Below are 57,671 nucleotides of genomic sequence, written 5' to 3' on the forward strand. Positions count from 1 at the left end.
TAGAAAGCAGTTTGTCTGCAATGCCTTCACCCGTGCTGTCGACAACATCATAGCTACGCACCATAACCCGATGTAAGTTATTAGCATCACCATCAGCAAGCACAACTGGTGCATTGCCATCATGCTCCCAAGTACCTGTGTAGGTGCCAGGGTTGGCTTCATCTTCCACTAAGGTACAAGCTTCAACTTCTGCACCGCCGCGGGCTTCTGCCATACCAGTTGGCGTACAATACATGCTTGAGCCAAATTCATTGGTTAGGGTATGGCTTTCCCACAATAGTGGCGCGCCGGTATCAGTGGTATTAGCCGCTTGATTCATCACATAAAGCGCTACTTTGTCTAAGCCACTAAAGGGCAGAGCATCACCTTTAGCCGTTTTGCCTGTTACCGTAAATTTGATAGCAAAATCATCACTTCCTACTACCACGATATCTGCAGGGTCTAAGCTCAGTACAAAATCAGCAGCAGCTGCTACTGTATCAACAACATTTCCCGCTGGTGCACCTGGCTCACCTGGCGCGCCGGGTTCTCCTGGAGCGCCATCTTTACCATCATCGCCATCACTACAACCCGCTAGTCCAATAGCAGCGATTAACGCTGCTGCTAGAATCGACCTTTTATATGTTCTCATTATCGGATCCCCTATATAGGTATTTAAATCTGCTTTAGCAGTAACTTTAATATAAAAGATACCCCTTTAGATGTATTAAAAAGGTTTCATATATGTGATTGAAATTTAAAGATTTAGATCTCGCAATTTTACAAATCGAAGTTGGCAATTTCGATATATGAAATTTGTATAGGTTATTGAGTTTTATACTGATAATGATTGTTATTAACCAAACAGATTTGCGCTAAAAAAATGTTGGAAACAAGCATAAAAAAATGCACAGTTCAAGGTGAATGACTCGACAGCCATAGCGCTTCTCTACCCCATTAAAATGATATTCAGCGGCGGATCCCCCAGCACAGGGAAATGGCTAAATAGCACATAAGCGATTTAGGCAGCGATTAACTTAAGCACTGAATTAATAATAATCTTTCTGCTGTCATCACAATAGCGGCGGTATGAGGAGGTTCTTTCAATAAGGTGGTATTGCGGCGCGGCGCCATGGCCAAGCAATTTTTCTCTTTCGGTTTCCGGTAAGCTTTCAACACGTAGTGCATCAAAGTGATTTAACACTGCAGCTTCTGATGTGGCCATAAAGCTGAAACTTCGCATGGTCAACAAGTGACAAAACCACTCTTCAATGGAACTGACTCGACTGATATTAAGCGGCTCAATCCCTGATTGACGGCAGTAAATTTGGAAGAAATCTAATTTATCATTAAACCCCTTGGTATCGAGCAGCAAAAAAGGATAGTTAGCCATGTCATCTAAACTTATAGCATCATAGTCCCAAATAGGATGATTCGTTCTAGCTACAATCGAAGTGGAATCACTATGACCTAGGCTTTCAGATAATAAATCGCTGGCGCTGGCTGGGCCAAGGTTAATCCCTAAATCAATGTCACCTTGGTGGATCAACTCTTCAGAATGTTCATTCCAAATATGCATTCTGACTTTACCTAACTTATCCATTATCTCGTCGCTGCCAAGCGCCATTGAAAGTGAAGTCATAATGATGGGAGTTACCGCAATATTGAGCACGGTTGATGAATTAGTACAGTTACCTTCATGTACGATGCGTTCAATATTTGAGGCTGACTCGCAAAAACTACATATGGGCTGATAAAGGTGCTCTGCTAGCGCGGTAGGTCTTAACCCTTGTTGACGTCGATAAAATAACTCGTCATCAAAGGTTAACCGTAACGCCGTTAAACAACGGCTGATTTTAGGGGCTGAAACGTTTAATTCTTTCGCTGCAAGGTTAGCAAAGCCTGTTTCATAAATAGTTTTAAAGACCAATAAACAGAACACGTCTAATTCACTGATTTTCTTAAGCGCTTTGAAATCCATGCAAATACCTAGTAATAACCTTGTTAATATTAAGCTTAAGTTAACATAACTATAACAAGCAAAACTTGATCAAGCCCAAGCTTATAGGATTAGTTTAAGGTTTTTCGAGGTTTACTTAAGAGCAATTTCAGTTTGAGTGAGCGGGCGAAACTCCCCTGCTAACAATTGCTTATCCAAGTTAATATTGCTCACCGACTCACGATGTAAACCAATCACAGGATTCCTGAAACGGCCAAACATACGCTTAATTTGATGGTACTTACCCTCTTGTAACGTCACCCGTGCTTGATACTCTGAGATGATTTCTAGTTGCGCCGGTAAAGTGGTGATATCTTCAAAGCCAAAATACATCCCTTGATTAAAAGCGCTAACGTAACTGTCATCTATGGGGTTGGCTAGGGTGACTAAATACTGTTTATCGACTTTTGTTTCAGGTGACATCAAGGTTTGTGACCATTGGCTGTCATTGGTGATTAACAGTAAGCCTGTAGAATTTAAATCAAGCCTGCCGGCAATATGCATCATCTCAATATTGACGCCAGCTAATAACGACAAGGCAGTGGGATGAATATCATCTTTTGTCGCGCTCACCACTCCCACAGGCTTGTGTAACATGTAGTATTGTTTTTGCTGGTTCTGAATAAAATCACCATCAAGCATAATCGCGGTAAACTCATTAATTTGACGATCCATCTCTTTACAAGTTTCACCATCAACATTGACCCGCCCAGCCAGTAAAATTAGCCTTACCGCCTTTTTAGGTAACTGTAGTTTTTTAGCTAAAAACTGATCTAAGCGACTTCGTTTACTTTGCATTTATAAGCTCAATTTAAGTGATTTATTCTTATTTAACTATTTAAAAGAATTAACTTATTACTAATCAATTTAGTGGATAGTTTGAGTTGGCAAACTAAATCGCATACCCTATTTGGGAGCGAATCTAAAAGGGAGTGATATGTTTTTGCAGCCAGTCTATCCGATTTTACAGCCAAATATGAGTATTGTAGAGCTAAAACAAGCCATTACTGATTTTGATATTTGGCTAGAGCAACAGATTAGTTGTAGCCCAATTACCGAGATCCTGACATTTCGCGCTCAATTTTTCGATAAACTTCTCAGCCATATTTGGCAAAAGTTTACTTTTGATACAAAAGAAATCTCTCTCAATGCTGTCGGTGGCTACGGCAGGCAAACCCTACACCCTTTTTCTGATATCGATATTTGTATTATTCATGACCACAATTTATCCACCGATGATGCCAATAAACTCAGTGATTTTCTGACTCAATTATGGGACTTGGGTTTAGATTTAGGCCATGCAGTAAGGCGCCTAGATGATACTTTTGTCGCCTGTAAAGAAGATGTCACCATCGCCACCACCTTACTTGAAATTCGCAATATTTGTGGCCATGAAAACCACCAACACCAAGTTATCAGCAAACTCTATGGCGAAAGTATTTGGAGTAGCGCAGCCTTTTTTGAAGCCAAGTTTAATGAGCAACAAGTCAGGCATCATAAAGCCCAAGGCACCGCCTTTAATATTGAGCCCAATTTAAAAAATAGCCCTGGCGGCATGCGTGATATTCAAACGATTACTTGGATAGCTCGTAAGCATTTCTCCATTGACGATCTTAAAGATCTTCGTCGTCTTAATTTTTTAACCGCCGATGAATACGCAGAACTAATGGAGTGCCAAAACTTTATTTGGCGAGTGCGGTTCTCATTGCATCAAGCATCAAATCGCTCTGAAAATAGATTGTTATTGCAACATCAAGCTGAAGTCGCTCGCCTACTGGGCTTTGGCGACAGCGGTAATATCACCATTGAAAAAATGATGCGCCAATTGTTTAGAGCAATGAAACGTATTCGTGAATTAAACCTGATGTTGATGGCTTATTTTCAACGCGAGATATCGCCACTGGAACACAATAATTGTATCGATATCAATGACAATTTTGAGATTTTAAATGGCCAAATAAATGCTAAAAATCAAGATGTGTTTATTGATAGACCACAGATCATGTGGATGTTTTATTATATTGCCGAATACCATCAACAAGTCAAAGGCATTACGCCTGAGACCTTAAGATTGATCAGGCAAGTACGTCGTCGTTTAATGGGCGATTTACAAGACTTTCATGTTTGCCGTGAACTGTTTGTCAAACTATTCAAGCATCCACAAGGCATGGGGCTGGCGATTACCTTAATGCATCAACATGGCATCCTTACCTCATATTTACCCCAATGGCGTGAAGTGGTTGGCCAGATGCAGTTTGATTTATTTCATGCTTATACAGTGGATGAACACACCCACAAACTGTTGAAAAATTTATACGCGTTAACCCATGATGACATCAGCCATGATCACAAGCTGGCCGCTGATATCTACGCTCGGTTCCAAGCCAAAGAAACCATTTTATTTGCTGCACTATTTCATGATCTTGCTAAAGGCCGCGGTGGTGATCACAGCGAACTCGGCGCGGTAGATGCCAAATTATTTGCTAAATTTCATGGTTTAAAAAACTCCCAGCAGCAATTAATTAGCTGGTTAGTAGAACAACATCTATTAATGTCTATCACCTCCCAGCGCATGGATATTCAAGATCCTGATGTGATTACTGCGTTTGCAAAATCCGTGGGCAGCCTCACTAAACTTGATGCTTTGTATTGTTTAACGGTGGCCGATATTCAAGCTACCAATGATGATCTATGGAATGATTGGAAAGCCAGTTTATTAACCGACCTCTACTTTGCCACCCGTAAAGCCCTCAGAAACGGTCTTGAAAATGTATTGCAGCTGCGCACCGTGGTTAGGGAGCACAAACAAGAAGCCCTTAATATCATCAATGCCGACTCACAACTAACAGATGAGCACCAAATACAGACTCAATCCGCTGCTATTCAAAAACTATGGAAAAACCTGCCGTTATCCTTTTTCGGTAATGCAGAATCCAGTGAAATAGCAAAATACACCCTCGGGATACTGGCGCATCAGCAACAAGCTCAAGCGGATTCTGAATCGTTAATTATTGTTGATGATAGTAATGTCAAAGGCTGTAGTGATGTTTTTGTGTATACCAAAGACAGAGCAGGCTTGTTTATTTCTCTGTTTAATACCCTATCAACCTTGAAAATATCAGTGAAGCAAGCACAGATTTCACAAACTAAAGACGGTTACGTGGTTGAAGCTTTTAAAGTACTCGACTTTGACGGTAAACCGATATTCAGTGCCCAGCGCCGTAAACAAGTCACCAGCAAGCTACGTCAGGTGATAGACAATAATGTAATGCCGCCGAAAAAACGCCCTTTAAGACACACCCAAAGCTTTGATAACAAACCCACCATTGAATTTATTCACTCTAAAAAAGCTAACCGCACCTTAGTGCATATTTTAGCGCTAGAAACCCATGAATTTATGGGGCAAATAGCCAGTGCATTCAGAGCACTAGAGCTTACAATTCATTCTGCTGCCATCAGCACAGTCGGTGAGCGAGCTGATAACGTGTTTACCCTTTCCAACCAATACGGTGCACAACTTTCAGAAGAAGAACAAAGCGATTTACAGGAAAAATTAGTGAAATCGATCACTTCAACCTTATAATTATCTCAATTAATGTTGTCAATGAGCGATACATGTCTACCAGCGAAACAAAAACAACAGCTTATAGCTATAGTGTTGAATATATTTTAGATCGATCTCATTTTGAAGAAACCTTCGATGAGTCAGTTGTCATTAATACCAGTCCAAAGCGTTACTTAAAATCAGTGGCATTTTTAGTCGCTGGATTTTTAATGACCATCACCGAGTTAAGCCCCTATGTTGCTTACTTCTTTATTGGTTTAGGGGCCGTTGAAGCACTGCAAGTTAGGTTTAATCGCGCTTGGTGGTTAATGAGGCAACTAATAAGTAAGTCTGCGAATAACCCAGTGACTTTAACCATTGACGATAACGGCATTCATTCAAAGTCGACTTATATTGATCATCATTTAGCTTGGGATGAGGTTTATCGCATTGCAGAAACAAGCCAAGGTTTTTTACTTACCACCCAATTAACCAAGCATTATGTTTCTAAGCGCTGCTTAGATGACACTTGCAGTGATTTTATTCGCCAAAAAATGAACTAAGCATCTGTTTACAGCACGTTTTAACACTTAGGGGAACAATTATGACTAAACCATCATTAAGTTTAAGCATTGTCGTAAGCCTTGTTATCGGCAGTTTTTTCAGCGCAGATACCAATGCTAATGGAATAGCAGCCCCTGAGAATACCGTAAAATCATTAACGGCGGCCTGTGAAAATATGGCCGCTGAAGAGCAAATTGAAGCCATCGAAAAACAGCAATTTATTACCGACTGCATCAATGCCCAGTTAATTGAAATGGGCTATCAAAGGCAAGCACCGCTAGAGAGTGAACAATCAAATACTGAACCAGTTGAACAAGAATTAAATTAACGCCGTGACGCCTTTGGTTAAAAACGGCTTAATGTAAATTAATCACACCAGTATCAGTTTGTATCATTAAGGTGAAATCGATGTAGCCAAATAATGAACAATGTTAACATTATGTTTATTGAAGTTTTATTGATTAGGTAGCAGCCTTAGATGTATCGATTATTGCTCATACTTGCCATTGTTATTGCTGGTATCAAGCCAGCGCAAGCTGAAGAACCCTGCCAAATTGATGGCGACTGCATTGTGGTTGGTCAATGGGATGTCAGTTTAGCGTTGGGCTGGGGCAATAAAACCAATCCTGTAAGCACCTATAAAGATATACCTATCTATGTCATACCCTCCGTCGCTTATTATGGTGAAAGCTGGTTTTTTGACAACTTAAATTTTGGCTACACGCTGGTAGAGCAAGAAAGTTTTACCATTAATATTGCATCTAGCTACAGTGACGAGCGGGCTTTTTTTTATCGCTGGGATCCATCAAATATTTTTTTACCCCAAGCCAGTAGCTTTGATGAGACGGTAGAACTGCCTGCAGCTGATCTGACAGAATCTAGAGGTATATCACAACCTGAGATTTTAAATGAGCTTGAAACCAGACACTTCACTGTATATGGTGGTGTGGAATTTTTTTGGTACGGTAAACTAGGTATATTAAGACTCACCGCAGCCCATGATTTACTTAATGTTCATAACGGACAAGAAGCCAGTGCCAGTTGGTCGTATTCTTTGGCTCTTGATAAATTCCGCTTTGATTTATCATTAGAAGCTGATTGGAAAAGTTCGCAAGTTATTGCTTATTACTATGGTATTAGAGCAACTGAAAATGCATACTGGAGCGCGCAATATCAGCCAGGCTCTGGCTGGAATAAAGCGATTGAGCTAACGACACGTTATAGTCTTTCACAACGCTGGGATTTACTTTTAGCGGCACGTTACACCCGGTTAGCTGATGAAATTATTAACAGTCCAATTATTAATGAAAATTACTCTCGCTCCTACTTCATTGGAGCTGCATATAGGTTCTAATCTTGTTCAGTAAACAAGAATATAACCTCTATCACTTTTTCGGTATATTAATACTGATATTTAGTGCTTTCTGCGTCAAAGCTGATACGCTTGAAACGCAAGCACAGCTTTCGGCTACGCCACATTTATGCCTCAAAGACGCTCAAAACAAACATTGCGAGATGGATATTGAGCTAAATTGGCAACTGAAAACTGACCAACTCATTTGTATTGAATCTAACTATCAAGCAATGAGTCGGTGGTGTAGTGATTCTACTGATGATCATTCATTGCAATTTTCAGTAAAAACAAATAAAGACATTCACTTTGTTTTGGTGAGTAAAAATAATAATAATGAATTGGCGGACGTAATCCTAAAAGTCACCACAATGTCCGAACCCAAAGTTCGCAGACGTTACCGAAACCCTTGGAGTTTATTTTAATGGCAACCCCCCCATCAACTCATAGAGTTCTGTTGGTAGAAGATGATATTCGTCTAGCCAACTTAATTGTGGACTACCTAAAGTCACACGATATGCACGTTGAAGTTGAACGACGTGGCGATACCGTTTTAACACGATTGATTAGTTACAAGCCTGATATCATCCTCCTTGATATTATGCTTCCTGGACTTGATGGATTAAGCCTGTGTGAAAAATTACCTGACTACTTCTCAGGTCCTATATTGTTAATGAGTGCCCTTGGCTCTCCAGAAGACCAAATCAAAGGCCTAGAATTAGGTGCTGATGATTATGTGGTCAAACCTGTCGATCCGAGTTTATTAGTCGCGCGTATTAACAACCTATTACGCCGTCAGGCACAACCGCCAAAACCAGAATCTCATTGCTTAAGCTTTGGTAAGTTAAGTATCGATCCCCATACTCAAGCGATTCGTTTAGGCAATACCGAAGTAGATTTAACCAGCCATGAGTTTGAACTATTATGGTTACTGGCGTCACAAGCGGGGCAAGTATTAAGTAGACAATACATCTACCAATACTTACTCAATATCGATTTTGATGGTAAAGACAGAAAAATCGATGTGCGTATATCTCGCTTACGTAAAAAGCTTGGAGACAGTATTGAAACACCATTCAGAATAAAAACTGTTTGGGGACAAGGTTATTTATTCGCGCCTGAAGCGTGGAATAATTAATTAGGTCATAGAAGACTTTGAAAAGACTCTTCATCAGCCTATACCTATTACTGAGCTTAAGCTTTTTAGGTATAGGCTGGACATTAGATAGCCTCTGGCAACAGCAAGTCGATGAATACGAGAACATGGACTCGCCGTTAATCGCCTTTGCATTACTATTGTCTTTGCAACCTAAAGAGCAGCGCTTAGCGCAGCTTAAAATCATTCAAAAGCAACACCCCTACCCGTTAGCCTTATTTGAAAAAGATGAAATTGCTTTAAGTGGCAATGTTGAATTCTTGGCCAATGAAATTGTCACTACCACCACTGATAGCAGCCACGAATTGCAATTTATTGCCGTTGGCGATCAAGTGTTAATGGCCGGCCCAGTGGATATCGATCCCCGCGGGATGCTGCGTAATATTTTTACGATATTCTTTTATTTGATGCTGGCCTTTGTCGCCTTAATTTGGGTATGGCCGTTATCCAAAGATCTCAAGACCCTTAAAAAAGCCACGCAAAATTTTGGCGAAGCTAAATGGGATACCCGTATTGAGCTCAATCCCGGCTCGCAGGTAGCACCGCTAGCCAATACCTTTAATGACATGGCGCGGCATATCAGTGATTTAATAGACAACCAAAAACACCTCTCTAATGCCGTATCACACGAAATCAGAACCCCGCTGGCACGGTTAAAGTTTGCCTTGGCGTTATTGCCGCAATATTGCCGCCCCAATAGCGATGAGCAAAGACGTCAGCAATTTCTTGATGAAATGCAACTTGATATCAAAGAAATGGAAACCTTACTGCAAGAGCTATTGACCTATGCCAGCCTAGAGGTGCAGCAAGAGCCCACATTAGAGTCTTGTAGCTTAGTGTCGATTACTGAAGAGCTGATCACGCGATTAAAACCCTTAAGCGATAAGCCGATTCATTTTAAGCATATGTATAGTGAGTTATATGTACAGGCCGAACCACAGCTGATAGAGCGTGCGATTCAAAACCTGATCACTAACTCTCAACGCTACACCCATAATCACATCATTGTGTCTTTGTCTGAAGATGACCAGCATCTGCTCCTAACAGTATCTAATGATGGTCCCGCGATCCCTGAAGAAGATCATGAAAGATTATTTGAGCCTTTTTATCGCAGTAAGTCACAGCACCAAGGCAATAAAGGCCATGGTTTAGGCTTAGCCATTATCAAACGCATCATGTTGCGCCACAAAGGCGATGTGACATTAACCAGTGATGATGACAACACCAGCTTCACTTTAATGTGGCCAAAAAGTAAACGTGAACTAGCTGCAGAAAGCGCACATTAATCTCAATAGTTAGCTTAACGCAGCAATCACTAATCTAAGCTAAAATCAGCCAAATCAATATTGTCATCATCCGCTTGTTCATCAAAATCAAATTGAGGATTAGCCTCGGCTTGCTGCTGTTTTATCGCTATTTGATGCGCTTTAAATTTGGCATATTGTCGGCGGCGTTTTCGCTGCAGGCATAAGCGAATAATATTATGCTTTTGTGCATCAGAAAAATGCAGCCAGTTAAAACGCTCATCCCGATTTCTTAAACAGCCATTACAATAACCGCGCGCATCAGTTTGACACACACCTATGCAAGGGCTTGGGACGGAAAAAAAACTTAACTGTTCCATATTTAACTGAGGTTTCTCTCCGACAAAATTGAAGATTTATGCTTCTAACTTAGCATTTATTAACCAAAAAGCCATGTTCAGTGCTGGTTATTTGGCCGACAAATTCTGTGTAAGATTGGTTTACTGCAGGATTTTGATTTAAGCTGATTATTAATTCGCTCAAGAAAACATCCTATAACAAACAGATTTATTGATTAACCGGAGCCACTTATGCTATCTCGTGTGTTATTTACAATGTTACTTCTACTAGGATTAAGCGCCTGCCAAAGCACTACTGGTAAGTCAGACTTTGATACCAAATATGATTTTAGCCAGTTAAAACGATTTCATTTTATTGAAGTGTCAAATCAAGGGGATCAACTCAGCGCAGAGCGGATAAGAGCCAGTATACGTGCCAATTTATTAGCTAAAAACTTTATCGAGCAAGTAGAAACTGACTTAGCCGTTACTCGTGAAACAGCTAGTGGTGAGGTAACTAGTGATGACATAACTGGTGACTTTGGCGTCAGCTACGCCTTTTTAACCAAGGACAAACCAAAAAGCTCAGGGCTCTCTATTGGTCTCGGCACTGGTACTAGTGGCAGTAATGGCGGCATTGGACTCGGTACGAGCATGGGAATACCCATCGGCAGTGACAGCGCTAAAATCCAAGTGATTCAAATTGATATTATAGATTTAAAAGATAACCGACTCATCTGGCGTGGCACTGATGAATATGACTTTGAATCTGGTGGTGATGAAAAAGTCGCAGAAACAACCAAAACCATAAATACCATTCTGGCTCAATTCCCGCCTCAGGCTACTGTAAAGTAAAGAATTAATCTTATTTATATGTCGCTAAAATAAAAAGTCCGCAATCGCGGACTTTTTTGATACAACAATAATCACCTTATCACTAATGCGCTTCAGCAAAGAGGTAATTGAGCCAACCTTGCATTCGCAGTAACACTTTACGAATAATTGATACATGGGTGAAATGTTCGGTATAAATTGCCGCTTGCCCTGCTACACCTGCAGGCAAGCTGGTGCGGAGTTCATCGTCATCTAGCTCGATTAATACTAACGCGCGGCCACGCTTAAATAACTCATTTGAAGAGCGCAGCGCGCCGCCAAATTGTAGCTCACCTTCTGACATCGCAGGTAATACCTTAACGACTTTACCTTTATGTACCACGCCAGGCATGGCATCAAGGATAATTTCCGCTTCATCACCTTCTTTTAAGCGCAGTAATGAATTTTGCCAAAATGCACCAGCAAAGTAGCGGTCTTCATCAGGTATAAATGTCATCGTGGGTCGCAGCGGAATAGGCACAGCCATCACCCCCGGGCGCAGCGCCATTTGAGTGACTACGCCATCAACCGGCGCTTTCACTTCAGTTTGCTCTAAATTAAAGATGGCAGCATCAAGTTCGGCTTTAACCACAGCAACATCAGTATTTACCCCATCGATGTTTGACTCAAATGCCAGTCTAAAACGAATTTCTTCTGCTAGCGCTGATTTAAAAGCAGCTTCTGCGGCTAAATACGATTGGCGTTTATTATCTAACTCAATTTCAGAAAATGGCGAGTTTCTGCCACCTTTACGGCGACCTTCATCATAACGCTCAAAGGCAGATTTGGTTCTGTCACGATTAGCCTCTGCTTGCGCCGCGCGGGCAATCGAACTCTCCCATGAGGCTTTTAATTGCGGTACCGCTTGCAGCGCATCTTCAAGCGCCGCTTCTTTTTGTTTAACTATGGCAATAAAAGGGGTTGGGTCGATTCTGAATAACACGTCACCTTTTTTCACCGGCACATTAGGCCTGACGTTGACTTCGACCACTAAGCCTTTAACTGCGGGATTAATGGGGATTGAAACGAAATATTCACGGGCAAATTTAGTATAAGGATGGTTATAGTTCATCAATACCAATAAAGTACCGATTAGTGCAATACCGCCTAATACCGCCGTTGGCACAGTCCATTTGTTAAGTGGAATTTTAAAAATTTTGAATATCGCCACACAAAAAGCGGTATAAGTTAATATCAGTAGCAGATCCATAGCTACGCTCCTTGTTTTGGCTGGGGTTGAGGTTTAACTGGCTCAGTAGCACTTGCTTGTGCCGATGGCGACTCAATTGAGATTAAGCGCTCATTTAAGTCATTAACCTTTTCCAGTAACTCTTTGACTTCACCTTCTAATATCAACTCACGTTTCTTACCATCACTAAAGCCCCAACCTCTATCTTCGCGGTATAGGGTTGCCCAAATCCAAAGAAATGGCCAGATAGCGTGTAGGGTAAATAAACTTACCCAACCAGCAATATGCAAAGCGTCCTGCTGTGGGTGATTGCGCTTTTTAGCTATTTCATAGGGGATATCATGTATCGCGATAACCCCGTAAAAAATAACCAATGCCACAAAGAACAATAGTCCTAGTGCAAAATAATCCAAAAACATATGACACTCCTATCATATTCAAAACAAGAGAAATACAACCCCTAAAAACAACATACTTGCAACATAAAGATAGCACAAGCCTGATGTTTAAATAATCAATTTAAGTGGTTTATTCGCTATAACAATAAGAGTTTTCACGTGATCTTTTACACACTTATCGGTTTAGCTAATCAATCAAATACCAATAAAAGGTAAACTGCCTCGGCTAATTTTCCCCCTACAAGGTTAAATAATGAATAATAATGTCCCTTTCACCTTTGGTACCGCTAAAACTGATGGCGCAGTAAAAGCCATGCTTTTAGGCTGTGGTGAGCTCGGTAAAGAAGTCGCTATTGAATTACAACGCTTTGGCATCGAAGTCATTGGTGTCGATCGCTACCCTAATGCCCCAGCCATGCAGATAGCCCATCGTTTCCATGTGGTAAACATGCTTGATGAAAAAGCATTACGAGACGTTATTGAATTAGAACAACCGCATCTAGTGATCCCAGAAATTGAAGCAATTGCAACTCAAACGCTGGTCGAATTAGAAAAAGGCGGCATTAATATTATTCCAACCGCTAAAGCGACTCAGTTAACCATGGATAGAGAAGGCATTCGCCGCCTAGCCGCGGAAACCTTAAGCATTCCAACATCGCCTTATTTCTTTTGCGATACATTCGCTGAGTTCAACGCCGCAATTGAGCAAATTGGCCTACCTTGTGTGGTTAAGCCAGTCATGAGCTCATCAGGTAAAGGTCAAAGCGTGATAAAAACCAATGCGCAAATTGAACAAGCTTGGCAATACGCTCAAGAAGGTGGCCGCGCCGGTGGTGGACGAGTGATAATTGAAGGCTTTATTGATTTTGATTATGAAATCACCTTGCTGACCATTAGCGCTGTCAATGGCATTCATTATTGCGATGCCATTGGCCACAGACAAGAAGATGGGGATTATCGTGAGTCTTGGCAGCCACAAGCGATGTCAGCGGTAGCACTTGCAAAAGCGCAGCAAATTGGTGAGCAAGTAGTAACCGCGTTAGGCGGCTATGGCTTATTTGGTGTTGAGCTGTTTATCAAAGGTGATGAAGTGTACTTTTCAGAAGTATCACCAAGACCCCATGATACCGGTTTAGTCACCCTTATTAGCCAAGACTTATCTGAGTTTGCTTTACATGTTCGGGCTATTTTAGGCCTGCCGATTACCGAGATTAAGCAACATGGCGCAAGTGCCTCTGCGGTTATTCTGGCAGAAGGTAAATCTGACAATATTCGCTATCAAGGCGTTGCTGAAGCATTAGCGCAAACGGACACCCAAATTAAACTATTTGGTAAACCTGATATTGATGGCAGACGCCGCTTGGGTGTTGCCTTAGCCCGTGATAACAGTATTGATAATGCCATAACTAAAGCCATCGCATCGGCAGCCAAAGTTAAGGTCATTTTTTAGCTTTACTCAATGACAACTCGCCTATTACCGCTTAGCATTGCGCTTTGCGGCATGGGGGAATGATTGTTCACTGAAAAATAAAAGCCTAACCTCAAGCACCTAAAGTACTCAGGTTAGGCTTTTTAATACAAAAATGGCAGATGGCCTTAAAATGAGTTTAAAAGCGCTAGCTGTTTTTTCTTTTAGGCAGCACTTTGCCTTGCAAGTGAAATAACACTAAAATCAACATCCTTAATAAGGATTTTAGTTTGCCATCTTGCCGGAAACGCCCCGCTTGCATTAATTTTTGCAAAACAAATATTTTGTCGTAAACATTGATAACCAGTTCATCAGAGCTTTTACCGATATATTTATCAAACTCAGGGTAATCAATAATGGTGTTAGCCACTAAGCTATTAGCAGTTAAACGATTAAAGTCATAACCTTGTGTCATTGATTGCTTAAACACATCCACATCAATTCCAGCGACTATTTTATCAACACTAAGACCCTGTTCTAGTCCTGCGGCAATAAAGTTAATATTGGCTTCAATTTCAAAGACAAGCGCGCGTTGCTGGCCTTTATGCTTTTCAACCCGCGCATGTTCTTTTTCAAATACATCGTAAAGCGCTTTCCATAAACTCATATTGCACAAACATCCTTATTTGTTTTTCTAACTAATTAACCTGATTAGATGGGGTGTTGTTCAAAAATTGCGCCACGTTATCCACGGCAATATTTAACAGATTTTGCCTTGCCTCTATTGTTGCCCAAGCGATGTGAGGGGTAATAATGGTATTTTTAGCCGCTAATAACGGGTTATCAGCCGTTGGCGGCTCACTTGAAAGCACGTCAAGTGCAGCGCTAAGGCGATTATCATTTAACGCATCAGCCAATGCTGCTTCATCCACTAAGCCGCCTCTGGCGGTATTAACCAACAAAGCGTTAGGCTTAAACAACTCAAGACTTTGAGCATTGATCATGCTATCGGTCACTTGATTTAGCGGGCAATGTAGCGACACGATATCAGACTGGCTTAATAGCTGTTCGAGCGGCTGCCATTTGACGCCCTCAGGTAAAGCGGTTTTAGCTGTCGATGTGGTGATTAACACCTGCATATTGAAAGCCAGTGCTAACCTTGCCACTTGCTGGCCAATGTCACCATAACCAACAATGCCCATGGTTTTACCTTTTAGCGAGACTAACGATGAAAGCGTAAAACAAAAGTCCCTCGATTGACTCCACTGGCCTTGTTTAACGGCCTTGTCATGTAAATCCACCTGCTGAGTGTGTTGCAGTATTAAGGCAAAGACCATTTGCGCCACAGCATCTGGACCATAAGCAGGTACATTAGTGACAACTATCTGCTGCGCGTTAGCCGCTGCGATATCAACCACATTGGTGCCTGTTGCCGTCACGCCTATGTATTTAAGCTGTGGACATTGGCTTATCACCTCAGCATCTATTACCGCTTTATTGGTTAAGATTATATCGGCATCTTTGCTACGGTTAATAATATCTGCTGCCATAGTGTGTTCATAAACGCTAAGCTCACCCAGCGCAGCTAACGATGACCAATCTAAATCACCCGGATTTAATGTATGGCCATCAAGTACAACAATTTTCATGTTCGGTCACCTAATTAAAATTTAACCTCTAAACCAATATTTCCCTGCCCTTGCCACATGATATCGGCTGATATGTTCCACACACATTCATTGGGGCCGCAGAAAAAGCTATTGTTTGAGTTAACGAATGTAGCGTAGCCTCTTACATCGGCAAATAAGGCCACTTGAGGGGTAATTTCATAGGCTACGCCGCCGCCAAATCCCATTGAAAAACGGGTTTCAGTTGAAAAGTCATTGCTCGGTCGCATATGCGTGACACCGGCAGTGACGGTAACGTAAGGTTTAACGCGGCCATTGGGGAAAAATAAACTTCCACCGACATGGAAATAATCAACATCAAGATCAGTTAAGACATCCGCACTAAAAGCATTACTTCTCAAATCAGTTTTTTGGGTGCTATAAAGAAAGTAAATATTACCTGGGTCTTTGGTCGTCACCCCTGCCATAAAGCCATAATGCTCTGACTCGGTTATTTTTAGCTTATCTGTTTGCTGACTATTCACATCGCCAATATCAAACTCTGTACTGCCAAAACTATAACCGCCAAAAGGAGCAACAAACACCTCAGCTTGAGCCGTGGTTGTTAACAACGCCAAGCTCACCAGGCTTACAGCCGCTTTATAATGCATAAATAACTCCCTTTCACATCACGTCTTAATGTTGATTATTGGTTATCGCCCTTACTATTCATTCTGCGATTATTTCATTCCACGAGATGTTTTTACTGTTTCATAAGCAGACTGAATGTCTTGAGCTTTGCTTTTTGCCAGTTCCATCATTTCTTCTGGCAAGCCTTTAGCGACCAGTTTGTCTGGATGATGCTCATTCATGAGTTTTCGATAAGCACGTTTAATTTCTTGATCGCTTGAAGACTCCTGCTTACCCAAAAGTGAATAGGCATCTTCAAGCTGCATGTGGCTGCCATTGGCCGTTTGATGATGATGAAATTCTGCCTGCCAACGATTTAGCAGTGCATCTAAATGAGCTTGGCCTAAGCCTAACTCTTTGGCTATGGTTGATAAAATCTGCTTTTCTTTACTATGCAGTTCGCCATCGGAAAGCGCCGTTTGGATTTGAATTTCAAGAAACATTTGTAATATTTCACGGCGACCTTGGGTCATCACTCGAAATTCGCGTAGGGTTTTGACTAAATCGAAATTGGCATCGCGTCCATTTCTAAATGCTGTTTGCGCATCACGTCTGGCATCACCAGTTAGCTTCATTTGATCCATCAGCATAGTGGCAATACGAATATCCACATCCGTCACATGGCCAGAAGCTTTGGCAACATGGCCCATAACCGTAAAGGTGGTATTAAAAAACTCAGCTTGACGCTGATGCCCCTTACGCAGCATCTCGGCAAAACCACTGCGTTTATCGTACATATGACCAAGCCAAAGCCCTAATAGGGCGCCGAAACCTTTACCAAACATGTAACCGATAATAAAACCGAAAACCTTACCCCAAATACGCATTCATCTTCCTGTTGTTAATTTGTCTTACTGCTGAGCTCAACGCCGTCTTATGTCGACTGGTTATTGATGGCACATGTTGTCATGTGCCTACTGCGGCCTACTTACAATTTACGTTTCTGCTGCTATGGTGCCTGTTGCCAAGTAGTTTGTTAACAAGTCTAACCGCTCAATGGTACCTACATCACACCAGTAAGTACTGGTACGACTACCGATAATCTTTTTATCCGCCATTTTGTGACGTAATAATGGCCCTAAGGCTTGCTTACCTGCCCCAATGTCAGCAAACATTTTTGGATGATAAATCCCCATGCCTGAATAGGTCAGCTTGTTAGCACCCGCTTGCGCTAATTGCGCCCCTATCATGGCAAAGTCACCTATCGGATTGTGCTGAGGGTTATCAACTAACCATAAAAATGCCTCTAATACGGGATCTGCATTTAATTGCGCCATTGCCTGAGTGATATCAGGTAATTCATCGATATATATATCGCCATTGATAACCAAAAACGCTTCGTCAGCTAATAGGCTTAAGGCTTGTTTAATGCCGCCAGCGGTTTCTAAGGCGTTTTCTTCAGCACTATAGTTAATAGTGAGCCCCCACTGACTGCCATTGCCTAGCGCTTGTACTAGTTTATGCCCTAACCAAGCATGGTTGATAACAACTTCTTTGATGCCTGCTGCGGCTAATTTTTCTAAGTGGTAAACAATCAGCGGCTTACCAGCAGCAGCGACCAAGGGCTTGGGAAGTGAATCTGTAAGCGGTCGCAATCGCTCACCACGACCCGCAGCCAAAATCATGGCTTTCATATATTAATGTCCATAGGGTTAAGCTTATCTGTGTATATTAACGGTAACCGCGCGAATATCATTGATCTGTCGCATCGGCACTAAAATGCGTTAACACCTTTTGTTGTAGCCATTGGCCAAAGGCTTGTAGCTCTGGGTATAAAGCGGCAATATCAACGATGTAACCAAGGGTGAGTGGAATATCCTTCAAATAACCGGCTTTGCCATCACGCAAATTAAGCCGTACAAATATGCCAGCGGCTTTTATGTGGCGCTGCATTCCCATTAAATCAAACCAGCGCTGATATTGACTAAAGCTTACACTGTCATCCATTAACCCATGCTGAATACACAAATTAAAATGATCCATTTGAAGTTGATTAACCACGGCATCTGGCCATCTCACGTAACAGTCTCGCAATAATGACACCGCATCGTAGGTAACAGGGCCTATCACCGCATCTTGAAAATCAATTAAGGCTAATTGTTGCTGATTTATGAGAATATTGCGGCAATGAAAATCACGGTGCATTCCCACTGTTGGCTGCTCAATAGCATTAGCTGTTAAAATAGCAAAAGCATTCTCGATAATGCCATGGTCATCTTCACTCAAGGTTAATTGCAACTGCTTCGTTAACAGCCACTCGGTAAATATGGCTAACTCTCGCTGGACAAAAGCGACATCGTATTGCGGTAAGTCGCCCTTAATTGTGGACTTAACCTGCGCCACTTGCGGCAATAACCCTAACGCTTGCTGATAAAAATCAATCACAGATTGGTTATTTAAGCGTGTGATGAGTTGCTCATCGCCTAAATCTGACTGCAATACAAAGCCGTTAATATCATCTTGTGCTATAACTTCAGGTACCTTTAATCCTGCTTGCGCGTATGCCGCCGCTAGATCAATAAAGGGCGCAATGGGTACCAGTTCAATAGGCGAGTCAGAGACGATATACGTGCTTGCTAAATGCTGAACGCGAAAATAACGACGAAAACTGGCATCACCACAAATGAGTGTTGGGGTGATATCTGTGTTGAAATGTTGACTTAACCACTTACTCAGTAAAATAAATCTTGTATCAGATAAACTCATCTCAATGGCTCTTATGTAAAAATTGCTTTATTATAGCCAACATAACATTTGGAAACAGCTAAAGATAAAATGTTAGCTGTGGCTCTTTTTTCAATTCATTTTGTCTAGACTAAGAATTCATAATCAATTATTAACATGCAGATCCGTTATTTCCTGGCATTAAGCCTGTTACCAAACCTAGTCTTGGCGCAAGAGTCTCCTGAAATAGAAGAGGCTCAACTTCAGTGTGCAGTGCAGGCCCCCGTTTCACCGTCGATAAACGACCGTGATAGCATTAGCAATATTTCAGCTGAAGATATTGTCATTATTTCCGATCGCTCTGAAGCAGCCATGGGCGATAAAGCCCAATTTTCAGGTAATGTCAGTTTCAGCCAAGGTAGTCGTCATATCAGTGCGGACGAAGCCATCTTAGATCAAAAAAATGAGCAATTAGATGCTAATGGCAATCTGATTTTCAGTGATGAGCAATTTACCGTAACCGCAGATTCATTAAATGCGCAAATGCTGACCAACAGCGCCACCCTTACAGGGGCTAAGTATTGGCTTAATGGCCAACAAATTAATGGCGATGCTCAGCAATTAAAAATTACCGAACAAAACAATTTAGAGCTCAGTAACACCAATTTCACCACCTGCCCCCCTGGCGATAACTCTTGGCGCCTTGAAGCGAAAGAAATTCGCATCGACAGCAGTGAAGAATGGGGCGAGATCTGGGATGCTAAATTACGCATAGCCGATGTACCTATTATGTACATACCCTATATGACCATTCCGGTTTCAGATAAAAGAAAGTCAGGCTTCTTATTCCCCGGTTTTAGCACCAGTACCACCAATGGCGTTGAAGTCAGTGTGCCTTATTATTGGAATATTGCCCCAGAATACGACTTAACCTTTACTCCAACCTATATGTCAGCCCGAGGGTTTTACAGTAAAACAGAATTTCGATACTTAGCCGGTGAACAACAAGATGGTCAATTCAACTTTGAATTCCTTGCTAATGACGACAAATTAGATAATAGCCCTGATCGCTACCTTTATCATTGGCGCCATCAAGGTGCAATAAATGAAAACTGGCGTGTACAAGCCAATTTTACAGATGTCTCAGACAATAACTATTTCAATGATCTCAGTTCTGATGTTAATCGCTCAACCGACAATCAGCTTTCACGTATCGGTGAAATTAGCTACTTTGAACGAGATTGGAACCTCGGCATGCGGGTACAAGATATTAAAGTTCTCGGCGAAGAAGAGAGCCCTTATCAGGTCATGCCTCAGCTGAACTTTAACTATCAGACTAATGATTTTTGGAATGGGTTAGATTTTAAATTCAATTCTGAGCTAACCAATTTTCAACATAAAGAAAATGACTATGCCACGGCAACACGTTTTCATATGGAGCCAAGTATAAGCTGGCCGATACAAGGGCCTGCAGGCTCTGTGACCAGTGAAGTTAAATTACTGCAAACCCAATACTGGCAAGACAACAATAACAGTAACGATGAGCTGGATGACACGGTCAACCGAACCATTCCTCAGGTGCGAATTCACGGTCAAATTAATTTCGAACGTCAGTTAGCCATGCTTGGCAGTAATTACAAACAAACCTTAGAGCCACAATTTCAATATTTATATGTCGGTTATGAAGACCAATCTAATATTGGTGTTTATGATACTGCCCAGCTACAAGAAGATTACTTTGGTTTATTTAGAGACCGCCGTTTTTCAGGCTTAGACCGAATAGCCGATACCAATCAAATGACCTTAGGCTTAACCACCCGCCTCTTTGATGAGGCCAATGTTGAAAAATTTAAATTCAGCATCGGTCAAATTGTGTTTATTGAAGATAGTAAAATAAATAGTTACAACGACATAGAAGCGGATGCATCAACGTCGGTGCTGGCCGCTGAAATCGATGCCAATATGTATCAAGATTGGTTTATTAGTGGTGCAGTGCAATTTGATACCGAAAAAGGTGAGAATAAGAAAAGTGAAGTCACCTTAGATTTTAGACCAAGTAATGACAAATTATTACAGTTTAGCTATCGCTATGTGCCTGACTTGCTTAACACCAACACGAATGACAGAGTGAACATATCTCAAATAGGTATGCGTACCTCATGGCCAATAAGTGATGATTTATATTTTGTCGGTAACTTTTATTACGACTTAAATGAATCAAGAAATATTGAAACCTATACTGGTGTCCAATACGAGTCTTGCTGCTGGGCAGTGCGCTTAAGTTACCATTACCGCATTAAAACTAATTACGATGATGATTTAAACCCAAGTTTAGATAGCCGAGAAGAGTTTGAAAGTGGTGTATACCTCAACTTTATCATTAAAGGCTTAGGTGGTTCTGGCCCTCTAGGTGTGGAAGACATGCTTGATGACGGATTATTTAACTATCGTAAACCACTTTACTTGAGGAATTAGCCATCATTTGTGATAGATTGCTGAACCTACTGGAAAACAAACAGTCCTAATAAAAGATAACAACACTGTATGTGGTATATATGCCACTGCAATTAAAACTAAAAGTGCCAAGGATTTCGTGGATGAAACACTGTAAGAAAATGATTTTTGCTTTATTTACTTTGGCAATGAGCCAAGTAACCATCGCGGCGCCAGTTCCCCTCGACCGCGTATCAGTACAAATTAATGAGGGTATTATTCTTGAAAGTGAAATCACTCACATGGTGGCGTCGGTAAAAGCCAATGCGCTAAAAGCAGGCCAAGGCTTACCGTCAGATAATGCACTTCGCACTCAAGTTATTGAACGTTTAATTTTAACTCACTTGCAATTGCAAATGGCAGAGCGTATTGGTCTCTCTATTGGCGACTTACAACTTGATCAAACCATTGAGAATATTGCTAAAGAGCAAAAGCTCACGGTTTCTCAAATGCAACAACAAATTGAAAGCGAAGGTATGAGCTATGCACAATACCGTGAGCAATTACGCGAAGAAATCACCCTAGGTGAAATCCAACGTATTCAAGTTCAGCGTCGTATTCAAGTCTCGCCGCAAGAGATCAGTAACTTAGTTAAAATGATCCAAGAGCAAGGCTTAAAAGATGTTGAGTTCCAAGTTGGACATATCTTAATTGAAGTGCCAAACAACCCAAGCAGTGAACAACTTGAAGCATCGAGCAAACGGGCGAATATCGTATTAGACCGCTTAAATGAAGGTGAAGATTTTCGCCGTACAGCTATCGCATCCTCATCAGGCCCTAAAGCGCTTGAAGGTGGTATCTGGGATTACATGAGCGTGAACGAAATGCCAACCTTGTTTGCAGAGGTGGTAACTGACGCTAAAACGGGTGATGTCATTGGCCCAATTAAAAGTGCTTCAGGTTTTCATATTATTAAAATTATGGACGCTCGCGGCCTGCAAACCAAAGAAATTAATGAAGTCAGATCACGTCATATTTTGCTAAAACCGTCACCGATTCTTTCAGAAGATCGTGCTAAAGCAATGCTAGAAAGCTTCTTAACTCAAGTTCGTTCAGGCGAAGCTGATTTTGCAGCACTTGCGCGCCAATACTCTGAAGATCCAGGTTCAGGGGCAAAAGGTGGTGAATTAGGCTGGGCAGAACCGACAGTATATGTACCTGAGTTTGCTCAAACATTATCAAGCTTAGAAATTAATGAGTATAGTGAACCCTTTAGAACAACCCATGGATGGCACATCGTTCAACTTGAAGAAAGACGTAAAACTGATGCTACAGCTCAGTTTAATAGCAATCGTGCTCACCAGTTGATTTATCGTCGTAAGTTCAATGAAGAACTGCAAAACTGGTTAGATGAAATGCGTTCAGAAGCCTATATTGAAGTTTTTGAACCTGAGAGTACTCGAGGTTAAGCTAACTTAATGACAATACGTATTGCGATTACGCCGGGTGAACCGGCGAGTATCGGCCCCGACCTTGTGATTCAACTTGCTCAGCAGCCATGGCCTGCTGAGCTAGTTGTTTGTGCCGACCCAGAATTATTAACTAGCCGAGCAAAAATGCTTGGCTTGCCGCTGACATTAAGACCTTACCAGCCAACATTACCAGCAAAGCCCCAAGAGGCTGGCACTTTAACTATTGCGCCATTTACTCTTGCCGCTGAAGTTGAATGCGGTAAATTAAATGAGCTTAACAGTGAATATGTGGTCGACACCTTGCGCTATGCGGGTGAGAAAAACATGACCAATGAATTTGAAGCTGTGGTAACGGGCCCTGTTCATAAAGGTATTATTAATCAAGCGGGTATACCTTTTAGCGGCCATACTGAGTTTTTTGCATTACAAGCAAATTGCCAAGATGTGGTAATGATGCTGGCAGCGCCAGGTCTGCAGGTGGCATTAATGACCACCCACATTCCACTGGCTTATGTTGCAAAAGCCATTACACGCGAGCGTTTACATCATATAATACAAATCTTGCACAGTGAGTTAGTGCAAAAGTTTGGCATTACTTCACCTAAAATATACGTCTGCGGCCTTAATCCGCATGCTGGTGAAGATGGACACTTAGGCCGAGAAGAGATCGATATCATGATCCCTGCTCTTAATGAACTTAGAGAGCAAGGTATTGATATTGTAGGTCCATTACCTGCAGATACTTTATTCCAGCCTAAATACTTACAAGAAGCAGATGTGGTTCTTGCTATGTATCACGACCAAGGACTTCCAGTACTTAAATCTTTAGGTTTTGGAAAATCGGTTAACATTACCTTAGGTCTTCCGTATATCAGAACCTCTGTCGATCATGGCACAGCTTTAGAGCTAGCCGGAACCGGTGAAGCTGATAGTGGTAGTTTTACCTGTGCATTAAATAAAGCCATTGAATTGGCCTCAAAAGTAAGTAGTTAAATTTTAATGAGCAATAAAGTACATTTAGGCCACACGGCCAGAAAGCGTTTTGGACAAAACTTTTTAACTGATGAAAGTGTGATCAGTCGGATCGTGGGCGCCATCTCGCCAGATAATGACCATGTTATGGTTGAAATTGGCCCAGGCCTTGGCGCATTAACTGAACCTGTTGCTGAATCAGTTGATTGCTTAACTGTGGTCGAATTAGATAGAGACTTAGTCGAGCGTTTAGAAAACCACCCAGTATTAAAGCATAAGCTTAATATCAATCAGGGTGATGCACTGAACTTCGACTTTAGCCAGTTGCAACAAGACGGCAAAAAGATGAAAGTATTTGGTAATTTACCGTACAACATCTCAACGCCGTTAATGTTTCACTTATTTGAGTTCGCTGAAATAATTGAAACCATGCACTTTATGCTACAAAAAGAAGTGGTTTTGCGCCTTTCTGCAAGTCCTGGCACTAAAGCTTATGGCCGCCTAACAGTGATGGCACAGTACTACTGTAAAGTCGTACCTGTACTTGAAGTGCCGCCACAAAGCTTTACTCCGGCGCCAAAAGTCGACTCTGCTGTGGTACGTTTATTGCCATACGATGTAAAGCCATTCCCATGTAAAGATGTCACTGTTTTACGTCATCTATGTACCACAGCCTTTAATATGCGCCGTAAAACACTGCGGAACAACTTAAAGCACATGATAACAGATGACGAGTTCAGCGCGCTGAACATTGATTCGACTCTTCGACCGGAGCAAATAACAGTCGAGCAGTATGTGGCACTTGCAAATTTAGTTTGCGATAAAAATCTATAATTCTAAGGGCACTTTTCATTGAAAGTGCCCTTTCGTTTTTAGGAAGTTTAATGTCCTCTGTAGCCCCCAAAATTAAAATAAAAGTTGAGACTAATTATTTAGAAGAGCAGTCATCAGCAGCAGAATCAAAATATTTATTCAGTTATACCATTACCATCATTAACCTGAGCGACATTGCAGTGACACTTAAAGATCGGCACTGGATTATTACTGACTCAAACGGTGAAAAAAGTGAAGTGCAAGGCCCTGGTGTGGTCGGAGAAACTCCGACTATCGAGCCCAACACAGCTTACCAATACTCAAGTGGCACAGTATTAGAAACACCCGTTGGTTTTATGGAAGGCACATACGGCATGATCAGCGCCCAAGGTGAAGCTTTTAAAGCTGTAATCCCAACCTTTAGATTAGCTATTCCTGGGATTTTACAATAATCCTATGGCACATTATTTTGTTGGCGATATACAAGGCTGTTTTGAAGAGTTACAACTGATCCTCGCTAAAGTGGACTTTAACCCTTCAAAGGATGAACTATGGGCTGTAGGTGATTTAGTCGCCAGAGGTAATGGCTCCTTACAAACTTTACGCTATTTAAAATCATTAGAGGCCAGTGCCAAAATAACTTTGGGTAATCACGACCTGCATCTATTAGCCCTTAACGGCAACATTAAAAGACCCAACCCCAAAGATAAGCTTGCTGAATTGCTAAGCGCTGATGATTTACCCGACTTGATTGCTTGGATAAGAAAACAACCGTTGGTGCAAACACTGCCCTCCCACAATATCATCATGAGCCATGCAGGCATTCCACCGCAATGGGACTTAGCGACCTTACTCACAGAAGCGAATGCAGTGAGCCAAGCATTACAGCAAGATGATTATATCGATTCACTTATTGCAAAAATGTACACTGACCAAGCAGATCTTTGGGACAGTGCAGCCACAGGCTTACCAAGACTGCGATATTGCATCAATGCTCTAACGCGAATGCGCTATTTGTTTGCTGATGGCAGTTTAGACTTTAAATGTAAATCCCCTATTCAAGACAAACCACCACAACTCACGCCTTGGTTCGAATTCAACTCCCCCTTAAAACAAAGCCACACTTTGGTATTTGGTCATTGGGCGGCGTTAATGGGCGTGGTTAACCAGCCAAATATGCAAGCACTGGATACAGGATGTTGCTGGGGAGAGCATTTAACCCTATGGCATTTAGAAACCAACGAAAAAATACAACAGCACAAAATAAAATCATAAATAAATTATTAAACTTTCCAGTAACAAAGCCGATACAGTTATTGGATCTCTAATGATCATACTGCCCTGAGTGATCAAAGAGATAAATTCGGGATAAAATAATAACAGCCGGAGTATGCTATGAAAATTAATGTTGCCACCAGAGTAATTGGCGGTTTTACCGTTGTTACTCTTCTTCTGATTGTTTTAGGTGGCGTATCTTTACTCACCAACAAAACCATTAAAGATAGTACAAGTACCCTACAACAAGTCAGTTTACCTGCACTTACTGCTACAGGTGAGTTAACTCAAAACTTAAGTGCTCAGCAAATTCAAATTTTATTCGGCTACTACACTGACCAATCAGCTAAAATTCCTGCTGTTGAAAAAAATATCAACAACGAATCTGTCGCATTTACTAAAAAATTAAACACATTATCAGGGTTAATTTCTGACAGACCAGAACTTGCCAATTACCTTTCTCAGTTAAAAAATAGCTACCAGAGTTTTGAAAAAAATAGCGCCTTAATGCTCGAAGAGCATAAAAACTCCCTTATAAAACATGAGAAATTATTACAGTTGCGAGATGACCTAGAAAACAGTGCTGATGATGCATCTTCAATTTTATTAGACCTTATTGATCTAGAATTAAGCGACAATCCAACCAAACAAAGCATCGCTGCTTCTGCGGGCGCGGTAGATAATAACTTTATCAATATTATTACCACTATCTATGATTTAGTTGCCGCTAAAGAAAACAGCAAATATGACGTTATTGTAAAAGAGCTTGAGTACATGCTCAGCGATACCCGCGGCAAGATTGATCATATCAACCTTCAAGGCCGCGGTATTATTAGCGATAGCACCCTTGAAGACTTAAACGCTGAAAGTGATGCAGTATTTGCTTTAGTTACAGGTAATGACTCTATTATTGCTTTAAAGGGTCAGGCGTTAAAACATGCTCAAGCCGCAACGACAATGTTAGCAGCGACCGATAAAGACCGTTTAAATGTCAATGCACGCATGAATGACTTAGCCAATACTATCGAAAACTTCACGGCGCAGATCAGTGACAGTGCGATAGACAATATTGATGCTGCAAATATTCAAACAATGCTGGTGGTCATTCTAGCCATTATCGTCGCCATTATTGTCAGTTTTGCGGTGGTAAAACCGTTAACCCGCTCATTAGAAAAAGTTAATCAAGCGCTCAATATTCTCGCCTCTGGAGATTTAACTCATAAATTAGATGATTCGGGCCATGACGAGTTCGCGCTATTAGCTAAAAACTGTAACAGCTTAGTGGATAGCTTAAGTGATTTGATCGTCGGTATTTTAGACCGCTCAAATCAATTGGCCGCCGCAGCGGAGCAAACCTCGGCAATTACCACCCAAACGACATCGGGTATTCAAGAGCAAAAAAATCAAGTGGATCAAGTGGCCACTGCGACAACAGAGCTAAGCTCTAGCGCTCAACAAGTTTCAATGAGCGCCGATCAAGCCCTTGAACAAATTAAGCAAGCCGATCAAGAAACTCAGCATATGCGTACACTTGCTGAAGAGAATAAAGTCACTATTCTTGCCTTAGCAGAAGAAGTCGCTAAAGCCGGCGTGGTGATCAATAAGGTCCATACCGATAGCGCATCAATCGGCTCTATTCTTGATGTAATTCGTGGTATTGCAGAGCAAACTAACTTACTGGCATTAAACGCCGCGATTGAAGCTGCCCGCGCGGGTGAGCAAGGCCGTGGTTTTGCTGTTGTCGCCGATGAAGTGCGCAGTCTTGCTTCTAGAACCCAAGAATCCACTAGCGAAATTCAGCAAATGATTGAAGTGTTACAACAAGGTGCACAACAAGCAGTGACGGTCATGGAATTAGGCCGCACACAAGCAACCAGTTGCGTCGATAAAACAGAACAAGCTAACTTGGCCTTAGAAACCATTAGCCAATCAGTACATAAAGCTTATGACTCAGGTAATCACATTGCCCAAGCCGCTCAAGAGCAAAACTTGGTCAGTCAGCAAGTCTCTGAAATGCTAGAGCACATTGCTGCTATTTCAGAAGAAACCGCCATAGGCGCAGATCAAACAGCGCAATCAAGTCAGCAAGTGGCAATACTGTCTGAAGAGCTACAAAGCTCTGTGAAGGAATTTAAAGTTTAACCACCACACAAAAATCTAAATGTAAAAAAGGCTCTTTAGAGCCTTTTTTATTGCCTTTAAACCCTAATAGCTCCATGACTTAGCAATGATTTGCTGCATTAAAAAGTCATAAGCAACAAAAAACCGCCCTAAGGCGGTTTTGGCAGTCAAAGCTATCAACTTTATTTATGCATAAGATTTCATTTGATAATTCACAATTGCTATCACCAAATTAATCAATACGCATTACTCACCGCTATTGATGCGATCTTGCACTGCAGCAGTAATAGCACTACCACTATGGCCATTGGTATTAGCCCAATCAAGAATGCTCTTCCCGTCGGCTTCTGGTGAACTTAAATCCCCAGCAGGAAGACGTTTAGCGATATACTCACCCACTTCAAATGAGTTTGCATTATAAGCGGTTCTTAATAAGCTTGCGCCATCACAAGAAACACCAGTATAGATATTACGTAATTTAACACGACTTTCTTTGAGTTTTTTACGTAGTCGATTTTTATCATTCGATTTAACGTAATCACAAATACTTGCCACAAGTTGATCGGTATCAGCGACTGCTGGGGTTGAAACTGAAGATGCTGCAATTAGGACGGCGACGGCCACAGGCATTAAACGCATCTGATACTCCTTTGTAGGTATTATTATTTTCAGCTTACCATCGAGGGTAAACCTCTATTCAGGGTAAAACAGCTTGTAATTTAACATTTTTTCACGAAAGTGTTAAAGCTATATTGCAATTGTGCTGCATTAACCTGGTTAACCTTATCTTGTAACGTCCAGCTGCCATCATCCCACTCAGGGAAAAAAGTATCGCCATCAACAGTTAGCTCGATGAAGGTTAGATATAATATATCGGCCAGCGGTAAAATTTCTTTATAGAGTTGCCCACCACCAATGACAACTAATTCATCACATCCTGTAACAAGTTGTTTGGCTTGCTCAAATGAACTCACACATGAAACGCCTTCAATGTGATAATCTGCTTGGCGGCTGATGACAATATTATGCCTACCAGGAAGCGGTCTACCAATGGATTCAAAGGTTTTACGTCCCATCACCACAGGCTTACCTAAAGTCATCGCCTTAAAATGCTTTAAATCTTCAGGTAAGTGCCAAGGCATTTTATTATCTTTACCAATCACACGGTTATTGGCCATGGCGGCTATCATTGCGATGCGCATGTAAAAATCCTTATTTGATGCTGTAACTAGGGTTAAATAATAGGTCTGGTTCGATAATACACTAATGAGGGCATTGCTAAGCCGACTGATAATGCCCCAAGAATGAATACGGTTTTCAGGCCATTAAGAATGACTATCGAAGTTAAATCACTACTGACTTGCTCTTGAACACTCAGCTGTACCAAAGCAATTAAGGTATTGTATCCATAGGTGCCCGGTACCATGGGTATGATTGCTGCAACGGCATACATTAGCGGCGGCGCGAGATGACGCTTGGCAAAGCGAATCGTTATAACACCGACGATAGCAGCGGCTGCAAATGTCGCCCACTCTATGGGCATATCAAAATGCATAAGCAGGCTTCTTGAGCTATGCCCAATGGCGCCAGCTACAGCACAAAAAGGTAAGTATCGCTTCGGGACATTAAACAACATCGCAAAGCCTAGCGCTGGTATTGCTGAAAAAAATCCATCATGCAGCAATTCTAAAATAAGATTCATATAAACAAAATCCCACCCAATGCCATTGAAAGTGTAATCCCAATGACAGTAGCCAGTGTTAACAGTGTCGCGTGCCCCCAGCGAGATATCCCCACATTCATGTGGCCTTTAACCATATCTGATATCGCGTTAATTAACGGAAAACCGGGCACTAACATCAGCACACTGGCAGCCATTGGGGTTTTAGGGGTTGAGGTTAAATCAGCGATGAAGCCGATTTGGGCAATAAGTGTGGTGATAAAAGCGGTAATAGCAAAAATAATAAGCGCATTAAAATGCTGTTTGACTAATGACAATCGCACAGACATGCCAATGGCTGAAGCGCAGAATGTAATAATACACGCGGCAATATCACCACCAAATAAGTGACAAAAACTAGCACAAGATAACCCAATCATCGGGATCAAATATTTTGCCGGATAACTCTTAGGCTCAATGATCTCTAAGCGGCGTTTAACTTGTTTGGCATTACACACTCCACGCTCTGCCAATAGGCAAATGCGTTGTACTTCACACACCACCTTCATATTGATGCCATGCTCTCGAATACGTCGGGTTGTGGTTATACAGCGGCCATGGACTAAACTGGTCAGTACAAGGGAATTGGAGGAAATTGAAAGTTCAACGCTGGCAAGACCCAGCGCTTTACCTAAGCGCTGACTGATCTCTTCAACAAGATCAGACTCAGCGCCATAGGCTAGAAGTAATTGTGCACTTCGTACAACAAGACGAGTGATATCATTTTGAGTTTCTGCGTACACTTGTCTCTCGACTATTAACGTTGGTAAATGATTTCCACATCGTAGTCATCGTCATCGAAGTCATCATCAAAGTCGTCGTCGTAATTTTCATTTACCGATTCAACGCTAGCTTCATGGTAGTTATCCCATTTAAACTCAACTTCGTCATCTGGGCTAGTGCCTTCATCTTCAGGAGGAAGTGAATTGATGAAATCTAATAGTTTTAAGCTAATGTCTTTAGTGTTCGTTCGGTTGAATGCTGACATAGTGTAAATGTCACCCTTCCAATCCATTTCCTTAACAATGCGATCCATTCTTTCTGCAAGTTCATCTTCATGCAATAAATCGATTTTGTTAAAGACTAACCAACGTGGCTTAGCTGCAAGCTTTGGTGAATACTTTTCCAGTTCAGCCACAATTGAACGCGCAGATTCAACCGGATCACTGCCATCAATAGGGTCGATATCGATGATGTGTAATAACACACGACAACGTTCCAAATGCTTCAAGAAACGAATACCAAGACCAGCACCATCTGAGGCGCCTTCAATCAAACCTGGAATATCGGCAATAACAAAGTTTTGCCCAGGTCGTGGACTTACCACACCAAGGTTTGGTACTAGTGTCGTAAACGGATAATCAGCAACTTTTGGTGTTGCACGAGATACCGCACGAATAAAGGTTGATTTACCGGCATTTGGTAAGCCCAATAGGCCGACATCAGCAAGTAACAATAATTCCAGTTTTAAGAAACGTACTTCACCAGGCGTACCTAATGTTTTCTGTCTTGGTGCACGGTTGGTACTGCTTTTAAAGCGTGTATTACCTAAACCGTGGAAACCACCTTTAGCCACAAGTAACTTTTGGCCATGGGTAGTCAAATCACCTAATAATTCTTCAGTATCGAAATCAACAGCACGGGTACCCACAGGTACTTTAAGCATTAAATCTTCACCGCCATGACCGGTACAATCACGGCCACGTCCATTTTTACCACGCTCAGCAATATGCGAGCTGACAAAACGGAAATCAATAAGCGTGTTCATGTTTTCATCTGCGACTAAAAATACACTACCACCATCACCGCCGTCACCACCATCTGGGCCGCCGTCTGGCACATATTTTTCACGTCTGAAGCTAACGCAGCCACTGCCACCGTCACCCGCTTCAACTCTGATTTTAGCCTCATCAATAAACTTCATACATACTCCTGACACCACTTAATGTGTCAATTATAACCTCAAAAGATTGAGATGTGCAGGGAAGCGTAGAAGATACAATCACCATAAATCGCTTACTGCAAAATAAATAATCAACGATGTAAAACATCGCAAATACCGCACGTAAATTTAATCCACTAATTTTTAATAAACTAAAGTCTAGCTAACTAAATCAACAATGAAGTAAAAAAACACAAAAGCCCCGCCAGAAGGCGGGGCTTTCAAAGACTGATTAGAGTCTAGATTAAGCTTCGATGCTAATAAACTTACGGTTATTAGGACCTTTTACTTGAAACTTAACTTTACCGTCTGTTAATGCAAACAAAGTATGGTCACGACCAATACCTACGTTTACACCAGCGTGGAATTTAGTACCACGTTGACGAACGATGATGTTACCAGCTACAACTGATTCACCACCAAAACGCTTAACACCAAGACGTTTACTTTCCGAATCGCGGCCGTTACGAGTAGAACCGCCAGCTTTTTTATGTGCCATGAGTTAGACTCCTAAATTATGCGCTGATCGCTGTGATTTTAACTTCAGTGAACCATTGACGATGGCCCATTTTCTTTTCGTGATGCTTACGGCGATTGAACTTTTGAATAGTTACTTTCTCACCGCGACCGTGGCTAACCACTTCAGCAACAACTTTACCAGTTGCAACTAGAGGTGCACCAACGTGAACGTTCTCACCATCAGCAACCAATAATACTTGATCAAACTCTACAGTTTCACCAGTAGCAACTTCAATTTTTTCTAAACGAACTGTATGACCTTCAGCAACACGATGTTGCTTTCCGCCACTTTGAAAAACAGCGTACATAGCTATTTCACTCCAAATGGACTAACACTCCGGTTCATTGTTATGTTGATACCGGGTGCTAAAAACTTTTAATGACAATGGGCGCGGATTCTACGGCAAGATTTGCATTCTGGCAAGCGTTAAATTTGAATCAATAAAAAAAGCTCGGCTTAACTCCCACTATCTAAGAACAAAAGCTGCCTAAAGCATGAAAATTAGTTAAAATTTGTTAATATACAATTTGAACCTTATATAGTGGGCAATATAATTTTGTCCGGTAGCCTAATAACTAGAGACCATTATGGATTTAAACGCCATTCGTCAACTAGCTGATAACGACATGCAAGCCGTAAATCAGTTAATTTACAAACAACTTGAGTCTGATGTTGCATTAATAAACCAACTCGGTTTTTACATTATCAATGGCGGTGGTAAACGACTACGCCCATTGCTTTCAGTTTTAGCCGCTCGTGCTATCGACTATAAAGGTGAAGAACACCTTAAGTTAGCTGCCATTATAGAGTTTATTCATACGGCATCACTACTACATGATGATGTTGTTGATGAATCAACCTTACGACGTGGCCGTCAAACCGCTAATGCCCTTTTTGGTAATAGCGCTAGCGTGCTTGTAGGTGACTTTCTCTACACTCGCTCATTCCAGATGATGACAGAGTTAGACAGCATGAAAGTCCTGCGCGTGCTGGCTGACACCACTAACATTCTTGCAGAAGGCGAGGTGTTACAATTAATGAATTGTAATGACCCTGAGACCACTGAAGAAAATTATATGCGAGTCATTTACTGTAAAACAGCTAAATTATTTGAAGCCGCGACCTTACTCACAGGTGTTATTGCAGATGTGAGCAAAGAGCAGCAAACGGCATTAGGTGAATACGGTAAGTTTTTAGGCACTGCGTTCCAGTTAACCGATGACTTGCTTGATTACACCGCAGATGCTGATGAGTTAGGTAAAAACATTGGTGATGATTTAGCAGAAGGTAAACCTACCTTACCGTTAATTTATGCCATGGCACACGGTAATGATAAAGCTAAAGCCTTGATCAAAGATGCGATTGAAAATGGAGATGGCACCAAAGCCATCGACGAAATTGTCGCGGCGTTAAAAGACTCAGGAGCATTAGAGTACACAAAACAAAAAGCCGATGAAGAAGCCGATAAAGCCATTGCGGCATTAGCGCCAATTGCTGATAGCGAATACAAAACCGCGCTTATCTCATTAGCCAAGATTTCAGTTCAGCGTAATAACTAAAACCACAAACATAAGCGGTAACTTGAAATTAAAATGCACTTGATTACAACAAGTGCATTTTTTATTGCTAAAACCTACACTTGCCAATCAATTGGCGCGTTATTTTGTGCCACTAATAATTGATTAATCATTGAAAAATGTTTGCAACCAAAGAACCCACGATAAGCCGATAACGGCGACGGATGCGGCCCAGAAAGAATATGATGCTGAGGTGAGGTTATCCAGCGGCCTTTTTTTATCGCGTGAGCGCCCCACAGCACAAATATAATCGGTTTATCTTGTTGATTAAGGCATTGCATTACTTGGTCTGTAAAATGCTCCCAGCCCGCTTTTGAGTGCGAATGAGCCTTACTTTCTTCAACGGTTAAAACCGTATTAAGCAATAACACCCCTTGTTTAGCCCAAGCGCTGAGGTTGCCATGTGCTGGAATTTCAAAGCCGGCAATATCTTGCTTAAGCTCTTTATAGATATTCACTAAAGAGGGCGGCGTTTTCACGCCCGCTGCTACCGAAAAACATAAACCGTGAGCTTGCCCTGCCCCATGGTAAGGATCTTGCCCTAATACAACCACTTTTACCTGTTTCAATGGCGTTAACTCAAAAGCTGCAAAGGTCTCTTTTTGTGGAGGGTATATTACTTTACCTTGCTGGCGCTCCGCCGCTAAAAAATTCATTAATTCAAGATAATAATCTTGCTGTTGTTGCTCATTAAATAGTTGCTGCCAACTCGCATATTTCATCTCATACCTACCTATAACCCCAAAATTAACTTACAATTATTTAACAACACATAACTAAAGATGCCTAAATGCAAATTGAAAAGCTCAAAATAACTCAAACTGGGTTTACGCTTATAGAACTGGTTGTCGTCATTATTATTCTGGCTATTTTAGCCGTCATCGCTTTGCCTAAGTTTATCAACCTTCAACAAGATGCGCATGTAGCAAATGTAAAAGCCACAGGCGGCAGCTTCGCAACCGGTATCAGCCTCGCCCATATAAAATGGGCTACGTTAGGCTATTCAGGTCCTGCTGATAACCTAGCGATATTTGAAAATGCTGGAGTAGATGGGCAATTAGATATGAATTTATGGGGTTATCCTGCACAAAATTGGACCCCGTTTGAGCCTTCACCAAGACTAAACAACGTCGCTGATTGCATATCGGTATGGGAAACCGTACTACAAGATGCGCCCAGTGTGTCAACTACTGCCGATGCAAACGTATCTGATTATCAAGCCACCTATATAAACCCTGATCAATGTCGCTATTTTTATAACTCATTGACGAATTTATCCATTTACTATGACTCTCGAAATGGCCAAGTGATCACTGACTCTGACCCAGACAGTTAAAATGAGGTTATTGTTTAATAATTGGATCTAATCCGCAAACTCAATGGTTTTTTACCTGAATTTAAGTTTCAAAATGGGTAAACTAATTGCAATTAAACCAGTACTAAAAAGTGGAAAATATGTCAGAACAAAAAACTGAAACAACAATGTACCAAATTGCTGATCAATTTATCGCGCTAGCAAACCAACTCAGCCAGCAAGAAAACGATATTGGCAAAGTCGGTACTGCCCTTCGCTTTGCAGCAGCACGATACAATGCATTTGAAGCTGCAATTAAGTCTTCAAATTTAGAAGCTGAAAAAGATAATGCCCTAGAGTGGTTTTCAGAAGAGTTCAAAGGAATGTTAAGTGAAAACTTAAATGACCATATAAAGAACCCACCAGGAAGCCAACAGGCATCAGAAGAAGCCGTTGTTGAGAAAGACGATTCAGTACAAGTATTTAAAAACTAACAACTGCTGTAACCCAAAAAAGCCATCACAAGATGGCTTTTTTGGTTTTATCTATCGCTATTAATTTAATAATCAAAATAGGTTTATTAGTACCCGTACCGCGAGCAAGATAAGCACCACACCTGATAACTTATCAATTAACGCCGCTTTGTTTCGTAACCGATTTAAAATTGGTCCATGGGATAACACCACAGCAATAAGGGTGTACCAAAGGCCATCAACAACCAAGGGGGTTAGCACGATAACGGTTTGACCTGTCATGGTTTCCGCTGCAAGCACAAACTGACTAAATAAGGCTAAAAAGAATAATAAAATCTTAGGATTAAACAAAGATATAGCTAAACCATCTCTTGCAGCATCTAATAAACTTGCCGGTGCGCCAGCCTGTAATTTTTGCTCCATCCCCCCTTTAGAGTTTAGTGCTTGAAACCCCATCCAAGCCAAATATAACGCCCCCAGAATCGCAATACCATTAAAAATGATGGGCGACTTTTCTAGCACTACCGCCAGCCCTAATAAGGTCACCAAAGCGTAAACGCCAATACCTATTGAATGTGCCCAGGCACAAACAACACCATGTAATCGCCCACCAGATAAAGTATGTTTTAACACCATAGCTAAACTAGGGCCTGGAGACATGGCACCTAAACAACAGATAGCTAATAAACCTAACCACGTACTGAGCGTCATTTCATTTCCTAAATCATTATTAAGTGAGTATCGATACCATCAAATACAGATGACTATATTCGTTGAGTTATCTGCAGTTTAGTAAAGGCGTAACGTTAACATGAATGCTCACTGACAACATTGCTTTAACCTCAAATTAAGTAAAACTTGATATAGTCGCCTATATCTTCTGCATACTTAACTGAGAACACATCCTATGGCCTTATTGCTGCCAATATTACTTGGATTACTGCTAAGCGGTATCGGTTTACTGATTATTCTAAAAATAAAAGGGAATAATATTCCTACTGCGATCATCGTGTTACTCAGTTTTATGACCTTTTGTTTTGCAGGGGTGTATTCTTTTTTGCAAAAAGATGAAGATTACAATGCCTATAAACGCTTGCAATGGCAGACGCTTAATCCAAGCCAAATCGCGCCTTTAGTAGAGCAAGGCTACACGGTATTTGTCGATGTATACGCTGACTGGTGTTTGCCTTGTCGAACCAACCAAGCCAATGTCACCCATAGAGAAAAAGTCGTTAAGGTACTTGCTGCTGATAATATCATTTTAATGCAAGGCAATTGGACTGAACCTAATGCACTTATCGAAACCTATGTAACCAATGAAGGCGGTATGGGCACACCCTTTAATAAAGTTTACGGACCTAAGTACCCGCAAGGGATTAGGCTGCCGGCAGTGCTCACCATTGAATCACTGTTTGATACTTTAGCTGCTGTTAACTGATTCGATTATTATTTAGCAAGTTAAACTCACTCAATAAATTTATCGTAAAAAAAAGACTGCAGATGCAGTCTTTTTGGTTCAAGTTAAACGCTTAAAAGCTATAAGTTAACTTACCGTAGTAGAAGCCACCGTTATAATCGAATGGGCCACTTTCATAGTAAACTGCACCTAGAGCACCTAAAGTACCGTCTTTAAGCTTTTGAGCTTCTTGGTCGAAGATATTATTCGCACCCACTGAGATAGTTAATGCGTCAACTACCGTATAGCTCACTTCAAGGTCAACAGTGAAAGCAGAATCTGCAGTTTCAGAACCCCAATCAGACGTATCATCGGCATGGGTTGCATAGTATTCACCAAAGTAATTACCACGTAACGACACGTTTAAATCATCCCAGGTTTGATTCCAAGTTAAGGTTGCACGATGAGCAGGAATACCATCTTCTAAGCGACGCACTTTACCTTCATCAGTCGTATCTGGGTCAAACTTATCAACGTTTGTATCCGTCCAGCCATAGGCAAGACTGAACATTGAGTCACCAGACATCAGCTCTGTTTCATAGGAACCCACAATATCAATACCTTGAGTGGTAGTATCAAAGTCATTGGTATAATAAGTAACCGCTGAAATTAACTCAGGGAATTCAACTCCCGCCGCTCTTAGCTCATCATAATCGTCAGCTTGTACTTCAATTTGACTTGACTGCGCCAGACGGCCTGTCACTTCAATATTGTAGTAATCAACGGTTAAGAAAAAGTCTTCATATTCAAATACCGTACCTAACGCAAAGCTGATAGATTCTTCAGGATCTAGGACTTCACCACCATAAAATGCCGCTAACGGATCCGTTGGTGGAGCAATAAATGTCTGGATCAAATCACCGTTTACAATCGAGGTCTGGGTGTTAACCACATTCTCTTGACCGACGGTTGGCGCTCTAAATCCGGTGCTGTGCGAGCCACGAATTGAGAAGTAATCATTCACTGAGTACTGGGTAGAGATTTTATAATTTAAGGTATCACCAAAAGTAGAAAAATCTTCATAACGCAGCGCTAAACCTAATAACCAATCATCAGTTAAATACGCTTCAACATCGGCATAAATACCAATATTGGTTCGAGAGTTTTTACCCGCAGCTTCAGGACCAAAACCTTTAAAGCCATGGGAACCAATATTGAAACCTTGATCCGCGTATGGGCCTGCTAACCAAGATGCCTCTTCGCCTTGGGTAATTTCAAATGACTCTTCACGCCATTCAAAACCAGTGGCAAAACTAATATCTTCAAGTGAACCAAGAGTGAAATAGCGCGAGAAATCGAGGTTGACTGTGGTTTCAACTTGCTCGTAAGCACCGGTATCAAAATCAGTTTGGGTGTCTTCAGGATTCGCCGCTAAACCTAAAGAAGGGTTAAGGGAGTTTCTTAAACTAAAGCTTGCTTTGTTGGCACCAGTACCTGCACTAGCATCATAAGCCCACTCACCAAATTCACCTTCAAAACCTAAGAAGAAAGACATATCTTCAATGGTGCCAGCAAATTGAGGGGTGTAACCACCTGGGCGCACTTGGTTCATTGAGAAACAGTTAGGATCTGCAACCATTGCCGCATATTCTGGGGTATCAAGTACATTAGCTACATTCGCTGGCACAACATCACATGTTGATGGATCGCCATTTACTGCACCCACTAGTAAGGTTTCACCGCCATCAAGGGAGTAAACATTGCCACGGTTATGGGGGTTACGGTAATAGAAACCACCGATGGCATCTCTTGACGAAACGTTACCAAATGCATAAAGGCTGTGCTTATCATTAAAATCAAAGCCAAGATTCGCAAATACAGTGTAATCATCTTTAATTTCTGGGTTACCCCAGATTTGGGCAGGATCATTAACGAAGGTATTTCCTCCCGCGATCAAGCCCGCAGCATCAGGACGCTGCACACTGCGGCTAGTTGCATCAGCCGTTTTATATTGAGCACTGAGGTTTATAAAACCGGCATCAGTTAGTGGCAAACCAATATTGCCGTCAACGGTTGTTGTAGCGCCATCACCTTCGTAATATTCACCGTGTGAAACAGAGACTGAACCTCCTTCAGCGCTATCTTTTAATTGGAAGTTCATCACTCCCGCAATCGCATCAGAACCATATTGCGCCGCAGCGCCATCACGCAGTACTTCAACTTGTTTCAACGCAATACTTGGAATGACTGAAATATCAGGTCCTTGAGCACCATCATTAATACCACCACCTTGGAATGCAATCACAGACGCACGATGACGTCGCTTACCATTAACAAGGATTAAGGTGCTGTCTGAAGGCAGACCACGTAAATTGACTGGGCGAACAAGGGTTGCGGCATCACTAATAGGCTGAGCACGCGAGTTAAATGATGGCACTGAGGTGACTAACATATCAATCATGTCAGTAGAGCCGTTCTTCCTTAAATCATCAGCGCTAATGATATCCACAGGAACAGGCGACTCACCCACTGAACGCGGCGCAGCGCGGCTACCTACTACTGCAATTTTTTCTACATTCTCTGCAACTTCTTCTTCCGCTGCAGCGACTTGAGTAGACATGACTGAACCGGTCAATGCTACAGTTATTGCGAGGCTTAATGAGCTAAAGCCAAACTTCTTGGTTTTCTTTAGATTGGTCATCATGTGGTCTCTTTATTTATTATATTTTTGCTTGTGACTCATTTTTATTCATAAACATATGATTAAAAATCGTCTCTCCCAAAATGAAATACATCTCTCATTTACATTTCCATAACAAATAAAACTTAATTGCGAACAATTTCGATTGGCTTTCGAAATAATCTACGCATTTAGAGGCAATAACAGTGCAAAAGACTAAAACACTAATTAAAGGGATCTTAATGCAGTTGATAACACTAACAGCGCACTAAAAAACAATTAACAATGAGATTAACTTACCCCTTTACTGCTCAATAAACCATCAAAATTAAGCTGACCGTTCATGATACGAGTAGAGCATAAACTCTATATTTTTTAATCATATAATTTGATAAAGCGAAGAATGTTGTTGACCTGTTAACCAAAACCACTCTAATCTAAACGCCTGTTTGAAATGCGACAAAAATAAACAACAAAGGGGATAAGCATGGGGTATGACGCAGATAAAGAACTCAATCTACAGCAGTATGATTCGCTGGTAGATTTGATCGAACAGACTTGCCAACGTTATGGGGATAACGTGGCTTATGCATGTTTAGGTAAAAATACCACTTTCAGTGAAGTTGAAGCCGCATCGCGCCAATTTGCTGCCTACATGCAAAACCATAGTCAGCTCCAACCTGGGGATCGCATCGCGATTCAGCTGCCAAATATCACTCAATTTGTGATTGCAGCCTACGGTGCAATTCGAGCTGGCCTTATCATAGTCAACACCAACCCGTTATATACCGAGCGTGAGTTAATTCATCAGTTTAACGATTCTGGCGCTAAAGCCTTAGTGGTATTATCTGACTTGCTGCCGAGCTTAAATAATGTGGTCGACAACACGGATATTGAGCTGGTCATCAGTACCCATGCACTGGATTTAATCAATCCTCAACCTCAAGCTGACACCCCTTTTGCAAAAGTTGAATTTAACCACATGCTCGCCCTTGGTGAGCAATCAAGCTTTAGTCCTTACAAACCCAAGCAAGAAGATCTCGCCGCGCTGCAATACACAGGCGGCACCACGGGTTTATCAAAAGGCGCCATGCTAAGTCATCGCAATATGTTGGCAAATTCTGGCCAAGTTCGCTCTCGTATCGCCAGCACTATGACTGAAGGTAAAGACATTTTTGTCGCGCCGTTACCGATTTATCATATCTATGCCTTTATGGTGAATTTAGTCCTGTATTTTGAATCTGGCAGCTGCTCAGTGCTAATCCCTAACCCGCGCGATATTGCAGGCTTAATAAAGACTATGGCCAGTTATCCATTTACCGGCTTTGCAGGGCTTAATACCTTATTTGTTGGCCTATGCCACCAGCCAGAATTTCAAGCTCTGGATTTTAGTAAGTTAACCATCACTATCTCTGGCGGCACAGCACTAACCAGTGCTGCGGCAAACATTTGGCAAAAAACCACCGGCTGCATGATATCTGAAGGTTATGGCTTATCAGAAACCGCCCCGGTAGTGAGCTTAAACGCACCGGGTTACCAAAAGTTAGGCACTATTGGTAAACCTGTATTGGCCACCGAGGTTAAAATATTAGATATCAACGATGAAGAAGTGCCATTAGGTGAAGCTGGTGAACTTGCAGTAAAAGGTCCACAAGTGATGCAAGGTTATTGGCAAAAGCCTGAAGAAACCGCCAAAGTCATGACCCGTGACGGTTATTTTAAAACCGGCGATATTGCAATCGCTACTGAAGATGGTTTTCACAAAATAGTCGACCGTAAAAAAGACATGATTATCGTTTCAGGCTTTAATGTTTACCCTAATGAAGTGGAAGATATTTTATCCCAAAACGAATTAGTGCTTGAGTGCGCGGTAGTCGGTGTTGAAGATGAAAAGTCCGGTGAAGCGGTTAAAGCGGTGATCGTTTTAAAAGATCCCTCAATTGATGAAGCGCAAACCAAACAGCAAATTTCAGATTATTGCCGCAGCCAATTAACCGCCTATAAAATTCCACGCATTATTGAGTTTACCGAGCAACTGCCGAAAAGCACTGTGGGTAAAATCTTACGCCGCGAGTTAAGAAAGTAGCAGCCCACGGTATATAATTTAAAAGAAATATCATTCGTAACAACATCAAAAATGCCTTCACAATTGAAGGCATTTTTTATCACTCGCTAAACTTAAACTAGCCGGCGCTAAGCAGATTCTTGCTCAATGTCGATGTCAGTGAGTAATTGCAAGCTGGCAAAGGCGTTATAAATTTCACTTGTCTGCATTAGCTCTTGGTGTGTGCCCACAGCAACTACTTGGCCTTTTTCTAACACCACAATTCTGTCGGCATTAATCACGGTGGCTAATCGATGGGCAATGATCAAGGTGGTTCTGCCCTGCATCAAATTATCTAAACCTTGCTTTACATACACTTCACTCACCGCATCTAATGCACTGGTGGCTTCATCTAATAATAAAATAGGTCTGTCTGCCAATATGGCTCTGGCAATGGCAATACGCTGTTTTTGACCACCTGAGAGCTTAACGCCTCTCTCACCTAAATAGGTATGATAGCCGTCAGGTAACTCATTAATAAACTCGTCAGCTTTGGCTGTTTTACAGGCGTTAATAACCTCATCTTCGCTGGCATCAACCCGGCCATAGCGGACATTTTCCAGTACGTTAGTGGCAAAGATAACCGAGTCCTGCGGGACTAACGCATATTGCTCACGCAGCTGCGCCAACTCCAGCTGTGATATATCAAAGCCATCGAGCTTAACCATTCCCGATCGAGGTTGATAAAAACGCAGTAATAATTCAAATAAGGTACTTTTACCGGCGCCGCTTTCCCCCACCAGCGCCACACGTTCGCCCGCCTTAATATGTAAATCAATGCCTTTAATGACATTATCGGTACCACTAGGGTAAGCAAACTGCAACTGCTCTATGGTTAATTGGCCTTGGACCTTTTCAGGCAGTTGCTGTGGTGATTTAACTTGGGGTAAATCAATGGGAGTGTTCACTAGCTCGACTAAACGCTCAGCCGCCCCAGAGGCGCGCTGAATTTCACTGAACACTTCACTAATGGTGGCCACTGCACCTGCTGCCATTACCGCATAAAACATAAAAGCAGATAACTCACCAGCTGTGATGTTGTCCGCCATGACATCTTGCGCCCCAACCCACAGCACCAAAGCGATAGCGGCAATACTTAAAAACATCACTGATGAAATAAGAATAGAGCGATATAAAATTCGGCTTTTAGCCGCGGTCATCACAGCTTCAACTTGCTCATTGAACACGTAGCGATCTTTACTTTCATGGCCGTAGGCTTGCACGGTATGAATTTCATGGAGGGTTTCATCGATATACGCCCCCAAATCGCCAACTTTATCTTGGCTGGTTCGTGAATACTGACGCACTTTTTTACCGAGAAAAATAACCGGAACAAACACCATAGGCACGGCCAGTAACACTAAGCCTGTTAACTTAATACTGGTCAGCGTCATCATCACTATCGCGCCTAGCACGGTAACACTTGAGCGAAACGCCATTGACAAACTACTGCCCACCACACTTTGCAATAACGTGCTGTCAGCGGTAAAGCGTGAAATCACTTCACCGGTGCGCTGCTCGGCAAAAAATGCCGGCGATAATGACAGTAAATGGTTATACACTTTCAAGCGAATATCGGCGATAACCCGCTCACCTAGCCATGTCATTAAGTAAAAGCGACAAAAAACGGCGCTGCCACTCACTGCGGTTATCACTAAAATAAACAAGACGATTTCATTTAGGCGGCCAGCGTTATCAGCCACAAAGCCTTCATCGACCATCATCTTTACCCCTTGGCCTAATGACAACCAAGCAAATGATCCTATGAATAAAAAGATGATTGCCGCTAACACTTTCAGTCGATAAGGCTTAAGAAAGGTCATAATCCACGGCAAGACTGGAAATGCTTGTGTAGACGAGGGCTTGTTTTCAAGCGGCTGTGAAGGCGAGTCTGTAGTCAAAATGGATACCAATAAAAACTAAGTAGCCAAATAGTATCAATAAACAATCAAGCAGATGAAGATAAATATAGCATTGACCATACTGAGCCAATGATTGAACTCAGCATTGTTGCAAAATGGTGCGAGTTTTCTACTATTGCTTGCACTAAAACAAAAACAGCAGATTAGCTCAGGCTGTTACTGTCAATGGTTTTCAGTGAGCGTAAAAATATCCCTAAGCCGCCAACACTCAGCACTAAGATAACAATTAATTCAAACGCACTCATATGGCTAAAGCGAAAATTAATTGAGCTAATCACGCCGAAAATGAGCGCAACCAGTGAGCCAAAGGTTAAGATCCAGCCAAAAATATTTTTGGCATTGTAAAACATCAACCCGACTCCAAACATAAATGGGATCATGATCATGCCACTGGTCAGGTTCATACCACCCATTCTATATAGACTATGCCCCATACCAAATGAACTGGTGATTTTAATGGCATTCAGTAGCATATAAAAACCGCCGCACATCATAATCAAACCAATAAAAAATGACCCAATACCACCTGACGTTCCACCTGCACCTTTCATACAATTCCCTTGTAAATGTTAATGTTATTAGCGCGTTGAGCTTAATCTATTGCCTATGTAATCTAGCATCAGTCACAGCGACGCCGCAAACCTTATCAGCCTATGTCGAGCAAATACGCCACAGGGCACTTTGGCTGTAAAGGGTCGTCATTTTAGATATGGATATTAAACGGGGCGATTAACTGCAGATAAGCCCTGAGTTCCCCTCGCACAATAAACGCTTATCTGCGATAATTACCGGCTATTTTGATGATGTTGATGACAGGTAATTATAATGACGGCAAACCAATTCTCATGTGAAGGAATTGAGTTAACACTTTTTCGCTATCCAAAGCAGCAAGAGTCCAACCTGCAAGCTTGGGATGCCGCCGATGAACACCTGATAAAGCATATTATTGAGTCAAGCCAGATTGAGTCAAGCCAGATTGAGTCAAGCAAGAGCCCAGTTAATACCGCCATCATTAATGATAATTTTGGGGCACTGCAATGCGGCCTTGTTGCGATAGAGCCAAGCTGGCCTTTATTTGTTGAAACTGACGCTAAAACCAGTTTACTGGGAGCTGAGTTAAACTTAGCAGCCAATCAACTGCCATCAGATAATATCCAGCGCTTTCATAGCCGTGAGCTATTACCTGACACCTTGCAGCTAGTGTTAATGAAGCTGCCAAAAAACCTCAGTTATTTTGCTCATCAATTGCAGCGCTTATCTCAGGTTTTACCCAAAGGTACCCAAGTACTCATTGGCGCTAAAGCAAAAACCATCAATAAAGCAATTCTAGCCCTGATTGAGAAAAATTTAGGGGCTGCCAATGCCAGCTTAACTTGGAAGAAAACCCGCATTATTACCTGTGTGGCCGACGGCAATAAACGACCACTGGCTCAAGCTGTCACCTGGCCTGTTGAAGCTTTTAACCTCAACATTAGTAATTTAAGTAATGTTTTTGCCGCCAACAAGCTCGATATTGGCGCTAGGATCATGCTCGATAATTTACCTGAAGGTGAGTTTAACAATATTATTGATTTAGGTTGTGGTAACGGTATTTTAGGCCTTAGAGCGGCTCAGGTTTACCCCAAGGCAAACATTCATTTTGTTGATGACTCTGAAATGGCTGTAGCATCGAGCCGTCATAATTGGCAGGCCAATGGCTTGGCACCAAACCAAGCGCAGTTTCATTGGGATGATTGCTTAACCCATTTAGATGAGGATCTGGTGGCAGACTTGGTGTTATGTAACCCTCCTTTTCATCAAGGCGAAGCCATTACCGATCACATCGCATGGCAGATGTTTTTAGATGCCCGCAAACGTTTAGCCCCAGGCGGCATGTTACAAGTGGTGGGTAATCGTCATTTAGCCTACCATGTGAAATTAAAGCGCTTATTCAAAAACTGTAACACGGTAGCGTCAAATGGTAAGTTTTTGATTTTACAGGCGATTAAGTAAGCCAAGCTGCCACTAACTTGGTTCAAGCCCTTGATTAAATTTGTGATTAAGCCTTTAAGCTAAAGGCTTAATCAGCCGACTTATCCGGTGACTCAGTTTTACTAATCACAGCTAATCACTACAAATCACTACAAATCACTGCAAAGCTTAGCTTTAGCTCTGCGCCTCAAGGTACTGTTTAAAATGGCGCCAGTGCCGTTGAATCTGCTCACAAGCACGCTCACTTAAGTTATCGCTAATGTAATTTATTACCACATTTGATGCTTAAACTTATCATGCTCATACTTGCCATGCTGGTACTTACTATGCTGGTAGTTACAATAATGGTTTAAATTAAAGGCTAACTAGACCGTCCAATGGCAAATAAATCAATTTTAATATACTGAGCGACAGCAGAGTAGTGACGCGACAACCCAAACAATGCGATGGGGATTAAGGAAATGCGTTGCCTGCAGCCTTAAAAACAACTGAGACAGACAACAACGATTGGTAATAAGTATCACAAAATTGGTTAACCAACCACATTCACTTCAGCCGCTCAATTATCGTTACCCAAAAAAGAATAAATATCATTCTCAGTAATCTTGTTACAATTTAGTAAGAAAAAAACTTGTTAACTCGTGAGCTATTAGCAAATTTTTTTTAAAGATTTGCCATCTATAAGCCACTCTTTTGAATAAAGCATACTCTAATCGTTTAAAGCCAGTTCAAATAAATTGGCAACAGTTCCTTATAGATAAGCGATTAATAAGCTTCTAACAGCGAGTTGATACTCAGCTAACAAGCTCTATTTTAATGCTGCTGTTTAAAACAACAGAAATACGGCCATAAAAAAGGACGCTAAGCGTCCTTTGAAGCGAGTGTTGATGTGCTAACTTAATCTATTAACCAAGTTATCAATTGAATATAAATCACGCTTCTCACTGTTTTTACGTCTCACTTCTTCAAGTGATTTAGCCTCAACAGTATCAAACAATACATTAATCAAGCGATTAAAGTGTTTATGCATCGCCAAGCGCGCCTCTGAAGCATCTGATGCAGCTAATGCCTCATAAATAGCTGTATGTTCATCTAAGGTCTTCTGGTTATCTTTACTACAAACACTGTCGTAGTCGTCAATAATTTTTGGACTTGACGCCCGCAGTGCCCACAAACTTTCAAACATTTTGATTAATGCACCATTACGAGTGGAATTAGCAATGATGTTATGAAACATTTGATCAGCCTCTTCTATATAAGACTTATTTTCCATCATAATCAATGTCTTATTTAACTCTACCAGCTCTTCTTCTGTGATGGTGTTTGCTGCAAGTGCAGCGATTTCACCTTCAACAAGTGCTCTAGCTTGTGTCAATTCAAAGGCGTTAATTTTGTTTTGAGTTTGCGACTGATTGACTGATTGTAAAACGTAAACACCCGAGCCGGTTTTAACTTCAATTTTTTCTCGTACTTCTAGTGCAATAATCGCCTCACGAATGGTTGGACGGCTAACATCAAACTTTTCAGCTAGCTCCCTTTCTGGAGGTAAACGACTACCAGGTACATATTCGCCGCGAGTAATAGACGCTTCAATCTCTTCTACGATGCGCCAAAACATACGTCTATTTTTCATGTTTGGTCCTTCAATTTATTCAAAAAATTACAATTTGCATGAGTACATCATATCGATTTAGTAATTCAACGCAAAGCCTATTTATCACTTTAGAATACCACTCAGCAACCACTTAAGCAGCAACAACTGTTACCTTAATATTATTGGTAATAACAAAAAGTAAAGTTTATTTGATATTGGTAACACAAAATGGTTGACACCAACCGTCGCCATTGGTTAGTTTCTATGCAGAAAAAAGTTGTATTTAAAGATCATGTTTAAAGGATTGTGTTCGCAGTTTAATACAATATTTTATCTGGGGAGATAAACGTGAAACTTAATAAAATCAGCAACGCATTAAGGTTAAGTAGACTTAACTGGCAACCAACGTCAGCGCTATACAGTTCAGCTCTGTTAACCTTATTAAGTGCGCCCGTCCTTGCACAAGATGATGTAGATAAGCTTGAGGTTGCAGCGCCTACTACTCAAGTTTCAGAGCAAACGCAAACGACCACCAGCAATTATTGAGGTAGGAGTTTATTTACGATTAAAGCGTCACTAAAACTCAGTATAAAAATAACAACGAGCGTACTAATGCATTATCAATATTTACCTCGCAAGGATAAAAACTTAAAACATATTGCCCTTATGCTGTGTCTACCGGCATTAAGTCCTTTCTTATCGCTCAATGCCGCCACTTACACAGTGAAGACCCCTGTGGAATATAACCAAACAATAAAAAATATTGTTGCCGGTGATAAAATCATCCTCGCTGACGGTATTTGGCAAGACTTTGAAATCAACTTTACAGGTCAAGGCAGCAAAGCTGCGCCCATCACACTGTCAGCGCAAACCAAAGGCAAAGTCATATTATCAGGCCAATCTAATTTGCGATTATCTGGTCAGTATTTACATGTGAGCGGTTTGGTATTTAAAAATGGCTATAGCCCAAGCCGTGAAGTGATTGCCTTTAAAAGCAGTGATGATGAATTTGCTAATCACTCGCGGGTATCAGAAGTGGTCATCGACAACTTCAATAAGCCAGAGCGATTTGATTCTGATCAATGGGTCACCCTCTATGGTAAAAATAACCGCATCGACCACAATCATCTCGTCGGCAAACGTAATAAAGGCGTGACTTTAACGGTGCGATTAACATCGCTGTTTAGCCAGCAAAATAATCATCAAATTGATCATAACTACTTTGGCCCTCGGCCAACTTTGGGCTCCAATGGCGGTGAAACCATCCGCATTGGCACTAGCCATCATTCCATGTCGGCATCGCAAACCGTTATCGAAAATAACTACTTTGACCGCTGTGATGGTGAAGTAGAAATCATCTCCGTTAAGTCCGGCAACAACATCATCCGTAACAACACCTTTTTTGAATCTCGCGGCACCCTAACCCTACGCCATGGCAATGCTAACCAAATAACTGGCAATGTATTTTTAGGTAATGGCGTTGAGCACACTGGCGGCGTGCGAGTGATTAATCGCGATCAAAGTGTTAGCAACAACTACTTTGAAGGCTTAAGCGGTTATCGCTTTGGGAGTGGCTTCACCATTATGAATGGCGTACCTAACTCGCCGTTAAATCGTTATCATCAAGTGGTTAATGCCAATATTAATCACAACAGTTTTATTGATGTAAACCATATTCATTTAGCCGCTGGCAGCGATGCTGAGCGCTCTGCTGCGCCGCAACAGTCTAACTTTGCAGATAACCTGTTGGTTAATCGCAATCAAGTATCACCCTTTGCCATTTTTGATGATATTTCAGGGATAAGCTTTACTAACAATGTTTCTAATGAGCTTGTTTCTAATAAACTTGTTCCTAATAAGCTTAACAATAACAGCATTACTCAAGGCATTGATGCGCAATCGATTACACTTGTGCAGGCAAAAAATGGCTTGTTATATCCAAGCGATAACGCCTTAAGCGCCTATGGGGTATCGGCCTCTCTGACTCCCACGTTAAAAAACGCAACTGGCGTGAGTTGGTATCCGAAAACAGAACCTGAAATCGCCTTTGATTCAGGCAATCACATCGCTGTTTCAAGCGCGCAAGAGCTTAAGCAAGCCATTCATCATGCAAGTGCTGGCGATGTTATCACACTCAATAACTGCGAATACCTGCTTGAGCAAGTGTTACTTATCAATAAGCCGCTCACCATCAAGGCGCGAGAAAACCACCAAGCCAAATTGAGTTTTACTCAAACAAGCTTATTTGAAATTCAAAATAACGGCAGTTTAAAGCTCGATGGTTTAGTCATTAGCGGTAAAAATAGCACTAATATTACGGGTAACGATGTTGCAGAAAACAGTGTGGTAAAAACTGCAAGCGCCGGCATGTTAACCAACTATAGATTCAGCCTATTAAACAGTCACATCACACAGCTTAATAGCCCGCATTCATTTCACTTTTTTGACTCGGGTGCGCGCGCTTTTGCCAATAAAATTGTCATTAGCAATAACCACTTTAGCAACATTAGTGGTGATGTTTTAAGGCTTAACAAAGAGACTGACGATAAAGGCATTTATAACGCTGAGTATGTACAAGTAAACAATAATCAGTTTGAACATATCCAAGGCTCACTGGTTAATTTATACCGCGGCGGCAAAGACGAAAGCACCTTCGGCCCTCACCTTTCCTTTGTTAATAACCACATCAATCAGGTGGGGCTTGGTAAACGCAATCCCTTCAAAGCCAGCTTGTACCTTCATGGCGTGCAAGTGACCGATATGGCTAATAATCAATTTACCGATAGCGCCGCAGTCAAAATAGAACACACCACCGGCGACCCCATCTCAAAGCTCAGTAATAACCAATTTTCTCATACCGCTCAACCCAGAATTACAGAGCTTTATGGACAACTTAAAACTAAAAATAAGCAGTAGGAGTCACAATGAAACAGAGCGAACATTTTTTATTTGGAAATGAAACAGAAATTGAAGACATTGGCGGCGGTTTAAAGCGTCAAATGCTTGGGTTTAATCAAGAGTTAATGGGAGTGAAAATTTGGTTTGAAAAAGGCGCCATTGGTTACAACCATGCCCACAGACATTCGCAAGTCTCATACGTTGTAGAAGGTGAGTTTCACTTTAATATCGATGGCGTCACTAAAATTCTAAAGCCCGGTGATAGCTGTATGATCCCACCGCATACAGATCATGGCGCCACTTGCCCAACTGGCGGCATTTTAATTGATACCTTTAGCCCAGCAAGAGAAGATTTCATTGAGGAATTAAAATGAAAATCAACAACCTGCGCTGGTGGGTGATTTTGCTCATCGCAATTGCGACAGTGATTAATTATATCGACCGCTCAGCGCTTAGCGTGCTGTGGCCAGATATCGTTGAAGATATATTCCCTAATGAAACCGCATTAGAGCGTAAACAGATCTATGCCAATATCTCGATTGTATTCATATTATCCTATGCCTTTGGTCAGGCAATATTCGGCAAGATATTTGACTGGATTGGCACTCGACTCGGCTTTGTGCTTTCTATTGGTGTGTGGTCAATTGCCACTGCTGCCCATGCGTTTGCGCAGGGCATGTTGAGCTTCAGTATCTTTAGAGCGATTCTTGGTGTAACTGAGGCGGGTAACTGGCCTGGGGCCGCTAAAAGTAATGCTGATTGGTTTCCCACAAAAGAGCGTGCTTTAGCTCAAGGCATCTTTAACTCAGGTGCGGCAATTGGCGGCATTATATCGATTCCACTTATCGCTTATATGACAGTGTATTTTAGCTGGCAAATGGTCTTTGTTGTCATCGGTTTAGTGGGGCTACTTTGGCTAATCCCTTGGATTATTTTAGTGAAAGCGCCACCTAAGTCTCATCCTTGGATCACTGTGGCAGAGCGTGAATACATTTTAACCGGCCAACGATGCACTAACGCTGACGATGCAGTTGATACCCAAGAATATAACCCGACCACTACTGAGTTACTTTCTCATAAGCAAAGCTGGGGGGTGATTATTGCCTCTGCAGCCATCGATCCTATCTGGTGGCTGTTTGTTTTCTGGATCCCTATTTACCTCAATGAAGTGTACGCCATGGATGTTAAGTCGATTGGAATATACGGTTGGGTGCCTTATGTGGGAGCAATGCTTGGGGCATGGTTTGGTGGCTTACTGGCACAAAACCGCTTAAAAGCAGGTTGGGATACTAATAAAACCCGTAAACTGACCATAACTTTGGGCTGTTTGATTATGTTGCCATCGCTTTTATCTATGGCAAACCCAGGTGGGCCAACGACCGCGGTGATGATCATGGCAGTGATCTTGTTTGGCTTTCAAACCGCTATTGGTAATGTACAAACACTGCCCAGTGATTTATTTGGTAAAAAAGCTGTAGGCACATTGGCAGGGTTTTCAGGCATGGCGGCAAAACTGGGTGCATTAGGCTTAACTGCGTTAGTGCCCTATTTAACGGCTGACGGTAACTACACCCCTGCATTTGTTATTGGCGCATCATTAGCTGTGATTGCCATCGCTGCGGTGTGGATATTAATCCCCAGAATTGAGCCTGTTAGCCCCAAAAGCAAATAGCCTCAGCAAGGAATCTGGTTTAAACGATTTAGCATTACATTTTCTAGCGATATAGTTTATGTTCTGAGCAAACATAAACTCACTAGATAATTTTCGCTGGGGCTGCACCCAAATAGCCCTTTTTTATTTGGTGAGACCTACTTAGCATGTACTCAACCCCTTCCGAGTATCTGTTAAGTAGGTTAAGCCTTTGTTATTGGCTATTAGCTACTGGCTACTAGCTTTAGTGATTATGATGCTCTTCGCTCAAGGTTTTTACGCTATCAACCTCAGTATTGAGCTTTAAATCAACTTGAGCAGGTGGCGCCAATAACACCGCTAACCTTTGCTTTAATGTTAACCCTGCCATAGTCGCTTCCTTAAACATGTCTCGCCATTCAGCAAAGCTGACAATGAATGGGTTAAAGCTATTAACCGGCTTGGTAATGCCATAGATCACTGTGTCATTTTCAGGCTCAAAGGTATTAAATAATTTATCCCAAATGATCAGCACCCCTGCATAATTTTTATCTATATATTGTGGATTACGGCCATGGTGCACCCGATGATGTGACGGCGTGTTAAAAATAAGCTCAAGCGGGCCTAGCGATTTAATCGCTTGGGTATGCACAAAAAACTGTAAGCCCAAATTAAGCAGTACTACAAATACCACCCAATTGGGGTCAAATCCAATCACCACCAAGGGCAGCCAAAACAGCCACATTCCCGCTAAGGGGTACATCAAGCTTTGCCTAAAAGCAGTGCTGAAATTCATATTTTCAGAGCTATGGTGAACAACATGAGCCGCCCACATCCAGCGCACACCATGGCTTGCGCGGTGAAACCAGTAATAACAAAAGTCTTGGGCAATCATCAGCGCAATAAAACTGCCAACGCCCATTTGAATATCAAACAGCTTCCAATCAAACACCATAAGATATAATTTGGCGATAAATAATCCGGCCAATATATCAGTTAATTGATGCATTGCGGCAAGGCAAAAGTTACACGCAACCTCCATTGGCGTGTATTTGGCTGACTCGGGTAACTTATTGGCTCTAACGCCTAAAAACCACTCCAGTAAAATGCACAGGACAAATAGCGGCGCTAACACCAATAACAGGATTTCAGGGTGAGTGATCAGTGTATTCAAATCCATTGAAAACCTTCTTTATTTTTTATAATTGTATTTAATGAATCTATTAATAAGTCCATTAAAGCTTTAGCAGCAATAGGCTTAGTTTTAGTGGCATTGGTTGTAGTGACATAGGTTGTAGTGGCATAGATTTTAATGGCATAGGTTGTAGTGACATAGTTAATTACCACTTAGCGAAATGATCTTCAGTGAGCCCAAGTTGATTTTGTAACTGATGCACCCGGCCATTATTGTCGGTTATCTGGCCACTAAAGTAGCCGATATACTGCCTGAAATTACTTTTAAGAAACCCAAGGTTTATCTTCTCACTGCGACACTTTAATGCGCGAAAGCTTAAATCAATTTGATTGTCGCCGCCGGTGATATACCAATTATCGTCACTGAGCTGGCGATTAAAATCAAACCGTACCGCAGGCATAAGGTGGCGCTCACCATTAATCCATAACACGTTTTCGGTATCGCCGGTTTCATTAACGCCTGCGGCTAAGTTAAGCCCCAACACACCCGATTCAACTTGAGTATTGATTGAGGCCCAGCGCCAGCTGGTTTCTCGGCGCATATAGCCTGCAGAAAAGTCATAACCCGCTAAAGCCTGATTCAGCGGCTGGGGTTCATCATTAACCGTTAAACAGCCTGATACTTTTAAACCATTGTGTTTTTGGGTATAGGTCCAACCGCTGTAGCCAGTGGGAGTGCATAAACTCATGGGCAAACTTAACATGGGCGCAGTTAAGGTAAGCTCAGCCTGAATATTGTCTGCGGCGATATTTAACTGCCAGACACCGTCTTTAATAATAAATTCAATCTGAGATTGGCGATGTTTAATGCGTGATTGACCATTTTTAGGTGACTGTGACAGTGACATCCCCAGCGCTAAGGGTTTTAAGGTTTGTGTCTGTGTTAGGCGATTTTTTTCAATGTCATAGAGGTAACAAAAGCTGCTGCCAACATAGCGAATATCGGCAATGGCGACTCCGATGATATAACGTGGGGTGGTGATATTAATAAATTGAAATTGCTTAAAATCGACATATTTTGCAAATGAGGAATTAAGTTTATCCATGTCATTAAAATAGCTAAATTGCTTAACACCAAGATCTGCAACAATGCCATCAAAGTGACCATAAATAGGTTGGCCGTCATTGTTGATTAACGATTCAGGCGCTAATACTGAGCTAGGTTGTCGATGATTTATAGCCATTTATCATCCAATTAATATCATTATTATTTGAGTCTAACTTCTATACTTTCAAGCCTAAAGTCAATGATTTGTTGTCAGCAGATATCACCAGTAATCTGTCATCACCAAGCCAGTGTAACCTGATAGATAAATGCGCTAGTGAAACAGATTAACTCAGGTGATTGGGCTGGCAAGGCAGTAAAAATCTGTTATTCTGAGGCCATCATTTTTTACCGTTTTGTGACATGAAATCATTACCTTTGTTGTTATGCACCTCGTTATTTCTTTCAGCTTGCGCCAGTTATACCCCAACCCATATTGCGCTTAATCCCAGTGTTCCCCAACCACTGAATCAAATTGACCAATATGCCACTGTTGCGGTAAACACCATTGATGTGCGCAAAGCTAATTTTATTGTTCGCTTTAATAAAGAAGGTGAAGCGGCAGAATTAATTAGCCCAAGTGAGCCCATTAGGCAGCAACTAGACAGTGTCTTTAAGCAAGCCATGACCAAAGTGGGCTATCAAGTTGACCCTGCGGCGACCAATTCAGCTGAATTTCAATTAGATTATTTACTCACTGATGTCACCGAATCAACCTTTGGCTTTGAGGCAAAGACCACTCTAACCATCAATGTGGTTGCTAAAAATCAAACCCAAGAGTTCACTAAAATATATAACGCCAAAGGTTTATTAAAGGGCCCATTTAGCCCTGATTACGCCACCCTAGAGCTGGATATGAATAAACTCATCGATGAACTGACCAGCAAAATTATTAATGATGCTGAACTGCACCATTTCTTACAACAATAACCAAGGAAGAAGCCATGCTTAAGTGGATGTTAGCCAGTGTATTTACATTAACAACCATGGCTGCTCAAGCAGCCGTTGATATTCAGCCCGATACCCTGTATCCAAAAGTTGAATTTGATACCACCATGGGCAAGGTCGTTGTCGAGCTTGATAGAACCCGCGCGCCGCTCACTGTAGATAATTTTTTAACCTATGTGGTCAAAGGCGATTATGACAATACGATTTTTCACCGCGTGATTGCTGACTTTGTGGTTCAAGGTGGTGGATTAACCTCTGAATTTGAAGAACTACCGTCGATGGACCCTATCGTTAATGAGTCGGGTAATGGTTTATCCAATAGCATGGGCACCATTGCCATGGCCCGTGATAACGACCCCCACTCAGCCACACGTCAGTTTTACTTCAATGTAGGCGATAATAAAAACCTCAATCCTTCCAAGCGCCGTTGGGGTTATGCGGTATTTGGCGAAGTCGTAGAAGGAATGGCAGTGCTTGAAGCCATGTCATATGTTCCAACTGGCCATAATGCCCAACTCAATTGGCCTGATGTGCCCGTTACAGAAGTTAAATTGAATAAAGCCACACTACTGAAACGATAAACCTTATAAAATTCATGGTTATAGGTGACTCATTTACGTGACGTAAATTCATCAATCATCTAAAAAATCGGCGTTAAATATACATTTAACGCCGCTTTTTTTAGTGTTTTCACAATGCTTAGCAATGATTACCTAGTCATAAATACTGAATTTTATCTTACTTTGTAAATCCGAGTAAATATTCAAGATAACCTACTATACTTTAGTATAGTAAATAACAAACTTTGTTCATCAATAAATGGAATTATAAGGACGCTTCTCATGCCAATTAACATAACAACGCCAAAGACGATGACGCCCAATGATTTTATAGAAACCAAAGCCCCCCAACTGGCGTATTATGGAAAAGCCTTCTTAGATAACCAATTAGATCACAATGAAATCAAGCTCTACATGTGGGATGTATTGGAAAAGTGGCAAGCCGTCGATTTAGATAAAACCCCTGAGACTCTGATTCCAACTGATACTGAAAAAGTATTTTGGCATTTATTGCACTGTTTTCATGAGTGGCCAGCAATGGTTATCCGCGGTAATCAATATTTACGTCAACAAGTTCACGATTGCTGTGATTACATTAATATTGGTGGAAAAGTCCCTCAAGGCTGTGTAGGCATTAGACCCACTATTTAGTGGGTCTTTTAGTTACAACACAGCTTGTAATAAGCGCCATGCTAATTACTTTTTTATTATTTGACTCATCAATATAACGAGTGCCCACTCATAGCAGCGATGAGCTTCAACTCATGCTTTAACTAATGCTTTAACTAATGCTTTAACAAACCTGAGTGTTACAAATAGCCTTGTTTATTGACCAAACTCAAATTGCTGCACTATTAATAACTTGAACCATCTAGCGACCCCGCTTAAGCTAGAGCCATTCTCCTCTCATCAGTTGTCTTATGTCAGAATTATTTAGTCGAACTCGAGAAGCGCTATCTGTTTATTACCATAAGCGCGTGGTTATTCTGTTATTACTCGGATTCTCGGCTGGCCTCCCCTTGATGTTGGTATTTTCAACCTTGAGCTTTTGGTTAAGAGAAGCTGGCGTTGACCGCGCCGCCATTGGTTACTTTAGTTGGATAGCCCTCACCTACGCCTTCAAATGGGCCTGGTCACCACTGGTTGATCGCATGTCTCTGCCTATTTTTACTCGCTTTTTTGGCCGCCGCCGTGGCTGGATGCTATTTGCGCAGTTATGTCTGGTAGGCGCCATTACCGGCATGTCATTTAGCGATCCCTTAGTGGATTTAGAACGGCTTGCCATTTGCGCTTTTTTACTGGCGTTAGCCTCTGCCACCCAAGACATTGTTATCGATGCATTTCGTATTGAATCTGCACCTGAAAAAATGCAGGCCGCCCTTGCTGCAGCCTACCAAGTGGGTTATCGCGGCGCGATGATTGTCGCCACCGCAGGGGCGTTAACCATTGCCGCTTGGGTTGACCCTGGCAATGATGGCTACAATCTTGAGTCATGGCAAACCGCTTACTTTGTGATGGCGTTATTAATGTCAGTGGGGATTATTACCACTCTTTGCAGCAAAGAGCCTGAAGTTGACACCAAAAGCGCTGATGAACAAGAGTTACAGCTTAAACAACGCTTTGCACAAAAGTATCCGCCTAAGCTTGCAGCGCCTTTGGCTTGGTTGTATAGCGCCAGCGTTTTACCCTTCATCGACTTTTTTAAGCGATATGGTAAAACTGCGATACTGATCTTATTGCTCATTTCTTGCTATCGTATTTCAGATATCGTTATGGGCATTATGGCGAATGTGTTCTATGTGGACATGGGCTTTAGTAAAGAGGAAATTGCTTTTGTCAGTAAAGTCTATGGTTTAATCATGACCTTGGTGGGCGCGGCATTTGGCGGGGTTTTATTAGTGCGTTATGGCACCATGAAGATCCTCTTCTTAGGTGCATTATTAGTGGCTATTACTAATCTGTTATTTGCTTGGCAAGCTTACATTGGCTACAACATGCCGTTTTTGACCTTTGCCATTTCAGTGGACAACTTCAGCGCTGGTATTGCTACCGCAGCCTTTATTGCCTACTTATCAAGCCTAACCAGTAGCGGTTACAGCGCAACTCAATATGC

The 57,671-nt window shown here is 41.7% G+C and carries 57 protein-coding genes (2 of these 57 cut by a window edge); 30 read left to right on the top strand and 27 right to left on the bottom strand.

Going from position 1 to position 57,671, the window contains the following annotated elements; all coding sequences use genetic code 11:
- From BM739_RS12695 to BM739_RS12705, 3 genes are all read right to left on the bottom strand, one after another.
- Positions 1-631, bottom strand: the beginning of a protein-coding gene (locus BM739_RS12695; RefSeq protein WP_083698156.1) for an OmcA/MtrC family decaheme c-type cytochrome. It extends 1,661 nt beyond the left edge of the window; 631 of the gene's 2,292 nt are visible here — the first part of the coding sequence; its start codon is at positions 629-631; the stop codon falls past the left edge of the window.
- 369 nt (positions 632-1,000) lie between these two features.
- The gene (locus tag BM739_RS12700; protein WP_076541158.1) at positions 1,001-1,960 is read right to left on the bottom strand and encodes a LysR family transcriptional regulator; all 960 of its coding nucleotides are present in this window, start codon (positions 1,958-1,960) and stop codon (positions 1,001-1,003) included.
- 111 nt (positions 1,961-2,071) lie between these two features.
- The gene (locus tag BM739_RS12705) at positions 2,072-2,776 is read right to left on the bottom strand and encodes a 16S rRNA pseudouridine(516) synthase (RefSeq protein ID WP_076541160.1); all 705 of its coding nucleotides are present in this window, start codon (positions 2,774-2,776) and stop codon (positions 2,072-2,074) included.
- Positions 2,777-2,915: 139 nt separating this feature from the next.
- On the opposite strand from BM739_RS12705, the gene glnD reads away from it, so the two are divergent.
- The 7 genes from glnD (at position 2,916) to BM739_RS12740 (ending at position 9,879) form a co-directional block, all read left to right on the top strand.
- Positions 2,916-5,561, top strand: a complete 2,646-nt coding sequence (gene glnD, locus BM739_RS12710) for a [protein-PII] uridylyltransferase (protein WP_076541162.1) — start codon at positions 2,916-2,918, stop codon at positions 5,559-5,561.
- Between the two features lie 32 nt (positions 5,562-5,593).
- Positions 5,594-6,085 (top strand): YcxB family protein, encoded by a 492-nt coding sequence (locus BM739_RS12715; protein WP_076541164.1) that lies wholly within the window; start codon positions 5,594-5,596, stop codon positions 6,083-6,085.
- A 41-nt stretch (positions 6,086-6,126) separates the two neighbouring features.
- On the top strand, positions 6,127-6,414 hold the full coding sequence (locus BM739_RS12720; protein ID WP_076541166.1) for a hypothetical protein: 288 nt from the start codon (positions 6,127-6,129) through the stop codon (positions 6,412-6,414).
- Positions 6,415-6,564: 150 nt separating this feature from the next.
- Positions 6,565-7,440, top strand: coding sequence for a MipA/OmpV family protein (locus tag BM739_RS12725; RefSeq protein ID WP_076541168.1), 876 nt, complete (start codon positions 6,565-6,567; stop codon positions 7,438-7,440).
- Positions 7,441-7,442: 2 nt separating this feature from the next.
- Entirely contained in the window at positions 7,443-7,862 is a 420-nt protein-coding gene (locus tag BM739_RS12730) for a DUF3019 domain-containing protein (RefSeq protein ID WP_076541170.1), read from the top strand.
- Positions 7,862-8,575: a winged helix-turn-helix domain-containing protein gene (locus BM739_RS12735; protein ID WP_076541172.1), complete on the top strand. Its 714-nt coding sequence runs from the start codon at positions 7,862-7,864 to the stop codon at positions 8,573-8,575. Before BM739_RS12730 ends, BM739_RS12735 begins: the two co-directional genes overlap by 1 nt.
- A gap of 17 nt (positions 8,576-8,592) precedes the next feature.
- A complete protein-coding gene (locus BM739_RS12740; RefSeq protein ID WP_076541174.1) occupies positions 8,593-9,879 on the top strand; it encodes an ATP-binding protein in 1,287 nt (428 codons plus the stop codon).
- Positions 9,880-9,908: 29 nt separating this feature from the next.
- On the opposite strand, the gene BM739_RS12745 is transcribed toward BM739_RS12740, so the two are convergent.
- The gene (locus BM739_RS12745; protein WP_076541176.1) at positions 9,909-10,217 is read right to left on the bottom strand and encodes a DUF1289 domain-containing protein; all 309 of its coding nucleotides are present in this window, start codon (positions 10,215-10,217) and stop codon (positions 9,909-9,911) included.
- Between the two features lie 210 nt (positions 10,218-10,427).
- Here BM739_RS12745 and BM739_RS12750 point away from each other — a divergent pair, with 210 nt between their 5' ends.
- On the top strand, positions 10,428-11,030 hold the full coding sequence (locus BM739_RS12750) for a DUF4136 domain-containing protein (protein WP_076541181.1): 603 nt from the start codon (positions 10,428-10,430) through the stop codon (positions 11,028-11,030).
- Between the two features lie 82 nt (positions 11,031-11,112).
- Here the strand turns inward: BM739_RS12750 and BM739_RS12755 are convergent, their stop codons facing one another.
- The gene (locus tag BM739_RS12755) at positions 11,113-12,258 is read right to left on the bottom strand and encodes an HlyD family secretion protein (protein WP_076541183.1); all 1,146 of its coding nucleotides are present in this window, start codon (positions 12,256-12,258) and stop codon (positions 11,113-11,115) included.
- 2 nt (positions 12,259-12,260) lie between these two features.
- Complete coding sequence (locus BM739_RS12760) at positions 12,261-12,656, bottom strand: DUF3302 domain-containing protein (protein ID WP_076541185.1); 396 nt, start codon at positions 12,654-12,656, stop codon at positions 12,261-12,263.
- A 232-nt stretch (positions 12,657-12,888) separates the two neighbouring features.
- Here BM739_RS12760 and purT point away from each other — a divergent pair, with 232 nt between their 5' ends.
- Positions 12,889-14,085 (top strand): formate-dependent phosphoribosylglycinamide formyltransferase, encoded by a 1,197-nt coding sequence (gene purT, locus BM739_RS12765; protein ID WP_076541187.1) that lies wholly within the window; start codon positions 12,889-12,891, stop codon positions 14,083-14,085.
- Positions 14,086-14,251: 166 nt separating this feature from the next.
- Here purT and BM739_RS12770 read toward each other — a convergent pair whose 3' ends face one another.
- The 6 genes from BM739_RS12770 to BM739_RS12795 all read right to left on the bottom strand — a co-directional run bounded on the left by BM739_RS12770 (position 14,252) and on the right by BM739_RS12795 (position 19,046).
- Positions 14,252-14,710, bottom strand: coding sequence for a hypothetical protein (locus tag BM739_RS12770; RefSeq protein WP_076541189.1), 459 nt, complete (start codon positions 14,708-14,710; stop codon positions 14,252-14,254).
- Between the two features lie 31 nt (positions 14,711-14,741).
- On the bottom strand, positions 14,742-15,692 hold the full coding sequence (locus tag BM739_RS12775) for a D-2-hydroxyacid dehydrogenase (RefSeq protein WP_076541191.1): 951 nt from the start codon (positions 15,690-15,692) through the stop codon (positions 14,742-14,744).
- Between the two features lie 14 nt (positions 15,693-15,706).
- On the bottom strand, positions 15,707-16,321 hold the full coding sequence (locus tag BM739_RS12780; protein WP_076541193.1) for an outer membrane beta-barrel protein: 615 nt from the start codon (positions 16,319-16,321) through the stop codon (positions 15,707-15,709).
- 69 nt (positions 16,322-16,390) lie between these two features.
- A complete protein-coding gene (gene djlA, locus BM739_RS12785) occupies positions 16,391-17,167 on the bottom strand; it encodes a co-chaperone DjlA (RefSeq protein ID WP_076541194.1) in 777 nt (258 codons plus the stop codon).
- Positions 17,168-17,275: 108 nt separating this feature from the next.
- Complete coding sequence (gene murU / locus BM739_RS12790) at positions 17,276-17,974, bottom strand: N-acetylmuramate alpha-1-phosphate uridylyltransferase MurU (protein WP_076541196.1); 699 nt, start codon at positions 17,972-17,974, stop codon at positions 17,276-17,278.
- Between the two features lie 58 nt (positions 17,975-18,032).
- On the bottom strand, positions 18,033-19,046 hold the full coding sequence (locus tag BM739_RS12795) for an aminoglycoside phosphotransferase family protein (protein ID WP_076541197.1): 1,014 nt from the start codon (positions 19,044-19,046) through the stop codon (positions 18,033-18,035).
- Positions 19,047-19,181: 135 nt separating this feature from the next.
- Here BM739_RS12795 and lptD point away from each other — a divergent pair, with 135 nt between their 5' ends.
- The 7 genes from lptD to BM739_RS12830 all read left to right on the top strand — a co-directional run bounded on the left by lptD (position 19,182) and on the right by BM739_RS12830 (position 28,111).
- Positions 19,182-21,479, top strand: coding sequence for an LPS assembly protein LptD (gene lptD, locus BM739_RS12800; protein ID WP_076541199.1), 2,298 nt, complete (start codon positions 19,182-19,184; stop codon positions 21,477-21,479).
- A gap of 122 nt (positions 21,480-21,601) precedes the next feature.
- Positions 21,602-22,906, top strand: a complete 1,305-nt coding sequence (gene surA, locus BM739_RS12805) for a peptidylprolyl isomerase SurA (RefSeq protein ID WP_076541201.1) — start codon at positions 21,602-21,604, stop codon at positions 22,904-22,906.
- A gap of 9 nt (positions 22,907-22,915) precedes the next feature.
- On the top strand, positions 22,916-23,902 hold the full coding sequence (pdxA, locus tag BM739_RS12810) for a 4-hydroxythreonine-4-phosphate dehydrogenase PdxA (RefSeq protein ID WP_076541203.1): 987 nt from the start codon (positions 22,916-22,918) through the stop codon (positions 23,900-23,902).
- 6 nt (positions 23,903-23,908) lie between these two features.
- Positions 23,909-24,715 carry a 16S rRNA (adenine(1518)-N(6)/adenine(1519)-N(6))-dimethyltransferase RsmA gene (gene rsmA, locus BM739_RS12815; RefSeq protein ID WP_076541204.1) on the top strand — a complete coding sequence of 269 codons (807 nt, stop codon included), beginning with the start codon at positions 23,909-23,911 and terminating at the stop codon, positions 24,713-24,715.
- 50 nt (positions 24,716-24,765) lie between these two features.
- A complete protein-coding gene (apaG, locus tag BM739_RS12820) occupies positions 24,766-25,146 on the top strand; it encodes a Co2+/Mg2+ efflux protein ApaG (RefSeq protein ID WP_076541206.1) in 381 nt (126 codons plus the stop codon).
- A 4-nt stretch (positions 25,147-25,150) separates the two neighbouring features.
- A complete protein-coding gene (locus BM739_RS12825; protein ID WP_076541208.1) occupies positions 25,151-25,969 on the top strand; it encodes a symmetrical bis(5'-nucleosyl)-tetraphosphatase in 819 nt (272 codons plus the stop codon).
- Positions 25,970-26,089: 120 nt separating this feature from the next.
- Entirely contained in the window at positions 26,090-28,111 is a 2,022-nt protein-coding gene (locus BM739_RS12830) for a methyl-accepting chemotaxis protein (protein WP_076541209.1), read from the top strand.
- A 225-nt stretch (positions 28,112-28,336) separates the two neighbouring features.
- Here BM739_RS12830 and BM739_RS12835 read toward each other — a convergent pair whose 3' ends face one another.
- The 7 genes from BM739_RS12835 to rplU form a co-directional block, all read right to left on the bottom strand.
- Positions 28,337-28,729: a DUF3718 domain-containing protein gene (locus tag BM739_RS12835; RefSeq protein WP_076541211.1), complete on the bottom strand. Its 393-nt coding sequence runs from the start codon at positions 28,727-28,729 to the stop codon at positions 28,337-28,339.
- An 80-nt stretch (positions 28,730-28,809) separates the two neighbouring features.
- Complete coding sequence (locus tag BM739_RS12840; RefSeq protein WP_076541213.1) at positions 28,810-29,292, bottom strand: dihydrofolate reductase; 483 nt, start codon at positions 29,290-29,292, stop codon at positions 28,810-28,812.
- Between the two features lie 32 nt (positions 29,293-29,324).
- Positions 29,325-29,792, bottom strand: a complete 468-nt coding sequence (locus BM739_RS12845; RefSeq protein WP_076541215.1) for a threonine/serine exporter family protein — start codon at positions 29,790-29,792, stop codon at positions 29,325-29,327.
- Positions 29,789-30,553, bottom strand: coding sequence for a threonine/serine exporter ThrE family protein (locus BM739_RS12850; protein ID WP_076541217.1), 765 nt, complete (start codon positions 30,551-30,553; stop codon positions 29,789-29,791). Before BM739_RS12850 ends, BM739_RS12845 begins: the two co-directional genes overlap by 4 nt.
- A gap of 14 nt (positions 30,554-30,567) precedes the next feature.
- Positions 30,568-31,734 carry an Obg family GTPase CgtA gene (gene cgtA / locus BM739_RS12855; RefSeq protein WP_076541219.1) on the bottom strand — a complete coding sequence of 389 codons (1,167 nt, stop codon included), beginning with the start codon at positions 31,732-31,734 and terminating at the stop codon, positions 30,568-30,570.
- A gap of 262 nt (positions 31,735-31,996) precedes the next feature.
- Positions 31,997-32,251, bottom strand: coding sequence for a 50S ribosomal protein L27 (gene rpmA / locus BM739_RS12860; RefSeq protein ID WP_055024328.1), 255 nt, complete (start codon positions 32,249-32,251; stop codon positions 31,997-31,999).
- 16 nt (positions 32,252-32,267) lie between these two features.
- The gene (rplU, locus tag BM739_RS12865) at positions 32,268-32,579 is read right to left on the bottom strand and encodes a 50S ribosomal protein L21 (RefSeq protein WP_076541221.1); all 312 of its coding nucleotides are present in this window, start codon (positions 32,577-32,579) and stop codon (positions 32,268-32,270) included.
- A gap of 280 nt (positions 32,580-32,859) precedes the next feature.
- On the opposite strand from rplU, the gene ispB reads away from it, so the two are divergent.
- Entirely contained in the window at positions 32,860-33,831 is a 972-nt protein-coding gene (ispB, locus tag BM739_RS12870) for an octaprenyl diphosphate synthase (RefSeq protein WP_076541222.1), read from the top strand.
- Positions 33,832-33,905: 74 nt separating this feature from the next.
- Here the strand turns inward: ispB and ung are convergent, their stop codons facing one another.
- A complete protein-coding gene (ung, locus tag BM739_RS12875) occupies positions 33,906-34,571 on the bottom strand; it encodes a uracil-DNA glycosylase (protein WP_076541223.1) in 666 nt (221 codons plus the stop codon).
- Between the two features lie 68 nt (positions 34,572-34,639).
- Between ung and BM739_RS12880 the strand changes: the two genes are divergently transcribed.
- Both BM739_RS12880 and BM739_RS12885 read left to right on the top strand, forming a co-directional pair.
- Positions 34,640-35,185 carry a prepilin-type N-terminal cleavage/methylation domain-containing protein gene (locus BM739_RS12880; protein ID WP_076541224.1) on the top strand — a complete coding sequence of 182 codons (546 nt, stop codon included), beginning with the start codon at positions 34,640-34,642 and terminating at the stop codon, positions 35,183-35,185.
- Between the two features lie 119 nt (positions 35,186-35,304).
- Positions 35,305-35,637 (top strand): DUF3144 domain-containing protein, encoded by a 333-nt coding sequence (locus tag BM739_RS12885; RefSeq protein WP_076541225.1) that lies wholly within the window; start codon positions 35,305-35,307, stop codon positions 35,635-35,637.
- A 72-nt stretch (positions 35,638-35,709) separates the two neighbouring features.
- Here the strand turns inward: BM739_RS12885 and BM739_RS12890 are convergent, their stop codons facing one another.
- Positions 35,710-36,327: a LysE family translocator gene (locus BM739_RS12890; RefSeq protein ID WP_076541227.1), complete on the bottom strand. Its 618-nt coding sequence runs from the start codon at positions 36,325-36,327 to the stop codon at positions 35,710-35,712.
- 196 nt (positions 36,328-36,523) lie between these two features.
- Here BM739_RS12890 and BM739_RS12895 point away from each other — a divergent pair, with 196 nt between their 5' ends.
- Positions 36,524-37,054, top strand: coding sequence for a thioredoxin family protein (locus BM739_RS12895; RefSeq protein WP_076541229.1), 531 nt, complete (start codon positions 36,524-36,526; stop codon positions 37,052-37,054).
- Between the two features lie 91 nt (positions 37,055-37,145).
- Here BM739_RS12895 and BM739_RS12900 read toward each other — a convergent pair whose 3' ends face one another.
- Positions 37,146-39,716 (bottom strand): TonB-dependent siderophore receptor, encoded by a 2,571-nt coding sequence (locus BM739_RS12900; RefSeq protein WP_076541231.1) that lies wholly within the window; start codon positions 39,714-39,716, stop codon positions 37,146-37,148.
- Positions 39,717-40,179: 463 nt separating this feature from the next.
- Here BM739_RS12900 and BM739_RS12905 point away from each other — a divergent pair, with 463 nt between their 5' ends.
- The gene (locus BM739_RS12905; RefSeq protein WP_076541233.1) at positions 40,180-41,778 is read left to right on the top strand and encodes an AMP-binding protein; all 1,599 of its coding nucleotides are present in this window, start codon (positions 40,180-40,182) and stop codon (positions 41,776-41,778) included.
- A 107-nt stretch (positions 41,779-41,885) separates the two neighbouring features.
- Here BM739_RS12905 and BM739_RS12910 read toward each other — a convergent pair whose 3' ends face one another.
- Positions 41,886-43,631 (bottom strand): ABC transporter transmembrane domain-containing protein, encoded by a 1,746-nt coding sequence (locus BM739_RS12910; protein ID WP_303046097.1) that lies wholly within the window; start codon positions 43,629-43,631, stop codon positions 41,886-41,888.
- A gap of 230 nt (positions 43,632-43,861) precedes the next feature.
- Entirely contained in the window at positions 43,862-44,269 is a 408-nt protein-coding gene (locus BM739_RS12915) for a hypothetical protein (RefSeq protein WP_076541237.1), read from the bottom strand.
- A 274-nt stretch (positions 44,270-44,543) separates the two neighbouring features.
- Here BM739_RS12915 and BM739_RS12920 point away from each other — a divergent pair, with 274 nt between their 5' ends.
- Positions 44,544-45,710: a methyltransferase gene (locus BM739_RS12920; protein WP_076541239.1), complete on the top strand. Its 1,167-nt coding sequence runs from the start codon at positions 44,544-44,546 to the stop codon at positions 45,708-45,710.
- Positions 45,711-46,581: 871 nt separating this feature from the next.
- Here the strand turns inward: BM739_RS12920 and BM739_RS12925 are convergent.
- Positions 46,582-47,322, bottom strand: a complete 741-nt coding sequence (locus BM739_RS12925) for a FadR/GntR family transcriptional regulator (protein WP_076541241.1) — start codon at positions 47,320-47,322, stop codon at positions 46,582-46,584.
- A 309-nt stretch (positions 47,323-47,631) separates the two neighbouring features.
- On the opposite strand from BM739_RS12925, the gene BM739_RS12930 reads away from it, so the two are divergent.
- The 4 genes from BM739_RS12930 (at position 47,632) to BM739_RS12945 (ending at position 51,853) form a co-directional block, all read left to right on the top strand.
- The gene (locus BM739_RS12930) at positions 47,632-47,829 is read left to right on the top strand and encodes a hypothetical protein (RefSeq protein WP_076541243.1); all 198 of its coding nucleotides are present in this window, start codon (positions 47,632-47,634) and stop codon (positions 47,827-47,829) included.
- A gap of 66 nt (positions 47,830-47,895) precedes the next feature.
- On the top strand, positions 47,896-50,199 hold the full coding sequence (locus BM739_RS12935; protein ID WP_076541245.1) for a polysaccharide lyase 6 family protein: 2,304 nt from the start codon (positions 47,896-47,898) through the stop codon (positions 50,197-50,199).
- Between the two features lie 8 nt (positions 50,200-50,207).
- Positions 50,208-50,555: a cupin domain-containing protein gene (locus BM739_RS12940; protein WP_076541247.1), complete on the top strand. Its 348-nt coding sequence runs from the start codon at positions 50,208-50,210 to the stop codon at positions 50,553-50,555.
- Positions 50,552-51,853 carry an MFS transporter gene (locus BM739_RS12945; protein ID WP_076541249.1) on the top strand — a complete coding sequence of 434 codons (1,302 nt, stop codon included), beginning with the start codon at positions 50,552-50,554 and terminating at the stop codon, positions 51,851-51,853. The genes BM739_RS12940 and BM739_RS12945 overlap by 4 nt, the downstream gene beginning before the upstream one ends.
- Positions 51,854-52,076: 223 nt before the next feature.
- On the opposite strand, the gene BM739_RS12950 is transcribed toward BM739_RS12945, so the two are convergent.
- Positions 52,077-52,991: a sterol desaturase family protein gene (locus BM739_RS12950; RefSeq protein ID WP_076541251.1), complete on the bottom strand. Its 915-nt coding sequence runs from the start codon at positions 52,989-52,991 to the stop codon at positions 52,077-52,079.
- A 160-nt stretch (positions 52,992-53,151) separates the two neighbouring features.
- Positions 53,152-54,189, bottom strand: coding sequence for a DUF2804 domain-containing protein (locus BM739_RS12955; RefSeq protein WP_076541253.1), 1,038 nt, complete (start codon positions 54,187-54,189; stop codon positions 53,152-53,154).
- Between the two features lie 224 nt (positions 54,190-54,413).
- On the opposite strand from BM739_RS12955, the gene BM739_RS12960 reads away from it, so the two are divergent.
- The 4 genes from BM739_RS12960 to BM739_RS12975 form a co-directional block, all read left to right on the top strand.
- Positions 54,414-54,980: a YajG family lipoprotein gene (locus tag BM739_RS12960; protein WP_076541255.1), complete on the top strand. Its 567-nt coding sequence runs from the start codon at positions 54,414-54,416 to the stop codon at positions 54,978-54,980.
- Between the two features lie 14 nt (positions 54,981-54,994).
- Complete coding sequence (locus BM739_RS12965) at positions 54,995-55,579, top strand: peptidylprolyl isomerase (protein WP_076541257.1); 585 nt, start codon at positions 54,995-54,997, stop codon at positions 55,577-55,579.
- 291 nt (positions 55,580-55,870) lie between these two features.
- Positions 55,871-56,209, top strand: coding sequence for a hypothetical protein (locus BM739_RS12970; protein ID WP_076541295.1), 339 nt, complete (start codon positions 55,871-55,873; stop codon positions 56,207-56,209).
- 269 nt (positions 56,210-56,478) lie between these two features.
- Positions 56,479-57,671, top strand: partial view of an MFS transporter gene (locus BM739_RS12975; protein WP_076541259.1) — the 5' portion only. The gene runs 202 nt beyond the window's last position; 1,193 of the gene's 1,395 nt are visible here — the first part of the coding sequence; its start codon is at positions 56,479-56,481; the stop codon falls past the right edge of the window.

It is taken from the genome of Shewanella sp. UCD-KL21, from assembly GCF_001957135.1.
Taxonomy (GTDB): Bacteria; Pseudomonadota; Gammaproteobacteria; order Enterobacterales; family Shewanellaceae; genus Shewanella.

Excerpts from the sequence above, each read along its gene's own strand:
- BM739_RS12895 (WP_076541229.1), top strand. The coding sequence starts at position 36,524 with ATGGCCTTATTGCTGCCAATATTACTTGGATTACTGCTAAGCGGTATC.
- BM739_RS12735 (WP_076541172.1), top strand. The coding sequence starts at position 7,862 with ATGGCAACCCCCCCATCAACTCATAGAGTTCTGTTGGTAGAAGATGAT.
- BM739_RS12950 (WP_076541251.1), bottom strand. The coding sequence starts at position 52,991 with ATGGATTTGAATACACTGATCACTCACCCTGAAATCCTGTTATTGGTG.
- BM739_RS12900 (WP_076541231.1), bottom strand. The coding sequence starts at position 39,716 with ATGATGACCAATCTAAAGAAAACCAAGAAGTTTGGCTTTAGCTCATTA.
- BM739_RS12890 (WP_076541227.1), bottom strand. The coding sequence starts at position 36,327 with ATGACGCTCAGTACGTGGTTAGGTTTATTAGCTATCTGTTGTTTAGGT.
- BM739_RS12705 (WP_076541160.1), bottom strand. The coding sequence starts at position 2,776 with ATGCAAAGTAAACGAAGTCGCTTAGATCAGTTTTTAGCTAAAAAACTA.
- pdxA (WP_076541203.1), top strand. The coding sequence starts at position 22,916 with ATGACAATACGTATTGCGATTACGCCGGGTGAACCGGCGAGTATCGGC.
- BM739_RS12905 (WP_076541233.1), top strand. The coding sequence starts at position 40,180 with ATGGGGTATGACGCAGATAAAGAACTCAATCTACAGCAGTATGATTCG.
- BM739_RS12840 (WP_076541213.1), bottom strand. The coding sequence starts at position 29,292 with ATGCGCATCGCAATGATAGCCGCCATGGCCAATAACCGTGTGATTGGT.
- BM739_RS12965 (WP_076541257.1), top strand. The coding sequence starts at position 54,995 with ATGCTTAAGTGGATGTTAGCCAGTGTATTTACATTAACAACCATGGCT.
- BM739_RS12750 (WP_076541181.1), top strand. The coding sequence starts at position 10,428 with ATGCTATCTCGTGTGTTATTTACAATGTTACTTCTACTAGGATTAAGC.
- BM739_RS12825 (WP_076541208.1), top strand. The coding sequence starts at position 25,151 with ATGGCACATTATTTTGTTGGCGATATACAAGGCTGTTTTGAAGAGTTA.
- cgtA (WP_076541219.1), bottom strand. The coding sequence starts at position 31,734 with ATGAAGTTTATTGATGAGGCTAAAATCAGAGTTGAAGCGGGTGACGGT.
- BM739_RS12755 (WP_076541183.1), bottom strand. The coding sequence starts at position 12,258 with ATGGATCTGCTACTGATATTAACTTATACCGCTTTTTGTGTGGCGATA.
- djlA (WP_076541194.1), bottom strand. The coding sequence starts at position 17,167 with ATGCGTATTTGGGGTAAGGTTTTCGGTTTTATTATCGGTTACATGTTT.
- BM739_RS12880 (WP_076541224.1), top strand. The coding sequence starts at position 34,640 with ATGCAAATTGAAAAGCTCAAAATAACTCAAACTGGGTTTACGCTTATA.
- BM739_RS12970 (WP_076541295.1), top strand. The coding sequence starts at position 55,871 with ATGACGCCCAATGATTTTATAGAAACCAAAGCCCCCCAACTGGCGTAT.
- murU (WP_076541196.1), bottom strand. The coding sequence starts at position 17,974 with ATGAAAGCCATGATTTTGGCTGCGGGTCGTGGTGAGCGATTGCGACCG.
- BM739_RS12775 (WP_076541191.1), bottom strand. The coding sequence starts at position 15,692 with ATGAAAATTGTTGTACTTGATGGCCATACATTAAATCCGGGTGATTTA.
- rplU (WP_076541221.1), bottom strand. The coding sequence starts at position 32,579 with ATGTACGCTGTTTTTCAAAGTGGCGGAAAGCAACATCGTGTTGCTGAA.
- lptD (WP_076541199.1), top strand. The coding sequence starts at position 19,182 with ATGCAGATCCGTTATTTCCTGGCATTAAGCCTGTTACCAAACCTAGTC.
- BM739_RS12760 (WP_076541185.1), bottom strand. The coding sequence starts at position 12,656 with ATGTTTTTGGATTATTTTGCACTAGGACTATTGTTCTTTGTGGCATTG.
- BM739_RS12915 (WP_076541237.1), bottom strand. The coding sequence starts at position 44,269 with ATGAAAGGTGCAGGTGGAACGTCAGGTGGTATTGGGTCATTTTTTATT.
- BM739_RS12885 (WP_076541225.1), top strand. The coding sequence starts at position 35,305 with ATGTCAGAACAAAAAACTGAAACAACAATGTACCAAATTGCTGATCAA.
- BM739_RS12770 (WP_076541189.1), bottom strand. The coding sequence starts at position 14,710 with ATGAGTTTATGGAAAGCGCTTTACGATGTATTTGAAAAAGAACATGCG.
- rpmA (WP_055024328.1), bottom strand. The coding sequence starts at position 32,251 with ATGGCACATAAAAAAGCTGGCGGTTCTACTCGTAACGGCCGCGATTCG.
- apaG (WP_076541206.1), top strand. The coding sequence starts at position 24,766 with ATGTCCTCTGTAGCCCCCAAAATTAAAATAAAAGTTGAGACTAATTAT.
- BM739_RS12845 (WP_076541215.1), bottom strand. The coding sequence starts at position 29,792 with ATGAATCTTATTTTAGAATTGCTGCATGATGGATTTTTTTCAGCAATA.
- rsmA (WP_076541204.1), top strand. The coding sequence starts at position 23,909 with ATGAGCAATAAAGTACATTTAGGCCACACGGCCAGAAAGCGTTTTGGA.
- BM739_RS12780 (WP_076541193.1), bottom strand. The coding sequence starts at position 16,321 with ATGCATTATAAAGCGGCTGTAAGCCTGGTGAGCTTGGCGTTGTTAACA.
- surA (WP_076541201.1), top strand. The coding sequence starts at position 21,602 with ATGAAACACTGTAAGAAAATGATTTTTGCTTTATTTACTTTGGCAATG.
- BM739_RS12835 (WP_076541211.1), bottom strand. The coding sequence starts at position 28,729 with ATGCGTTTAATGCCTGTGGCCGTCGCCGTCCTAATTGCAGCATCTTCA.
- ispB (WP_076541222.1), top strand. The coding sequence starts at position 32,860 with ATGGATTTAAACGCCATTCGTCAACTAGCTGATAACGACATGCAAGCC.
- BM739_RS12745 (WP_076541176.1), bottom strand. The coding sequence starts at position 10,217 with ATGGAACAGTTAAGTTTTTTTTCCGTCCCAAGCCCTTGCATAGGTGTG.
- BM739_RS12925 (WP_076541241.1), bottom strand. The coding sequence starts at position 47,322 with ATGAAAAATAGACGTATGTTTTGGCGCATCGTAGAAGAGATTGAAGCG.
- BM739_RS12960 (WP_076541255.1), top strand. The coding sequence starts at position 54,414 with ATGAAATCATTACCTTTGTTGTTATGCACCTCGTTATTTCTTTCAGCT.
- BM739_RS12940 (WP_076541247.1), top strand. The coding sequence starts at position 50,208 with ATGAAACAGAGCGAACATTTTTTATTTGGAAATGAAACAGAAATTGAA.
- purT (WP_076541187.1), top strand. The coding sequence starts at position 12,889 with ATGAATAATAATGTCCCTTTCACCTTTGGTACCGCTAAAACTGATGGC.
- BM739_RS12725 (WP_076541168.1), top strand. The coding sequence starts at position 6,565 with ATGTATCGATTATTGCTCATACTTGCCATTGTTATTGCTGGTATCAAG.
- BM739_RS12920 (WP_076541239.1), top strand. The coding sequence starts at position 44,544 with ATGACGGCAAACCAATTCTCATGTGAAGGAATTGAGTTAACACTTTTT.
- BM739_RS12935 (WP_076541245.1), top strand. The coding sequence starts at position 47,896 with ATGCATTATCAATATTTACCTCGCAAGGATAAAAACTTAAAACATATT.
- BM739_RS12795 (WP_076541197.1), bottom strand. The coding sequence starts at position 19,046 with ATGAGTTTATCTGATACAAGATTTATTTTACTGAGTAAGTGGTTAAGT.
- glnD (WP_076541162.1), top strand. The coding sequence starts at position 2,916 with ATGTTTTTGCAGCCAGTCTATCCGATTTTACAGCCAAATATGAGTATT.
- BM739_RS12830 (WP_076541209.1), top strand. The coding sequence starts at position 26,090 with ATGAAAATTAATGTTGCCACCAGAGTAATTGGCGGTTTTACCGTTGTT.
- BM739_RS12715 (WP_076541164.1), top strand. The coding sequence starts at position 5,594 with ATGTCTACCAGCGAAACAAAAACAACAGCTTATAGCTATAGTGTTGAA.
- BM739_RS12945 (WP_076541249.1), top strand. The coding sequence starts at position 50,552 with ATGAAAATCAACAACCTGCGCTGGTGGGTGATTTTGCTCATCGCAATT.
- BM739_RS12955 (WP_076541253.1), bottom strand. The coding sequence starts at position 54,189 with ATGGCTATAAATCATCGACAACCTAGCTCAGTATTAGCGCCTGAATCG.
- ung (WP_076541223.1), bottom strand. The coding sequence starts at position 34,571 with ATGAAATATGCGAGTTGGCAGCAACTATTTAATGAGCAACAACAGCAA.
- BM739_RS12720 (WP_076541166.1), top strand. The coding sequence starts at position 6,127 with ATGACTAAACCATCATTAAGTTTAAGCATTGTCGTAAGCCTTGTTATC.
- BM739_RS12700 (WP_076541158.1), bottom strand. The coding sequence starts at position 1,960 with ATGGATTTCAAAGCGCTTAAGAAAATCAGTGAATTAGACGTGTTCTGT.